Annotated in this window: 43 protein-coding genes (1 of these 43 only partly in view); 30 read left to right on the forward strand and 13 right to left on the reverse strand. The window is 72.6% G+C overall.

Annotation, left to right across the window (positions count from 1 at the left end):
• Positions 1-182: 182 nt before the first annotated feature.
• Positions 183-548: a WhiB family transcriptional regulator gene (locus ACF09C_RS32640; RefSeq protein WP_362425159.1), complete on the reverse strand. Its 366-nt coding sequence runs from the start codon at positions 546-548 to the stop codon at positions 183-185.
• 451 nt (positions 549-999) lie between these two features.
• Here ACF09C_RS32640 and ACF09C_RS32645 point away from each other — a divergent pair, with 451 nt between their 5' ends.
• The 4 genes from ACF09C_RS32645 (at position 1,000) to ACF09C_RS32660 (ending at position 5,348) form a co-directional block, all read left to right on the forward strand.
• Complete coding sequence (locus ACF09C_RS32645) at positions 1,000-1,611, forward strand: response regulator transcription factor (RefSeq protein ID WP_003948568.1); 612 nt, start codon at positions 1,000-1,002, stop codon at positions 1,609-1,611.
• A gap of 288 nt (positions 1,612-1,899) precedes the next feature.
• On the forward strand, positions 1,900-2,475 hold the full coding sequence (locus ACF09C_RS32650) for a sigma-70 family RNA polymerase sigma factor (protein WP_362013722.1): 576 nt from the start codon (positions 1,900-1,902) through the stop codon (positions 2,473-2,475).
• A gap of 140 nt (positions 2,476-2,615) precedes the next feature.
• Entirely contained in the window at positions 2,616-4,118 is a 1,503-nt protein-coding gene (gene guaB / locus ACF09C_RS32655; protein WP_392096732.1) for an IMP dehydrogenase, read from the forward strand.
• Positions 4,119-4,223: 105 nt separating this feature from the next.
• The gene (locus tag ACF09C_RS32660; protein WP_362362002.1) at positions 4,224-5,348 is read left to right on the forward strand and encodes a GuaB3 family IMP dehydrogenase-related protein; all 1,125 of its coding nucleotides are present in this window, start codon (positions 4,224-4,226) and stop codon (positions 5,346-5,348) included.
• 88 nt (positions 5,349-5,436) lie between these two features.
• Here the strand turns inward: ACF09C_RS32660 and ACF09C_RS32665 are convergent, their stop codons facing one another.
• Entirely contained in the window at positions 5,437-6,678 is a 1,242-nt protein-coding gene (locus ACF09C_RS32665; protein WP_392096734.1) for a nucleotide sugar dehydrogenase, read from the reverse strand.
• 226 nt (positions 6,679-6,904) lie between these two features.
• Here ACF09C_RS32665 and ACF09C_RS32670 point away from each other — a divergent pair, with 226 nt between their 5' ends.
• From ACF09C_RS32670 to ACF09C_RS32695, 6 genes are all read left to right on the forward strand, one after another.
• Positions 6,905-8,611 (forward strand): glycerol-3-phosphate dehydrogenase/oxidase, encoded by a 1,707-nt coding sequence (locus ACF09C_RS32670; RefSeq protein WP_392096735.1) that lies wholly within the window; start codon positions 6,905-6,907, stop codon positions 8,609-8,611.
• Between the two features lie 278 nt (positions 8,612-8,889).
• Positions 8,890-11,100: a serine/threonine-protein kinase gene (locus ACF09C_RS32675; protein ID WP_392096737.1), complete on the forward strand. Its 2,211-nt coding sequence runs from the start codon at positions 8,890-8,892 to the stop codon at positions 11,098-11,100.
• Between the two features lie 173 nt (positions 11,101-11,273).
• Positions 11,274-14,138 carry a serine/threonine protein kinase gene (locus tag ACF09C_RS32680; RefSeq protein ID WP_392096739.1) on the forward strand — a complete coding sequence of 955 codons (2,865 nt, stop codon included), beginning with the start codon at positions 11,274-11,276 and terminating at the stop codon, positions 14,136-14,138.
• A gap of 125 nt (positions 14,139-14,263) precedes the next feature.
• On the forward strand, positions 14,264-15,889 hold the full coding sequence (locus ACF09C_RS32685; protein ID WP_392096741.1) for a serine/threonine-protein kinase: 1,626 nt from the start codon (positions 14,264-14,266) through the stop codon (positions 15,887-15,889).
• A gap of 162 nt (positions 15,890-16,051) precedes the next feature.
• Positions 16,052-17,686, forward strand: coding sequence for a succinic semialdehyde dehydrogenase (locus ACF09C_RS32690; RefSeq protein WP_392096742.1), 1,635 nt, complete (start codon positions 16,052-16,054; stop codon positions 17,684-17,686).
• A gap of 42 nt (positions 17,687-17,728) precedes the next feature.
• Complete coding sequence (locus tag ACF09C_RS32695; RefSeq protein ID WP_392096743.1) at positions 17,729-19,540, forward strand: GMC oxidoreductase; 1,812 nt, start codon at positions 17,729-17,731, stop codon at positions 19,538-19,540.
• 617 nt (positions 19,541-20,157) lie between these two features.
• Here ACF09C_RS32695 and ACF09C_RS32700 read toward each other — a convergent pair.
• Positions 20,158-20,472, reverse strand: a complete 315-nt coding sequence (locus ACF09C_RS32700) for a chorismate mutase (protein ID WP_392096744.1) — start codon at positions 20,470-20,472, stop codon at positions 20,158-20,160.
• A gap of 338 nt (positions 20,473-20,810) precedes the next feature.
• Here ACF09C_RS32700 and guaA point away from each other — a divergent pair, with 338 nt between their 5' ends.
• From guaA to ACF09C_RS32720, 4 genes are all read left to right on the forward strand, one after another.
• The gene (gene guaA / locus ACF09C_RS32705; RefSeq protein ID WP_392096745.1) at positions 20,811-22,412 is read left to right on the forward strand and encodes a glutamine-hydrolyzing GMP synthase; all 1,602 of its coding nucleotides are present in this window, start codon (positions 20,811-20,813) and stop codon (positions 22,410-22,412) included.
• 135 nt (positions 22,413-22,547) lie between these two features.
• Positions 22,548-23,372 (forward strand): class II aldolase/adducin family protein, encoded by an 825-nt coding sequence (locus tag ACF09C_RS32710; protein ID WP_392096747.1) that lies wholly within the window; start codon positions 22,548-22,550, stop codon positions 23,370-23,372.
• Between the two features lie 183 nt (positions 23,373-23,555).
• The gene (locus ACF09C_RS32715) at positions 23,556-24,788 is read left to right on the forward strand and encodes a hypothetical protein (RefSeq protein WP_392096749.1); all 1,233 of its coding nucleotides are present in this window, start codon (positions 23,556-23,558) and stop codon (positions 24,786-24,788) included.
• A gap of 88 nt (positions 24,789-24,876) precedes the next feature.
• The gene (locus tag ACF09C_RS32720; RefSeq protein ID WP_392096751.1) at positions 24,877-25,419 is read left to right on the forward strand and encodes a DoxX family protein; all 543 of its coding nucleotides are present in this window, start codon (positions 24,877-24,879) and stop codon (positions 25,417-25,419) included.
• 156 nt (positions 25,420-25,575) lie between these two features.
• Here the strand turns inward: ACF09C_RS32720 and ACF09C_RS32725 are convergent, their stop codons facing one another.
• Complete coding sequence (locus ACF09C_RS32725) at positions 25,576-26,928, reverse strand: PspC domain-containing protein (RefSeq protein ID WP_392096753.1); 1,353 nt, start codon at positions 26,926-26,928, stop codon at positions 25,576-25,578.
• Between the two features lie 171 nt (positions 26,929-27,099).
• Here ACF09C_RS32725 and ACF09C_RS32730 point away from each other — a divergent pair, with 171 nt between their 5' ends.
• Both ACF09C_RS32730 and ACF09C_RS32735 read left to right on the forward strand, forming a co-directional pair.
• Positions 27,100-28,368: a PspC domain-containing protein gene (locus tag ACF09C_RS32730; protein ID WP_392096755.1), complete on the forward strand. Its 1,269-nt coding sequence runs from the start codon at positions 27,100-27,102 to the stop codon at positions 28,366-28,368.
• On the forward strand, positions 28,365-29,072 hold the full coding sequence (locus ACF09C_RS32735; RefSeq protein ID WP_392096756.1) for a LuxR C-terminal-related transcriptional regulator: 708 nt from the start codon (positions 28,365-28,367) through the stop codon (positions 29,070-29,072). Before ACF09C_RS32730 ends, ACF09C_RS32735 begins: the two co-directional genes overlap by 4 nt.
• A gap of 9 nt (positions 29,073-29,081) precedes the next feature.
• On the opposite strand, the gene ACF09C_RS32740 is transcribed toward ACF09C_RS32735, so the two are convergent.
• Together ACF09C_RS32740 and ACF09C_RS32745 are read right to left on the reverse strand one after the other, a co-directional pair.
• The gene (locus ACF09C_RS32740) at positions 29,082-29,486 is read right to left on the reverse strand and encodes a DUF3291 domain-containing protein (protein ID WP_392096758.1); all 405 of its coding nucleotides are present in this window, start codon (positions 29,484-29,486) and stop codon (positions 29,082-29,084) included.
• A 93-nt stretch (positions 29,487-29,579) separates the two neighbouring features.
• Positions 29,580-30,680 (reverse strand): NlpC/P60 family protein, encoded by a 1,101-nt coding sequence (locus ACF09C_RS32745; RefSeq protein ID WP_392096760.1) that lies wholly within the window; start codon positions 30,678-30,680, stop codon positions 29,580-29,582.
• 347 nt (positions 30,681-31,027) lie between these two features.
• On the opposite strand from ACF09C_RS32745, the gene ACF09C_RS32750 reads away from it, so the two are divergent.
• Together ACF09C_RS32750 and ACF09C_RS32755 are read left to right on the forward strand one after the other, a co-directional pair.
• A complete protein-coding gene (locus tag ACF09C_RS32750) occupies positions 31,028-31,381 on the forward strand; it encodes a hypothetical protein (RefSeq protein WP_362426426.1) in 354 nt (117 codons plus the stop codon).
• Positions 31,382-31,711: 330 nt separating this feature from the next.
• A complete protein-coding gene (locus ACF09C_RS32755; protein WP_392096762.1) occupies positions 31,712-32,542 on the forward strand; it encodes a hypothetical protein in 831 nt (276 codons plus the stop codon).
• A gap of 11 nt (positions 32,543-32,553) precedes the next feature.
• Here the strand turns inward: ACF09C_RS32755 and ACF09C_RS32760 are convergent, their stop codons facing one another.
• Positions 32,554-33,735 (reverse strand): NlpC/P60 family protein, encoded by a 1,182-nt coding sequence (locus ACF09C_RS32760; protein WP_392096764.1) that lies wholly within the window; start codon positions 33,733-33,735, stop codon positions 32,554-32,556.
• Positions 33,736-34,193: 458 nt separating this feature from the next.
• Between ACF09C_RS32760 and pcrA the strand changes: the two genes are divergently transcribed.
• The gene (gene pcrA, locus ACF09C_RS32765) at positions 34,194-36,653 is read left to right on the forward strand and encodes a DNA helicase PcrA (RefSeq protein ID WP_392096765.1); all 2,460 of its coding nucleotides are present in this window, start codon (positions 34,194-34,196) and stop codon (positions 36,651-36,653) included.
• 88 nt (positions 36,654-36,741) lie between these two features.
• On the opposite strand, the gene ACF09C_RS32770 is transcribed toward pcrA, so the two are convergent.
• Positions 36,742-38,229, reverse strand: coding sequence for a M23 family metallopeptidase (locus tag ACF09C_RS32770; RefSeq protein WP_392096767.1), 1,488 nt, complete (start codon positions 38,227-38,229; stop codon positions 36,742-36,744).
• 288 nt (positions 38,230-38,517) lie between these two features.
• On the reverse strand, positions 38,518-39,315 hold the full coding sequence (locus ACF09C_RS32775) for an esterase/lipase family protein (protein ID WP_392096769.1): 798 nt from the start codon (positions 39,313-39,315) through the stop codon (positions 38,518-38,520).
• A gap of 295 nt (positions 39,316-39,610) precedes the next feature.
• On the opposite strand from ACF09C_RS32775, the gene ACF09C_RS32780 reads away from it, so the two are divergent.
• A complete protein-coding gene (locus tag ACF09C_RS32780; RefSeq protein WP_361969006.1) occupies positions 39,611-40,018 on the forward strand; it encodes a cobalamin B12-binding domain-containing protein in 408 nt (135 codons plus the stop codon).
• A 164-nt stretch (positions 40,019-40,182) separates the two neighbouring features.
• On the opposite strand, the gene ACF09C_RS32785 is transcribed toward ACF09C_RS32780, so the two are convergent.
• Together ACF09C_RS32785 and ACF09C_RS32790 are read right to left on the reverse strand one after the other, a co-directional pair.
• Positions 40,183-41,832 (reverse strand): DUF5691 domain-containing protein, encoded by a 1,650-nt coding sequence (locus tag ACF09C_RS32785; RefSeq protein WP_392096771.1) that lies wholly within the window; start codon positions 41,830-41,832, stop codon positions 40,183-40,185.
• A gap of 11 nt (positions 41,833-41,843) precedes the next feature.
• Complete coding sequence (locus ACF09C_RS32790; protein WP_392096773.1) at positions 41,844-43,211, reverse strand: SWIM zinc finger family protein; 1,368 nt, start codon at positions 43,209-43,211, stop codon at positions 41,844-41,846.
• 168 nt (positions 43,212-43,379) lie between these two features.
• Between ACF09C_RS32790 and ACF09C_RS32795 the strand changes: the two genes are divergently transcribed.
• The 6 genes from ACF09C_RS32795 to sucD all read left to right on the forward strand — a co-directional run bounded on the left by ACF09C_RS32795 (position 43,380) and on the right by sucD (position 51,054).
• Entirely contained in the window at positions 43,380-43,790 is a 411-nt protein-coding gene (locus tag ACF09C_RS32795; protein ID WP_392096774.1) for a hypothetical protein, read from the forward strand.
• Between the two features lie 110 nt (positions 43,791-43,900).
• Positions 43,901-45,070 (forward strand): AAA family ATPase, encoded by a 1,170-nt coding sequence (locus ACF09C_RS32800; protein ID WP_392096775.1) that lies wholly within the window; start codon positions 43,901-43,903, stop codon positions 45,068-45,070.
• Positions 45,067-47,340, forward strand: coding sequence for a DUF5682 family protein (locus ACF09C_RS32805; protein WP_392096776.1), 2,274 nt, complete (start codon positions 45,067-45,069; stop codon positions 47,338-47,340). Before ACF09C_RS32800 ends, ACF09C_RS32805 begins: the two co-directional genes overlap by 4 nt.
• On the forward strand, positions 47,337-48,569 hold the full coding sequence (locus ACF09C_RS32810) for a VWA domain-containing protein (protein WP_392096777.1): 1,233 nt from the start codon (positions 47,337-47,339) through the stop codon (positions 48,567-48,569). Before ACF09C_RS32805 ends, ACF09C_RS32810 begins: the two co-directional genes overlap by 4 nt.
• Before the next feature lie 400 nt (positions 48,570-48,969).
• Complete coding sequence (gene sucC, locus ACF09C_RS32815) at positions 48,970-50,148, forward strand: ADP-forming succinate--CoA ligase subunit beta (RefSeq protein ID WP_392096778.1); 1,179 nt, start codon at positions 48,970-48,972, stop codon at positions 50,146-50,148.
• Between the two features lie 21 nt (positions 50,149-50,169).
• Entirely contained in the window at positions 50,170-51,054 is an 885-nt protein-coding gene (sucD, locus tag ACF09C_RS32820; protein ID WP_362426387.1) for a succinate--CoA ligase subunit alpha, read from the forward strand.
• 112 nt (positions 51,055-51,166) lie between these two features.
• Here sucD and ACF09C_RS32825 read toward each other — a convergent pair whose 3' ends face one another.
• Positions 51,167-52,501, reverse strand: coding sequence for a helix-turn-helix domain-containing protein (locus ACF09C_RS32825; RefSeq protein WP_392096780.1), 1,335 nt, complete (start codon positions 52,499-52,501; stop codon positions 51,167-51,169).
• Positions 52,502-52,632: 131 nt separating this feature from the next.
• Between ACF09C_RS32825 and ACF09C_RS32830 the strand changes: the two genes are divergently transcribed.
• Positions 52,633-54,246 carry a DUF6350 family protein gene (locus tag ACF09C_RS32830; RefSeq protein ID WP_392096781.1) on the forward strand — a complete coding sequence of 538 codons (1,614 nt, stop codon included), beginning with the start codon at positions 52,633-52,635 and terminating at the stop codon, positions 54,244-54,246.
• A gap of 2 nt (positions 54,247-54,248) precedes the next feature.
• Here the strand turns inward: ACF09C_RS32830 and ACF09C_RS32835 are convergent, their stop codons facing one another.
• The gene (locus tag ACF09C_RS32835) at positions 54,249-55,001 is read right to left on the reverse strand and encodes a hypothetical protein (protein ID WP_392096783.1); all 753 of its coding nucleotides are present in this window, start codon (positions 54,999-55,001) and stop codon (positions 54,249-54,251) included.
• Between the two features lie 277 nt (positions 55,002-55,278).
• Here ACF09C_RS32835 and purN point away from each other — a divergent pair, with 277 nt between their 5' ends.
• The 3 genes from purN to ACF09C_RS32850 all read left to right on the forward strand — a co-directional run.
• Positions 55,279-55,902, forward strand: coding sequence for a phosphoribosylglycinamide formyltransferase (gene purN / locus ACF09C_RS32840; RefSeq protein ID WP_392096785.1), 624 nt, complete (start codon positions 55,279-55,281; stop codon positions 55,900-55,902).
• Entirely contained in the window at positions 55,899-57,467 is a 1,569-nt protein-coding gene (gene purH / locus ACF09C_RS32845) for a bifunctional phosphoribosylaminoimidazolecarboxamide formyltransferase/IMP cyclohydrolase (RefSeq protein WP_392096786.1), read from the forward strand. Before purN ends, purH begins: the two co-directional genes overlap by 4 nt.
• A gap of 142 nt (positions 57,468-57,609) precedes the next feature.
• Positions 57,610-57,671: the 5' end (the start) of a DUF2079 domain-containing protein gene (locus ACF09C_RS32850; protein ID WP_392096787.1), read on the forward strand. It continues 1,465 nt past the right edge of the window; the window shows 62 of its 1,527 coding nt (coding positions 1-62); it begins with the start codon at positions 57,610-57,612; its stop codon lies beyond the right edge, outside the window.

Genomic DNA, 57,671 nt, shown 5'->3' on the forward strand with positions numbered 1-57,671 from the left:
CGCCCCCCCCCCCCCGCGCGCCCCCGCCGCCCCCCCCCTGCCCGCCCGCGGCCGGGGCCCGGCGGTGGGGCCGGCCCGGCGCGTGCCGCGCCGCGCGCCCCCGGGCCGCGTGCGGCGCGGCACCGTTCCCGGCCGTCACCGCCCGTGCAGAAACGTTCCTTCAATCCGTCGTGTCCGTGGGCTCAGGCTCGCCCCAGACCTGCCGGACCCGCTGCCGACGCCGTCGCCGGCCGTGGCGACGAGGTCGTGGCCGAAGCCGTGATCAGGCGGTTGCGGGCTCGTCCCATGAGCTCTTCGCGTTCGTCCTCGGTGAGGCCGCCCCATACGCCGTAGGGCTCGCGTACGGCGAGTGCGTGTGCCGCGCACTCCGCGCGTACCGGGCACCGCATGCAGACCTCTTTCGCCGAGTTCTCACGCGCACTCCGTGCCGCGCCGCGCTCTCCCTCGGGGTGGAAGAACAGGGAACTGTCGACTCCGCGGCAGGCCGCGAGCAGCTGCCAGTCCCACAGATCGGCGTTGGGTCCGGGAAGGCGGGAGAAATCTGCCATTGCGCTTGTCCCCTTGAAACCGTGTCGAACGGATAGGTGGGCGGGTGGATGGCTGATGAACCGGGGGCCCTTCACCCCCCATGGGTCTCGCGTACCCGCTCCGGCGGGTTCGATCCGACCGTACAACTACTGTCTAAGTAGATGTAAATATGACTCATTGCGAATCTAGCCACAGACACCTCAAAAAGGGAAGAAATCCCGCTAAATGGGGCATAGCTTCCACTGAAGGACGGATGACCTGCGACGCTCTCCTCCGCGTTCGCTCCCTCACGTAGAGTGCCGAAGGCGGCCGTCCGACCCGTAACTCTTTCGAGTGACCGTCGTTGAGAGTGCGGAGGCGGTTGAAGGAACAAGCGCTCGGGCAGGTGTCCGAGGGCGTCAACCGCACAGGTGACGATACGTACCAGCCCTGGAGGCTCTAGGTGACGCGCAACAGCTGCGGAGGGCGGCCATGACATCCGTCCTCGTCTGCGACGACTCCCCGCTTGCCCGAGAGGCTCTTCGCCGCGCGGTCGCGACCGTGCCCGGTGTGGAGCGCGTGACCACCGCGGCCAACGGCGAGGAAGTCCTCCGCCGCTGGGGCGCGGACCGCTCGGACCTGATTCTGATGGACGTACGCATGCCCGGTCTGGGCGGCGTCGAGACCGTGCGCCGGCTGCTCTCCGCCGACCCCGGCGCCCGCATCATCATGCTGACCGTCGCCGAGGACCTGGACGGTGTCGCCCTCGCGGTCGCCGCCGGTGCCCGCGGGTACCTGCACAAGGACGCCTCGCGCGCCGAGCTGCGGGCCACCGTCACGCAGGCGCTCGCCGACCCGACCTGGCGGCTCGCCCCGCGCCGGCTGCGGTCGGCCGAGATGGGTGCGGCGCCGACGCTCACCGCTCGGGAGATCCAGGTGCTCGAAGGCATGAGCCACGGCCGGTCCAACGCGGAGATCGGGCGCGAGCTCTTCCTCTCCGAGGACACGGTCAAGACGCACGCGCGGCGGCTGTTCAAGAAGCTCGGCGCCTCGGACCGGGCGCACGCCGTCGCCCTCGGTTTCCGCTGGGGCCTGGTCCGCTAGGACCTCTCGTGACCAGGACGGTCGGCCGCGTCCCCGTCCGCCGTGTGCGGGCGGGGCGGCAGTCCGGGGCTCCGCGAAGGCGGCGGGAGAGGTCTCGGATGAGCGGGCTTGTGTCACTTCCGCGCGGGATGCCGCATCCTTGAGGGTGTGGAGTTCCTCGGGGACGAGTCGATCGAGCGGAAGGGGAGGGCGCAGGAGATGAGTTCCGGCGCACCTGCTCATAACGCTTCGGTGCACAACTATGGACGCGGTGCCACGGATTCTGAGGCGTCAAGGCACCATGGAGTGATGCGCGACGACGAGACCACGGTGATCGGTGCACTCGTTCACCGTGCCGTCGAGGGCGACGCACAGGCCACGCACGACCTTCTGGCGCGCGTGCACCCGCTCGCCCTGCGCTATTGCCGTACGCGGCTGAACCGGCTGCCCGGTGATGCTCGCCACTTCGTCGAGGACCTGGCGCAGGAGGTCTGCGTCGCCGTCCTGATGGCGCTGCCGCGCTACAAGGACACGGGCAGGCCCTTCGAGGCCTTCGTCTTCGCCATCGCCGGACACAAGGTCGCCGACCTCCAGCGCGCCGCGATGCGGCACCCGGGCTCGACGGCCGTCCCGTCCGACGAGATGCCCGAGCGGCCCGACGACTCCCTGGGCCCGGAGGAACGTGCGCTGCTCAGCGACGATGCCGAATGGGCCAAGAAGCTCCTCGCCAACCTCCCGGAGAACCAGCGGGAGCTGCTGGTGCTGCGGGTGGCGGTGGGTCTCACGGCCGAGGAGACGGGGCAGATGCTCGGCATGTCCCCGGGGGCGGTACGGGTCGCGCAGCACCGCGCGCTCAGCCGGCTCCGGGCGCTGGCCGAGCAGTAAGGGTCGGCGAGGGCCGGTGGCCCTCACGTACACGTACGAACGTCCAAAGCTGCTCTCTGATCTTGATCGTGGAATGAGACACCGTCGAGGCCCGTTAGCATGGACATCCGCACCGATCAAGGCCATCTGGGGAAGGTGTCATGACTGCCAACGTCGACGGAGTGCCCGAGAAATTCGCGACACTCGGGCTGACCTACGACGATGTGCTGCTGCTGCCCGGCGCGTCGGAAGTGCTGCCGAACGCGGTCGACACCTCGTCCCGCATCTCGCGCAACGTACGGGTGAACATCCCCCTGCTCTCCGCCGCGATGGACAAGGTCACCGAGTCCCGCATGGCCATCGCCATGGCGCGGCAGGGCGGCGTCGGCGTGCTGCACCGCAACCTGTCCATCGAGGACCAGGTCAACCAGGTCGACCTCGTGAAGCGCTCCGAGTCCGGCATGGTGACCGACCCGATCACCGTCAACCCGGACGCCACGCTCGCCGAGGCGGACGCGCTCTGCGCCAAGTTCCGGATCAGCGGTGTCCCGGTCACGGACGGCTCGGGCAAGTTGCTCGGCATCGTCACCAACCGTGACATGGCGTTCGAGTCCGACCGCGGCCGTCAGGTCCGCGAGGTCATGACGCCGATGCCGCTCGTCACCGGCAAGGTCGGCATCAGCGGTGTGGACGCCATGGAGCTGCTGCGCCGCCACAAGATCGAGAAGCTGCCGCTCGTCGACGACGCCGGTGTGCTCAAGGGCCTCATCACGGTCAAGGACTTCGTGAAGGCCGAGCAGTACCCGAACGCGGCCAAGGACTCCGAGGGCCGCCTGATCGTCGGTGCCGCGGTCGGCGCGAGCCCGGAGGCTCTGGAGCGCGCCCAGGCGCTGGCCGCCGCCGGTGTGGACTTCCTGGTCGTGGACACCTCCCACGGTCACAACAGCAACGCCCTGAGCTGGATGGCGAAGATCAAGTCGACCGTGAAGGTCGACGTCATCGGTGGCAACGTGGCGACCCGTGACGGCGCCCAGGCGCTGATCGACGCCGGTGTCGACGGCGTCAAGGTCGGCGTCGGGCCCGGCTCCATCTGCACCACGCGCGTGGTCGCCGGTATCGGCGTCCCGCAGGTCACCGCCATCTACGAGGCCGCGCTCGCGGCCCGCGCGGCCGGCGTCCCGGTCATCGGCGACGGCGGCCTGCAGTACTCCGGCGACATCGGCAAGGCGCTCGCCGCCGGTGCCAGCACGGTGATGCTCGGCAGCCTGCTCGCGGGCTGCGAGGAGTCGCCCGGCGAGCTCCAGTTCATCAACGGCAAGCAGTTCAAGTCGTACCGCGGCATGGGCTCGCTCGGCGCCATGCAGTCCCGCGGCCAGGGCCGGTCGTACTCGAAGGACCGCTACTTCCAGGCCGAGGTCGCCTCCGACGACAAGCTCGTGCCCGAGGGCATCGAGGGCCAGGTGCCCTACCGCGGCCCGCTCGCCAACGTGCTGCACCAGCTCGTCGGCGGTCTGCGCCAGACGATGGGCTATGTGGGTGCCGCCACCATCGACGAGATGGAGTCCAAGGGCCGGTTCGTCCGGATCACCTCGGCGGGCCTCAAGGAGAGCCACCCGCACGACATCCAGATGACGGTCGAGGCACCGAACTACAGCAGGAAGTAACACTGCGCGACGCGTGGGGCGGTTCCGGCATGTGGCCGGAACCGCCCCACGCGCGTGTGTCGGGGATACTGGTAGGCGCAGACGTAGAGGGAAAGGCCACACATCGTGACTGAGATCGAGATCGGGCGCGGCAAGCGCGGCCGCAGGGCGTACGCGTTCGACGACATCGCCGTCGTACCGAGCCGGCGCACCCGGGACCCGAAGGAGGTCTCGATCGCCTGGCAGATCGACGCCTACCGCTTCGAGCTCCCCTTCCTGGCCGCCCCCATGGACTCGGTCGTGTCGCCGCAGACCGCCATCCGGATCGGCGAGCTCGGCGGCCTCGGCGTGCTGAACCTCGAGGGCCTGTGGACCCGCTACGAGGACCCGCAGCCGCTGCTCGACGAGATCGCCGAGATGGACGAGGCCACCGCGACCCGCCGGCTGCAGGAGATCTACGCCGCTCCGATCAAGGAGGAGCTGATCGGTCAGCGCATCAAGGAGGTGCGCGACTCGGGCGTGGTCACCGCCGCCGCGCTCTCCCCGCAGCGCACCGCGCAGTTCTCCAAGGCCGTCGTCGACGCCGGCGTGGACATCTTCGTCATCCGCGGCACCACGGTCTCCGCCGAGCACGTCTCCGGCGCGGCCGAGCCGCTGAACCTCAAGCAGTTCATCTACGAGCTGGACGTCCCGGTCATCGTCGGCGGCTGCGCCACGTACACCGCGGCCCTGCACCTGATGCGCACCGGCGCGGCGGGTGTCCTGGTCGGCTTCGGCGGCGGCGCGGCGCACACCACGCGCAACGTGCTCGGCATCCAGGTCCCGATGGCGACCGCGGTCGCCGACGTGGCCGCGGCCCGCCGGGACTACATGGACGAGTCCGGCGGCCGGTACGTGCACGTCATCGCCGACGGCGGTGTGGGCTGGTCGGGCGACCTGCCGAAGGCGATCGCCTGCGGCGCCGACTCGGTCATGATGGGCTCCCCGCTGGCCCGCGCGACCGACGCGCCGGGCAAGGGCCACCACTGGGGCATGGAGGCCGTCCACGAGGACGTGCCGCGCGGCAAGCTGGTCGACCTGGGCATCGTCGGCACCACCGAGGAGATCCTCACCGGTCCGTCGCACATCCCGGACGGCTCGATGAACTTCTTCGGCGCCCTGCGCCGCGCGATGGCCACGACGGGCTACAGCGAGCTCAAGGAGTTCCAGCGCGTCGAGGTGACGGTCGCGGACTCGCAGCACAAGCGCTGACGCGTTCTCGTACGTCGCGCTTCTCGTACGTACGGAGAGGGGCCCCGCACCGGGTGGTGCGGGGCCCCTCCCTTGTGCGAGGTCAGAGTCAGAGGCGGTGGGCCGCGCCCGCCGGGGTGGCGCCTCGGGTGTCGAGGAGGAGCTGGGCCTTGACCGCCAGGCCCTGGAGGTCGTACGTGCGGTGGTGCTGCAGAAGCACCGTCAGGTCGGCGTGGGCTGCGGCCTCGTAGAGCGAGTCCGCGCGGGGGACCGGGAGGTCGCGGACGCGCCAGTCCGGGATGTGCGGGTCGTGGTAGCTGACCACGGCGCCGAGGTCCATCAGCCGGCGGGCGATCTCGTCGGCCGGGGAGCTCTCGCGGTCGGCGAGATCGGGTTTGTACGTGATGCCGAGCAGAAGGACCCGGGCGCCCCTGGCCGACTTGCCGTGCTCGTTGAGGAGGGTCGCGCAGCGCTGGACGACGTAGCTCGGCATGCGGTCGTTGACCTGGCTCGCCAGCTCGACCATGCGGAGGGGGCGGTGGGGGCCGACGCTGTCGACGGGGACGCCGTGGCCGCCGACGCCGGGTCCTGGGCGGAAGGCCTGGAAGCCGAAGGGCTTGGTCTCGGCACAGCGGATGACGTCCCAGAGGTCGACACCGAGTTCGTGGCAGAGCACCGACATCTCGTTGACCAGGGCGATGTTGACGTGCCGGAAGTTGGTCTCCAGGAGCTTGACCGTCTCGGCCTCGCGCGGGCCACGCGCGCGTACCACCTTGTCGGTGAGCCGGCCGTAGAAGGCGGCGGCGGACTCCGTGCAGGCGGGGGTGAGCCCGCCGATGACCTTGGGGGTGCCCGCGAAGCCGTGCGCGCGGTTCCCGGGGTCGAGGCGGCCGGGGGAGTACGCGAGGTGGAAGTCGCGGCCGGCGCGCAGCCCGGAGCCCTCCTCCAGGACGTCCCGCAGCACACCTTCGGTGGTGCCGGGGTGCACGGGCGATTCGAGCAGGACCGTCGTGTGCGGGCGTAGCCGGGCGGCGAGGGCGTGGGCGGCGTCGAGGACGGCGGTCAGGTCGAGGGTGCGGTCCGGGGCGAGCGGGGTCGGGGCGCAGATGACGGCGGTGCGGACCCGGCCGAGTTCGGCCGGTTGGGTGGTGGGCCGGAAACCCCCCGAGAGCATCCGGCGGATCTCCGAGGCGGTGAGCGAGCCGTCGACGGGCGGGCGTCCCGCGGCGAGTTCGGCGACGGGCCGGGGGTCGGTGTCGTAGCCGATGGTGTCGATGCCGGCGGCGGTCGCTGCCTGGGCGAGGGGGAGTCCGAGGTGGCCGAGGCCGATGACGGCGAGGTCAGCGGGCATGGGGTGGTGGGCCGTCCTTCCCTGTAGCCGGAGGGGACGAGACGCGCAAGCCCGGTGGACAGAACGAGGCGAGCGCAATGTCAGACTAGGCGTAAATATGACCGATATGCCGCATTGCGAGGCCAAAGGTCGCCGAGTGTTATCCACAGGCGGTGGCTGAAGTCGGAGGCCGGGGCCAGAATCGAGTCTGTGGGCCCGATCAGGCGGGGGACGACGGGAGGCAGCGGTGAGGACAGCGACACTGGGACCGGCCGAGCGCGCCGAGGCGCTCGCCGCCATGGCCGAGCGGGAACTGGACGTGCTGGTCGTCGGCGCCGGGGTGGTCGGCGCGGGGACGGCCCTCGACGCGGTCACGAGAGGACTCTCGACCGGTCTCGTCGAGGCCCGCGACTGGGCGTCCGGCACGTCGAGCCGGTCGAGCAAGCTGATCCACGGCGGCCTGCGCTATCTGGAGATGCTCGACTTCGCGCTGGTGCGCGAGGCGTTGAAGGAGCGCGGGCTGCTCCTGGAGCGGCTCGCACCCCACCTGGTCAAGCCCGTCCCCTTCCTCTATCCCCTCCAGCACAAGGGCTGGGAGCGGCTCTACGCGGGCTCGGGCGTCGCGCTGTACGACGCGATGTCCCTTTCCTCGGGCCACGGCCGCGGCCTGCCGGTGCACCGCCACCTCTCCCGCCGCAACGCCCTGCGGGTGGCCCCCTGTCTGAAGAAGGACGCCCTGGTCGGCGCGTTGCAGTACTACGACGCCCAGATGGACGACGCCCGCTTCGTCACGACCTTGGTCCGTACGGCCGCGAGCTACGGAGCGAAGGTCGCCAGCCGCGCCCGGGTCATCGGCTTCCTGCGTGAGGGCGAGCGGGTGGTGGGCGCCCGGGTCCAGGACGTCGAGGCGGGCGGCGAGTACGCGATCCGGGCCAAGCAGCTCGTGAACGCGACCGGGGTGTGGACCGACGACACCCAGGCGCTCATCGGGGAGCGCGGGCAGTTCCATGTACGGGCGTCGAAGGGCATCCATCTGGTCGTGCCCAAGGACCGCATTCACTCCAACAGCGGACTGATCCTGCGGACCGAGAAGTCCGTGCTGTTCGTGATCCCGTGGGGACGGCACTGGATCGTGGGCACCACCGACACCGACTGGGACCTGGACAAGGCCCACCCGGCCGCCTCCAGCGCCGACATCGACTATCTCCTGGAGCATGTGAACAGCGTGCTCGCGGTGCCGCTCACCCGGGACGACGTCCAGGGCGTCTACGCCGGGCTGCGGCCTCTGCTGGCCGGCGAGTCGGACGCCACGAGCAAGCTCTCGCGCGAACACACCGTCGCGCACCCGGTCCCCGGCCTGGTCGTCGTGGCCGGAGGGAAATACACGACCTACCGGGTGATGGCCAAGGACGCCGTGGACGAGGCCGTGCACGCGCTCGACCAGCGGGTCGCCGCCTGCGTCACGGAGGACATCCCGCTCCTGGGCGCCGAGGGCTACAAGGCGCTGTGGAACGCGAGGGCCAGGATCGCGGCAAGGACCGGGCTCCACGTCGTGCGCGTCGATCATCTGCTCAACAGGTTCGGTTCGCTGACGGAGGAGATCCTGGAGCTCATCGCCGCCGACCCCGGCCTCGCCGAGCCGCTGGCGGGCGCCGAGGACTATCTGCGGGCCGAGATCGTCTACGCCGCCTCGCACGAGGGCGCCCGGCACCTGGACGACGTCCTGACCCGGCGCACCCGGATCTCGATCGAGACCTTCGACCGCGGCACGCGCAGCGCGCGGGAGTGCGCCGAACTGATGGCCCTCGTGCTCGGCTGGGACGAGCTGCAGATCGAGAAGGAGGTGGAGCACTACGAGAAGCGGGTGGAGGCGGAGCGCGAGTCGCAGCGGCAGCCGGACGACCTGACGGCGGACGCGGCCCGGCTCGGTGCCCCGGACATCGTGCCGCTCTGAGCCGTTCCGGCCGGTCGGTACGAACTCCGCGTCCGGGAGGGGACGTTGACGGCGGCGTGCGGCATCCTGTCCGTACGGGTGCGGAACCCGAAGGGGGTGCGCCGGCGTCGGGTGTCGGAGTGGGAGCGCTTTCCTGCGAGGCCGTCCTCTCGGAGTGCGGACCCGGGAGCGGGAACGGTCCCGGGGTGAGAGACAATGGGCTCTCTTCCAGGGCGGGTTACCGCATCGCGCGACAAGCGGCGGACGCGGGCGAAGATCAGGGATCGCAGAGGGGACGCATGTCGGAGGCGGAGCAGTCGCGGGACACGGCGCGGGACCCTCGGCGGGACGCCGGCGCGGGTGCCGGAACCGACGGCGACCGGGGCGTGGTCCCCGCGGCACGTGAGGCGGAGCAGGACGTGAAGTCCGGCGCGGAGCCGGACGTGGACACGGGCGTGGGCGCGGAGACGGCCGGCGAGGCGGCCGAGGCCTCGCCGCTCGGCGCGGCGGAGAAGTCGCCCGAGCCGGAGAAGTCGCCCGAGCCGGAGAAGTCGCCCGAAGCCGCGAAGAAGACGGACGCCCGGCCGGCCGACACGGCGACGACGTCGTTCCGGAAGTCCGGGGCGTCGGCGAGCGGTGGAGTGGCGGCCGAAGGGCGGCTGCTCTCCGGGCGGTACCGGCTCGACGGGGTGCTCGGGCGCGGCGGCATGGGCACGGTGTGGCGCGCGGTCGACGAGACACTCGGCCGGACCGTGGCCGTCAAGGAGCTCCGTTTCCCCACCAGCATCGACGACGAGGAGAAGCGACGCCTCATCACCCGGACCCTGCGCGAGGCGAAGGCCATCGCCCGGATCCGTAACAACGGCGCCGTGACCGTCTACGACGTCGTCGACGAGGACGACCGGCCCTGGATCGTCATGGAGCTGATCGAGGGCAAGTCCCTCGCCGACGCCGTCCGCGAGGACGGCACGCTCACCCCGCACCGCGCCGCCGAGGTCGGCCTCGCCATCCTCGACGTGCTCCGTTCCGCGCACCGCCAGGGCATCCTGCACCGCGACGTGAAGCCGTCCAACGTGCTCATCGCCGAGGACGGCCGGGTCGTCCTCACCGACTTCGGCATCGCGCAGGTCGAGGGCGACCCGTCGATCACCTCCACCGGCATGCTCGTCGGCGCGCCCTCGTACATCTCGCCCGAGCGGGCCCGCGGCCACAAGCCCGGTCCCGCCGCCGACATGTGGTCGCTCGGCGGACTCCTGTACGCGAGCGTCGAGGGCAGCCCGCCGTACGACAAGGGCTCCGCGATCGCGACGCTGACCGCCGTGATGACCGAGCCCGTCGACCCGCCGAAGAACGCCGGGCCGCTGCTCGAGAAGGTCATCTACGGCCTCCTCGCCAAGGACCCCGACCAGCGGCTCGACGACGCCGGCGCGCGCGTGCTGCTCCGCGCCGTGCTCGACGCTCCCGTGCCGGTCGTGGAGCCGGAGCCGTCGGCCGAGGCCACCAGGGTCGTCCCGCTGCCGCCGGTTCCCCCGGAGCCTCCGAAGCAGCCGAAGACGGGCGCGCGCGAGTCGGCCCTGGACGCCGGCGCCGAGCGGATGCGCGGCGCGCTGAAGTCCGTACGGAACGCGGCCGCGACGGCGCGCTCCGAGCCGCGGCCCAAGCCGGAGCCGATCCAGGGCGGGCACAGGCCGGCGCAGCCGCGGGCCTCGCTCACCGACGTCGTGCCGCGCCGCACGCTCGTCATCATCGCGGGGATCGTGGTCCTCGCCCTGCTCGGCACGATCCTCGCCGTCGCCCTCGGCGGCGGCGACGAGAAGGACAACAAGGGCGGCGGCAAGGGCACCGACAAGACGGCCTCCGCGGGCGCCACCGCCGGCAACGGCGAGACCGCCACCCAGGGCAAGGGCCAGACCCCGAGCGACCCCGGTCAGCAGGGTGGCGAGGAGTCGGCGGACCCGGGCTCCGGCTCGGACTCCGGCTCCGGCTCGGGCTCCGGCGGGCAGAGCGGTACGCCGTCCGGCGATCCCGGCGCGGGCACGCCGGGGGCGCAGCTGCCCGCCGGCTACACGATGGTGACGAACGCCCGGTTCCACTTCTCGATGGCGATGCCGGCCACGTTCAAGCTCAACGCCATAGCGGGCCGGAACTCGGGCGGGATCTTCAACGCCGGCGGCGGATACCCGCGGGTCCAGGTCGACTACAACGACAGCCCGAAGGACGACGCGGCCGCCGCGTGGAGCGCGGCCATGGCCGCCGTGGCCGCCAGCAGCAACGACTACCGGCACATCGGCATCAAGCCCGTCGCGTACAAGGGCTACCCGACGGTCGCCGACTGGGAGTTCGAGCGCACCGAGAAGGGTATGCGCGTCCGGATACTGAACCGTGGCTTCAAGGTCGACGCCACCCACGGCTACTCGATCATGGTCAGCTGCAAGGCGGACGAGTGGGACGGCCCCGCGTGCAAGACCCTGCGGGACACGGCGTTCGCCACGTTCAGCCCCAAGGACTGACCGGCGCCACGTATCGTGAGAGGCCGTGGACCGTACGCAGCCGAAAAGCATCGACAACTGTGCGGTCCCGGACCGGTTTTGACGGGTTCGCGCAATCCGCGCGGCCCGCGCGGATCATGAGCTGAGCGGGATCCGTGCGACCCGGGGGACAGCGCGCTCGGTGGGGAGGCGTCGTGGAGGACTACGCGGGACGGGTGCTCGCCGACCGCTATCGCCTGCCCGTACCGCCTCAGGACGCGTACGAACTCGTCGAGACCCGCGCCTTCGACACCTACAGCGGGCAGGAAGTCCTGGTCCACCAGGTGCCGTTGCCCGAGGTGATCGACGCGGAAGTGGTCGACGAGGACGGCCGGGGATACGCCCCGTACGGGGCGAGTTCCGGCCGGGCGACCCGGCGTCCCGCCGACCCGGCCGTGCGCCGCGCCGTCGAGGCCGCCCAAGCCGCCGCGCAGATCCCGGACCACCCGAGGCTCGACCAGGTCTTCGACGTGTTCGCGGAGGCCGGTTCGCTGTGGATAGTGAGCGAACTGGTCGCCGCGAGACCGCTCGCCGCGCTCCTCGCGGAAGGGCCGCTGACCCCCTACCGCGCGGCCGAGATCGGCTCCGACGTCCTCACCGCCCTGCGCGCGCTGCACGCCCACGGCTGGACCCACCGGAACATCACGCCCCGGACCGTCCTCGTCTGCGACGACGGGCGCGTGGTGCTCACCGGCCTCGCGGCGGGCGCGGCGGAGGAGGCCCTCTGCGGCTACGCGCCGGTGCCCTTCGCCGACGAGGACGAGCGCGCGGGCGACGGGGAGTACGGCGGGGACTACGGCGGGGGCTACGACGGGGAACACGGCGGCGAGTTCGGCGGCGAGGGGGGTGACGGCGACGGGGGCGGCGCGTGGCCCGTCGCGCCCGAGGCCGCGGCGGGGCCGGAGCACGGCGCTGCTGACGCGCCCGCCCCGCGGCCCGAACTCCCGGCCCCGCCCGCAGCCGCCGCTCCGCCGGCCGTCGCGCCGCCTGTCGCCGACGTCCGGGCCGCCCGCGCGGGCGCCATCGCGGCCTACCGGGCGGGCGCCCGCGCCGCCGCGCACATCGGCGAGACCGGGGTCGTCCCCGTACAGCGCCCGACCGCCGATCCCGATCCCGAAGCCGCCGGCGAATCCGCGGCCCCGCACCCCGTGATGCCGCCCGCGCCCGCCCCGGTGCCCGCCCAGGGCCTCGGTCCCGAGCCGCACTGGTGGTCCCAGACCGGGGACGACGAGGACGAGGACGACGTCGACGAGGACGAGTACCCGGCGCCGTACGGCAAGGGCTACGGCGACGAAGGCGGCGGCCCCACGCGCGCCATGCTCGCCGGCACCTGGAGCGACGGCCCGCACGCCTCGCGCGACTCCTCCGCTCCCGTCCCCGCGGGCGGTGGCGGCCCCGCGCTGCCCGCCCTGCCGGCCGGTTACACCCCCGCGCAGCTTCCGGACCCCGAGCCCGTCCCCGTCCCCGTACCGGCCTCCGGCGGCTGGGACGGAGGGGCCGGGCCCGGCGAGGCGTCGCTCGCCGTCTACCGGGGTCCCGCCACCCGGCTCGCCGCCGAGCGGGCCCGCCAGGCGCGGATCGCCGTCGTCGGCGCGGTCACCGAGCGCTGGGCGCCCGAACAGGCAGGGCCGGTCCACGAGAACTGGCGCCTCGCCCCGCCCATCGGCCCCGCCACCGACCTCTGGGCGCTCGGCGCGCTCCTCTACCGTGCCGTCCAGGGCCACGCCCCGTATCCCGAGGACAGCGCCGCCGAGCTGGTCCAGCTCGTCTGCGCCGAGCCCCCCGCCTTCGCCGAGGAGTGCGGCCCGCTGCGGCCCGTCGTCGAGTCGCTGTTGCGCCAGGACCCCACCGAGCGCCCCGACTTCGAGGAGCTGAGCGGCTGGCTCCGTTCCCTCGTCCGCTCCGCGCCCGAGCCGGACGCGGGCGTGGGTGTCGTGCCGCTGCCGTCGGTGGACGAGACGAAGCTGCCGATCGTACGGCGCCGCGGCGAGCTGGTGCGCAGACGGCGCGGGGGAGCGGCGGGCGGTCGCCATCGCCACCGCAAGGGCAGGGGCCGGCAGGAGACCGGCGCCCGCGAGGAGCCGCGACAGGAGTACCGGAGCGAGCAGCAGAGGGAGCGCCAGAAGGAGCACCAGAGGGGGTTCCAGCCGGAGTTCGGGTCGGAATTCCCGCACGGGGGCGCGCGGGACCATCTCCACGAGGAGCGTTTCCACGAGGAGCTTCCGCAGCGTGCCCCGCGCGCCCCGCGCCCGCCCCGGGCGCCGCGTGGCGGCGGGGGCGCCGGTGCCCGTTCCCCGCGCTCCCTCGGCCTGACGCTCCTCCTGGTGATCCTGCTGCTGCTCGTCGGCGTCATGGCGTACGCCGTGCTGTTCCTGCCCAAGGACGGCGCGGAGGGCCGGCGGCCTGCCGGGCAGTCCGTCACGCCGACCGGCGGACCGACGTCCGCGCCGGGCGGGACCGCCGGTCCGAAGCCCGGTTCCCCGCCCGCGTCCACCCCCGGCGCCAAGCCGAGCACGCCGAGGACGACCCCGCCGGCCGCCACCGCGAACCCGAGCGCCGCCGCCCTCGCCCCCGGGTACACCCTGCGCAAGGACCCGGAGGGCTTCGAGGTCGGAGTCGCCGAGGGCTGGCGGCGCAGTCCGATCAACGACGCCGGGCAAATCCGTTACACAGGGGGCGATTTCGTCCTCCTGGTCGTCCCCGGCCGGGACACCGTGCAGGCCAACGGCTCGGACCCGATGGCGTACCAGCGCACCAAGGAGCGCGAGCTCCAGCCGTGGCGGGACTCCTCCTGGTCGAGCGCCTCCGGGCTGCGCCGGATCGAGGTCGGGCAGCAGGTCATGGCGGTGGGCCAGTTCACCTGGCAGGACAGCACGGGGCGTGAGGTCTTCGTCCGCAATCTGGCCCTGATCGAGGGCGGCCGCTACCACGTCGTGCAGGTCATCGGCCCGGAGAGCGAGCGCGACAAGGTGTCCGAGATCTACGACCAGGCGGTGAAGGCCTACCGGGCGACCCGCTGAACGGCTCGCCGCGGGGCGCTCCGCCGCTCCTCGCCGGTCACAGTGCTGTTCCTTTGTCAGCCCCGAGGTTCCGTCCCCGGTCTCCCCCTCCGTAACCTGGCATCCGAAGGAACAGGCGGGGGACAGTGGAACATTCTCAGGGCACGGACACGGGCGCGGGCCTACTGCTGGCCGGACGGTACAGACTCGGCGAGACCATCGGTCGCGGCGGCATGGGCAAGGTCTGGCGGGCGCACGACGAGGTCCTGCACCGGGTGGTGGCGGTCAAGGAGTTGACGGCGGGTCGGTTCGTCGCCGAGGCCGACCGCCTGGTGCTGCACGCCCGGACGCAGAAGGAGGCCCGCGCCGCGGCGCGGATCACCCACCCGGGCGTGGTCACCGTGCACGACGTCCTGGAGCACGACGACCGGCCGTGGATCGTCATGCAGTACGTCGACGGGCCCTCGCTCGCGGACGCCGCGAAGGAGGCCGGCACGATCGAGCCGCGCGAGGCGGCCCGTATCGGGCTGCACGTGCTGGGCGCCCTGCGGGCCGCGCACGCCGCCGGGGTGCTGCACCGTGACGTCAAGCCCGGCAACGTGCTGCTGGCCCGCGACGGGCGGGTCCTGCTCACCGACTTCGGCATCGCGGCGATCGAGGGCGACTCGACGATCACCCGGACCGGCGAACTCGTCGGCTCCATCGACTATCTGGCGCCGGAGCGGGTACGGGGCGGCGATCCCGGCCCGGCCTCCGACCTCTGGTCGCTGGGCGCGACGCTGTACACGGCGGTGGAGGGCACCTCGCCGTTCCGGCGGACCTCGCCGATCAGCACCATGCAGGCGGTCGTGACCGAGGAGCCCCCGCACCCGGCGAAGTCGGGCGCGCTGGCCTCCGTCATCGTCGCCCTGCTCCGCAAGGACCCGGCGGACCGGCCGGGCGCCGACGAGGCCGAGCGGATGCTCCTGGACGCCATGGAGGGCCGTACCCCGGACGCGGCCCAGGCGTACGTCCCGACGCAGCGGGTCGGGCACGTGGAGCTGAGCTCCGTGACCACCCCGCTCCCGGCGGAGAGCGCCCCCGCGTCCGCGGCCACCCCGCCGTCCCCGCCCACCCTGGTGCCCAGGACCGCCGGTCACGAGCCCAAGGGCCGTGGCCGGTGGCGTACGGCGGTCCTGGCGGCCGTCCTCGCCGGCCTGCTCGCCGGTGGAGCCGTCTTCGCGGCCATGAACTACTCCGGGGGCGGCGAAGGCGGGCGGGACACGCAGGGCGACCGGGCCACGCAGCCCGCGGTGACGCCGGAGGGCGAGGCGGGCGTGCCCGCGGGCTGGCACCGCGTCGTGGACCAGAAGGGCTTCAGCCTGGTGGTGCCCAAGGGCTGGAAGCGGCAGACGGAGGGCGACAGCGTCGACTACACGCCCGACAACGGCCGGCACCGGATCCGGATCAGCATCGACCGCACGCCCGACTTCGAGAACCCGTACATGCACGTCCTCGACCTGGAGAAGACGCTGAAGAAGCGGCTCCAGTACAAGCGGCTCCGGCTGAACCAGAACACCTACCGGGACCAGGTCCGCTCCGCCCGGTGGGAGTTCACCTGGTACGAGAAGCAGGAGTTCCCGGGCCCGAGGCACGCCATCGACCAGCTGTACTTCGGGGACGACGGCACGGAGTACGCCGTGTACATGGCGTCACCGGAGTCGAGCTGGGAGACCACGAGGGAGCAGTTCGACGTCGTCCTGCAGCACTGGCGGGCGCCGGGCGAACAGTAGGACCGAGGAACTCGTGGAGCGGACGGAATCGCACTCCCGGCCGACCGTAAGCCCCTGATCAGGGCTTATATGCCAGTGATCGCTGGCGCGATTGTGCGCACCCGGTGAAAACGCGTTACCGACGGGTACCCAAAGGCCGGAATGCGGCCTACTCTCGCCCTCATGACGGACTCGCAGGCACGCGCCACCACGGTCACGGCCACCACCACCCCCGGCACGAACCCCCTCGCGCCCTCGCCGGCCGGCGCCCGTACCGCCGCCGACGTGGTCACCCCGGAGGTGGTCGCCCAGCTGACCCGCGGTGTCGCCGGTTCCGGCCGCACCGCGAACCACACCCCCTTCACCGGGGAGAAGCTGGCCGACCTGCCCGAGTCCACCCCCGAGGACGTCGCCGAGGCCTTCGCCCGCGCCCGCGCCGCCCAGGGCGCCTGGGCCGCGACCCCCGTCAAGGCTCGCGCCGCCGTGCTGCTCCGCTTCCACGACCTGATCCTCGAGCGCCAGGCCGAGGTCCTCGACCTCATCCAGCTGGAGACCGGCAAGGCCCGGCTGCACGCCCACGAGGAAGTCCTCTCGGTCGCCGTCGCCGCCCGCCACTACGGCCGCAAGGCCCCCTCCTACCTGCGCCCCAAGCACCACACCGGCGTCGTACCGACCCTCACCAAGGTCACCGAGCTGCGCCAGCCGCGCGGTGTCGTCGGCCAGATCGCGCCCTGGAACTACCCGCTGGAGCTGTCGGTCGGCGACGCGCTGCCCGCCTTCGTCGCCGGCAACGCGGTCGTCATGAAGCCCGACACCGAGACCGCGCTCACCGCGCTGTGGGCGCGTGACCTGCTCATCGAGGCCGGGCTGCCCGCCGAGGTCTTCCAGGTCGTCATCGGCGAGGGTCCGGTCGTCGGCCCCGAGGTCGTCAACCACGCCGACTACGTCTCCTTCACCGGCTCCACCCGTACCGGCCGCCAGGTCGCCCAGGGCGCCGCCGCCCGGCTGGTCGGCGTGACCCTCGAACTCGGCGGCAAGAACGCCATGCTGGTCCTCAAGGACGCCGACATCGAGAAGGCCGCCGCCGGCGCCGTCCGCGCCTGCTTCTCCTCGGCCGGCCAGCTCTGCATCTCCATCGAGCGGCTGTACGTCCACGAGTCGGTCGCCGACGACTTCGTCGCCCGCTTCGCCGCCCGCACGAAGGCGATGCGCCTCGGAAACTCGCTCTCCTACGGCGCCGACATGGGCTCCCTCGTCGGCGAGCGGCAGCTGGAGACCGTCACCCGGCACGTCGAGGAGGCCGTCGCCAAGGGCGCCAAGCTCGTCGCGGGCGGCGTCGCCCGCCCCGACATCGGCCCGCTGTTCTACGAGCCGACCATCCTCGACGGCGTCGAGGCCCCGATGGCCGTCTGCACCGAGGAGACCTTCGGACCGGTCGTCTCCATCTACCGCTTCAAGGACGAGGACGAGGTCGTCGAGCTGGCCAACGGCACCCCGTACGGCCTGAACTCCTCCGTCTGGACCAAGGACTCCCGGCGCGGCCACGCCGTCGCCGCGCGGCTGCGCACCGGCACCGTCAACATCAACGAGGGCTACGCGCCGGCCTACGGCAGCGTCCAGGCGCCGATGGGCGGCATGAAGGACTCCGGGCTCGGCCGCCGTCACGGCTCGGAGGGCATCCTCAAGTTCACCGAGGCCCAGACCGTGGCCCAGCAGCGGCTGATGCCGATCGCGCCGTCCTTCGGGATGGACGACGAGAAGTACGCCGCGTTCATGAGCCTGTCCCTGAAGGCGATGAAGGCCCTGCGCCTGCGCTGACGCACACCGCCCGATTCCGCACCTTTTCGTACGAGGAGAGCCATGACCGCGGTACCCCCTTCCCGAAATCGGGAGCAGGAAGAGGACGACGCGTACGACTACGACGTCATCGTCGTCGGTTCCGGCTTCGGCGGCTCGGTCACGGCCCTGCGCCTGACCGAGAAGGGCTACCGGGTCGGTGTCCTGGAGGCGGGGCGCCGTTTCACCCGGGACGAGCTGCCCAGGAACTCCTGGGACCTGAAGAACTTCCTCTGGGCCCCCGCCCTCGGGCTCTACGGCATCCAGCGCATCCACCTGCTCGGCAACGTCATGGTCCTGGCCGGCGCGGGCGTGGGCGGCGGCTCGCTGAACTACGCCAACACCCTCTACGTACCGCCCGCGCCGTTCTTCGAGGACCCGCAGTGGCGGGACATCACGGACTGGCAGGACGAGCTGGCCCCGTACTACGACCAGGCCAAGCGGATGCTGGGCGTCCGGCTCAACCCGACGATGACCCCCTCGGACGTCCACCTCAAGGCGACCGCGCAGGCCATGGGCATCGGCGACACCTTCCACATGGCGCCGGTCGGGGTGTTCTTCGGGGACGGCGAGGACGCCGGTGGCGCGGTGAAGACCGCGCCGGGCACGGAGGTCCCCGACCCGTACTTCGGCGGCGCGGGGCCCTCGCGCAAGGCCTGCACCGAGTGCGGCGAGTGCATGACCGGCTGCCGGCACGGCGCCAAGAACTCCCTCAACGAGAACTACCTGCACCTCGCCGAGAAGGCCGGTGCCGTCGTCCACCCCATGACCTCCGTCGTCGCCCTGACGGAGGACTCGCGGGGCGGCTACGCCGTCAGGACCCTGCCCACGGACAACCGGAAGAAGGGGAAGGGCCGTACCTTCACCGCCCCGCGGGTCGTCGTGGCGGCCGGTACGTACGGCACGCAGACCCTGCTCCACCGGATGAAGGACACCGGGCTGCTGCCCCGGATCTCCGCCCGGCTCGGCGAGCTGACCCGGACCAATTCGGAGGCCCTGGTCGGCTCCCAGACCACCGACCGGCGCTACCGCAGGAAGCACGGCGCGGAGAAGGTCGACTTCACCCGCGGGGTCGCGATCACCTCGTCCATCCACCCGGACGAGAACACCCACATCGAGCCGGTCCGCTACGGCAAGGGCTCCAACGCCATGGGCGGCATGACCGTCCTGCAGGTGCCGTACGGCGCCCATCGGGTACGGAACTGGCTCCTGGAACTGGTCAAGCACCCCACCCTCGCCGTCCGCTCCCTCTCCAACCGCCGCTGGTCGGAGCGGACCATCATCGGGCTCGTCATGCAGTCCCTCGACAACTCCCTGACGACGTACCGCAAGGCGGGCGGCATCGGGAAGGGCCTGCTCACGGCCCGGCAGGGACACGGCGCGCCGAACCCGAACCAGATCCCCGAGGCGACCCGGGCCGCGTCCCTGCTCGCCGAGGAGATCAACGGCTTCGCCGGCTCCAACATCGGCGAGCTGATGGGTACCCCGCTCACCGCGCACTTCCTGGGCGGCTGCCCGATCGGCGCGGACGCGGAGTCCGGTGTCATCGACCCGTACCACCGGCTCTTCGGCCACCCGGGCATCTCGGTCGTGGACGGGGCGGCGGTCTCCGCCAACCTCGGGGTCAACCCCTCGCTGACGATCACGGCGCAGGCGGAGCGCGCGATGTCCCTCTGGCCCAACAAGGGCGAGGCGGACCCGCGCCCCGGCCAGGGCGAGGCGTACGTCCGCGTCGCGGCCGTCGCCCCGAAGGCCCCGGTGGTCCCGGCGGACGCCTTCGGCGCGCTGAAGCTGCCGTTCCTGGGGATCCCGGCGGTCCCGCCGAAGAAGGCGTAGGACATACGGGGCTCGGGGCCCCGGACATGGAAGAGGCGCTGCACCCCCCTCCGAGTGCAGCGCCTCTCCAGCTTTTAGGTGGTGCTGCATGCATGACCTGTGGCCAGGGGGATTGGTTGTAGGCCAGAACAGGAAATGTCGTGTGACACGCGTCACATGACCATGTGCCCGCGTGCGCAGGCATGCGCAAGGGCCCCGTGGCGCGATTCCGGTCGCGGCACGGGGCCCTTGGTGATCGGCACCGGTGTCAGGGCAGCGGCGGTGCCGAGGGGGAGCGCGGCGCCGGGGGTGCGCCGCGAGGAGCCTGTGGGGAGGGAGGGACGGGTGGTGTGGGGGTGTGTTCGTCTGGACCGGTTGCGGTCGGCCCCGGGCGTCCCCGGGGCCGACCGCCCTTTCTGGGTGACCGGGCTGCTGTCCCCTGCCGTCCGGTCACGCGCGCTGGGGCGAGGTCCCACGACGTACTTGCGGTACGTCACACGCCCCAGCGAAGCCACGCGTGGTTTTTTCGGGCCCGCCCCTGGCTGGCACGGACAACGGGACCAACGAAGGGGTGCGGGAGCCGGTCACGCGCCGTACGGGTGAGAGCGGGCCCGAACTCAGGTCCGCAGGGTGCGCGCTCAGATGCGGCCCCGGCAGAGCTCCAGCATCGTCATCGCGAGCGCCGTGCCCGGCTTGCCCAGCGCGTCCCTGTAGTGGCCGAGCACCTCCATCTCGCGCGCGAGGTTCACCCGACGGCCGCCCGAGCCGATCCGGGCCTCCTGGATCACGGCCGAGACGGCCATCCGTTCCTGGATCAGGCCGATGATCCGGTCGTCGAGCGCGTCGATCCGCTCGCGCGCGTCGCCGATGAGCGCGGCCGCCTCGTCGGTGCGGGCGCCGGTCTTCTCGGTCGTGCCGGTCTTCTCGGTCTGCGTGGTGGTGGTGGCGGTCATCGTGGGGCTCCTCGTCGTGGTGTCGGGTGCCCCGGAGCGACACGGCCCGGAAACGACAGAACGCCCCGGGCCTTGTCGGCCCGGGGCGCCTGGGAAGTCGCTTGTCAGTTGCTCAAGCAGCACGACCATGGCAGCCGGACGGGCCGGTGCCATAGGTAAAGACGAAGGTCGTGAGCTTGCGCATGCGGACAGTATGCCCCCCGCCGCGGGGCAGGGGACAAACCGGGTTCGGATGGTGAGACGAAAAGTGACACCGGCGCGCCGGTAGAATCGACAAATAGCCCCCCTTCGGGGGAGCCCTCGGAACACCCCCTCCCTACCGCCGGAAGGCCGCCGTAGTGTCATCAGCGACTCCCGCTGCCGCGCCCGACGTCACCAACCCGGACGTAGTCCTCGTTGTCGACTTCGGGGCTCAGTACGCCCAGCTCATCGCCCGTCGCGTCCGTGAGGCGCGGGTCTACAGCGAGATCGTCCCGTCCACCATGCCGGTGGCCGAGATGCTGGCCAAGAAGCCGAGGGCGATCATCCTCTCCGGCGGCCCGTCCTCCGTGTACGCGGAAGGCGCCCCGCGCCTCGACCGCTCCCTCTTCGAGGCCGGCGTGCCCGTCTTCGGCATGTGCTACGGCTTCCAGCTGATGGCGACCACCCTCGGCGGCACCGTCGACAACACGGGCGCCCGCGAGTACGGCCGTACCCCGCTGCACGTCTCCAAGGCCGGATCGACCCTCTTCGAGGGCACCCCGACCGAGCAGTCCGTGTGGATGTCGCACGGTGACGCCTGCTCCGCCGCCCCCGAGGGCTTCGCCGTCACCGCGTCCACGGACGTCGTGCCGGTCGCCGCCTTCGAGAACGACGAGAAGAAGCTGTACGGCGTCCAGTACCACCCCGAGGTGCTGCACTCCACGCACGGCCAGCAGATCCTGGAGCACTTCCTCTACCGGGGCGCCGGCATCGAGCCGTCCTGGACCACGGGCAACGTGATCGAGGAGCAGGTCGCGGCCATCCGTGAGCAGGTCGGCACCAAGCGCGCCATCTGTGGTCTCTCGGGTGGCGTCGACTCCGCCGTGGCCGCCGCGCTCGTGCAGAAGGCCATCGGCTCGCAGCTGACCTGCGTGTACGTCGACCACGGTCTGATGCGCAAGGGCGAGACCGAGCAGGTCGAGAAGGACTTCGTCGCCGCGACCGGCGTCCAGCTGAAGGTCGTCGACGCGCAGGAGCGCTTCCTCTCCGCGCTCGCCGGGGTCTCGGACCCCGAGGAGAAGCGGAAGATCATCGGCCGCGAGTTTATCCGCGTCTTCGAGCAGGCCCAGGCCGAGATCGTCGCCGAGTCGGCGGGCGCCGGTGAGGACGTCGCGTTCCTCGTCCAGGGCACGCTCTACCCGGACATCGTCGAGTCCGGCGGCGGCACCGGCACCGCGAACATCAAGTCGCACCACAACGTGGGCGGCCTCCCCGAGGACCTGGAGTTCGAGCTCGTCGAGCCGCTGCGCCAGCTGTTCAAGGACGAGGTCCGCATGGTCGGCCAGGAGCTCGGCCTGCCCGAGGAGATCGTCCAGCGGCAGCCGTTCCCCGGCCCCGGCCTCGGTATCCGGATCGTCGGCGAGGTCACCAAGGACCGTCTGGACCTGCTGCGCGAGGCCGACGCCATCGCCCGCGAGGAGCTGACGGCCGCCGGTCTCGACCGCGAGATCTGGCAGTGCCCGGTGGTCCTGCTCGCCGATGTGCGCTCCGTGGGCGTCCAGGGCGACGGCCGGACGTACGGCCACCCGATCGTCCTGCGCCCGGTCTCGTCCGAGGACGCGATGACGGCGGACTGGACGCGGATGCCGTACGACGTGCTCGCGAAGATCTCGACCCGGATCACGAACGAGGTCGCCGATGTGAACCGCGTGGTGCTCGACGTGACGAGCAAGCCGCCGGGCACCATCGAGTGGGAGTAGTCGCTCCCGTACGCGTGTGAGACCGCCGCCCCCGCCGTCCGGGGGCGGCGGTCTCGTCGCTTCTTCGGAGTGTTCGGCGCGTTCGGCGTGTGATCTGTCTGGTCAGTTGAGGGGTCCGGCGTTACCTTCCCGCGCATGACCGAGACACCGACACCGACACCGGCTCCGTCACCGACAGCGGCTCCGGCACCCGTACCCGTCGATCGGCTCCACGTCGCGATGCCTCCCGTCCACGAGACCGTCGACGAGGAGCGGACGTACCGCAAGCAGAGACTCGCGGGCGCGCTCCGGCTCTTCGCGCGGTTCGGGTACGAGGAGGGCGTCTCCGGCCATGTGACCGCCCGGGATCCCCAGTACGCCGACTGTTTCTGGGTGAACCCCTTCGGCGCGCCCTTCGCCGAGCTGACCGCGAGCGACCTCGTCCTGGTCAACGGGGACGGGCAGGTCGTGCGGGGCGCTGCACTCGTGAACCAGGCCGCCTTCGCCGTCCACGCCGAGGCGCACCGGGCGCGGCCGGACGTGGTCGCCGTCGCGCACAGCCACTCCACGTACGGGCGGGCGCTGGCCGCGCTCGGCGAGCTGATCGAGCCGATCACGCAGGAGGCCTGCGCCTTCTACCAGGACCACGCGCTCTACGACGCCTACACCGGTGTCGCCGTCGACCGTGAGGAGGCCCGGCGCATCGCCGTCGCCCTCGGCCCGTACAAGGGGATCGTGCTGCGCAACCACGGGCACCTCACCGTCGGGACCTCGGTCGACGCGGCGGCCTGGTGGTTCATCGCCATGGAGCGGTGCGCGCGGGTGCAGCTGACCGCGCGGGCGGTGGGCAAGCCGGTGCCGATCGGGCACAAGGACGCGGTCGCCACCCGGGAGCAGCTCGGCGCGGATCTCGCCGCCTGGATCAACTACCAGCCGCTGTGGCGCCGGATCAGCCGCGCGGAGCCCGAACTGCTGTCGTAGAAGGTGGCCTTAACTGTCCTTACGTCAATGTGATGACGGTTCAATCACTCGCGCGCGGGGCGCTCGGAGCGGACCGGAGGCTGTTCGATGCGGCACAATTCCCAGGAATCAACGCTCAGTTGACTGAAGATCGGCCCCTGTCGACGGCCGGACGGTCGGCGGACGGATCGGGAAGTGAATGCCGTGGCGGTGCAAGAGGCGAGACAGTGCCATGACCACGCGGGGTGCGCGGAGAGCGGTCGCGCGGGACACCGGCGTGCCGTCGCCGCCTTCCTCGCCCGGCGGGACGAACTCGCCGCCGGCGAGGGCGTTCCCGCCGCCGTCGCGCATTCGCCCGGTGCCTCGCGGCAGTGGGTCTCCGACGCACTCGCCCAGTCGGCCCGCTCGGTCGCGGCGGGCGGCCGTGGCGCGGGTGAGGCCTGGCTGCGGTCGGTCCGGTCCGCGACCCTGGGCGTCGTCTGGGGCCTGGTCGTCGCCCTGCTGCTCGCCCAGGCTCTGACCGCGATCGGCGCGGGCTGGACGGGGCCGCGCACGGCCGGTCTGGTCGCCGCGCTGGTCCTCGCCGTGCCGCTCACCTTCGCCGCCCACGCGCACCGGGCGCGCGGCGGGGTCCTGGCCCCGCTGATCGGGGAGGACAACCGGCTCTCCACCTCCCGCGCGGTCGCCGCCTGCTGGCTGCTCCTCGCCGTGTACGTCGTGGTCTTCCTGGCCCTGCGCCTGGCCACCGGCGACATCGACCGGGTCGGCCTCGGGGTGCGGCACGGCGCGGGACTGCTCACCGTCTTCGCGCTGACGGCGGCGGTCGCCGTCGGCGCCCGCCGGATCGTGTGGGGCCGGGTGGCCGGCAAACGGCTGCAGAAGGTGCCCGCCGACCGGCCGCGCGCCGCCGACCTGCTGTGCGACGACGACGGCCGTGCCGCCCTCACCGACGTCGCCTACGTCCTGGCCTCCGGCGCCGTCCTCGTCCTCGCCGCCGTGCGGCTCGGGCGCGCCCCCGACCGGCTGCCCGAGGTGCCCTGGGCGCTCGTGCTCCTCGTCGCCGTCGCGGCGGCCGGCTACCTCGCCGCCCTGTGCACCCAGGGCGGCCGGCCCGTCATCCTCTCCGTCGTCCGCTCCCGCGAGGCCGGCGACCTGGACTCCGCGATCAGGACGGGCGACGACATCGAGATCAGGGGCGTCGGCTTCGTACCGCCCGGCGCGTCCGGTCCGGACGCGTTGACCCGACTGGTCGTGCGCGTCGGAGCCGTCCACGCCCACGTCCCCCTGGTCCCGGTCCCGGGCGGCTTCGCCAACCCCACGGACTCCGTCCTGACCGTCCCGCTCCCGGTCGACGTGGAGCCGGGGCGGGTCGAGGTGTGGGTGGTGACGGCCTCGGGCGTGGAGACCGATCGGGTCACCATCGACATCGTCGACTGAACACGCGCGGCGTCCTCCACGTATCCACAAGGAGGGGGTCCGGGGACAATCGGTTCTGCGGACAGTGTCGTGGAGAGGCAGGCCGACGATGTCACAGCGGAACGACGGACCGACGTGGGCGGCGGGGGCGCCGGGGGCGAGACCGGCGGGGGTGTCCGGGCGGATCGCCGCCTGGAAGGAGCTCGGGTCGCGGTACGCGCTGCTGCCGCTGCGCCTCTTCCTCGGGGTCACCTTCATCTACGCCGGCCTCGACAAGATCACCGACTCCGCCTTCATGGCCGACTCCGGCACCGGTTCGATCGGCGAGATGATGCGCGGCGTCCGGGACAGCTCGGCCATCCCGGCCCTCGTCGACCTGGCGCTCAAGAGCCCCGTCGGCTTCGGCTACGCCATCGCCCTCGGTGAGCTGGCCGTCGGCATCGGCACCCTGATCGGCCTGTTCGCCCGGGTGGCCGCGCTCGGCGGGGCGCTGATCTCGCTCAGCCTCTGGCTGACGGTCAGCTGGCAGGCCACCCCCTACTACTACGGGAACGACCTCGCCTATCTCATGGCCTGGCTGCCGCTCGTGCTGGCCGGGGCGTCCTCCTTCTCGCTCGACGCGTTCCTCGCCGAACGACGGCGCACCCGGTAGGCGACCCAGGTCGCCAGGGCGGCCACGCCCAGGCCTCCGCAGAGCACGGGGATCACTCCGTACCAGGGGATCGCCCAGGCGTTCGCGGCGTCGCCCCCGTACATCACGGCGAGCGCGAGGGCGGTCCCACCGGCGACGAACCGGCCCGGTCGGAACTCATGAAGCAGCACGGGTGACCTCCACCTGTCCGAGACCCACCTCGAGCGAGAGGTTCACCGTCCCGGCGGGCGTGGTGCCCGCCGGCGGGGCCAGCGTCCTGCTCTCGTCGAGGTCGGGTGCGATGTCGATGTCCTCGGGCCGCTGCTGCGGCAGCTGCACGTCGCCCAGACCCACCTGCGCCCGCAGCTTCACCGTGACGTTCTTCGGCACGATCACCTCCAGCTTCCCTGCGCCCACCTCCGCCTTCGCGTCGACCGTCGTGCCCGCGGGGACGGCGAGGCCGGACAGATCAAGCGTGCCGACGCCCGTCCCCAGTTCGTACCGGGGCTGGACGGCGGCGACCGACGCCGGTTTCCAGGTCGTACGGACCCACTCGGTGGAGATCTCCTTGGGCAGCGCCACCGCCACCGCGAGCAGGCCCGCCGTGACCATGGTCATGAAGATCGTCCCGAACCCGGTGCGGCCGAGGAAGCTGCTCACCACCAGACCGAGGCCGAACACCGCCAGCGCGGCGACAAGCCCGATCTGCAGGCTCGTGCCGAACGGCTGGGTCTCCCACGACAGGCCCGTGCCGAGCCCGCCCGCGAGCAGCGCGAGGAGGAAGACCGCGCCGCCGATCGAGCGCGGCCCGCGCCGGACCTTGGAGGCCACCGGCCGGCGGACGCCCGCCGTGCCGTCCGAGCCCCACTGGCTGCCGGGCACAGGAACCTCGCCGCTCGGGAGCCGGCCGTCCGCGTCCGCGCCGTGCGGGCCCCAGAGATAGCCGACGGCGACTCGGCCGGTGGAGCCGTCCTTGACTATGGGGTCCTTCCACCAGGAGGGGAACTCCACCAGCGGCGGAGCCTTCGCCTCGGGCGGAGCGTCCGCGACGGTGGCCGCCGTCGCCGCGTCCTTCCGGCCCTCGGGCGCGCCGGAGGAGACCTGCGCGCGCCGCTGCGACCAGACCGCCGCACCGCACACCGCTATCGACAGCAGCATCGCGAACGCCAGCGTCCCGCCGTTCCCCAGCATCGACAGGAAGACGCCGCAGCCCACCAGGGCCATCAGCACCGCCGCGAGCGCGGCCCCGTCGACGCGGCCGGAGAGCAGCCTGCGGCCCTCGTTCTCCTCCTCGCCCGCGGCCGGGACGACCAGCCACGCGAAGCCGTAGAAGATCAGTCCGAGGCCGCCGGTCACGGACAGCACACCGATCGCGATACGGAAGATCACCGGATCGAGGTCGAAGTGTCGGCCGAGGCCACCGCACACACCGGCCACGACCCGGTGCTGCCGCGAGCGGCGCAAGGACGTGACGGGTGGGGCCTCCGCCGGCGGCGGGGCCTCGTGCGAGGAAGGCGTGGAGCTCGTCATGCGTCCATGGTGACCGCCGCCGTCCCGCCGCGGCACCGGGATCGACCCTGGCCCGACCCTGATATTCCGGTGCCGGTCCACCCCGAGAGGCTCCTAGGGGCCGCTTCCTAGGGGCGATCTCAGGGACCGACCCTGATGTGCCGCCCGGGCCGGACGTGTGACGATCGGTGCATGCCACCAGCCGCCCGAGTCCCCGAGACCGACGAACCGCCCGTGCGCAAGCTCTACCGGAGCGCCGACGGACGGTGGCTCGGCGGTGTCGCGCGCGGCCTCGCCGGCCATCTCGGACTGCCCGTGGTCTGGGTCCGCGTGCTGTTCGTGGGCCTTCTCCTCGCGGACGGTCTCGGCGCCCTGCTCTACGCCGTGTTCTGGATCGTCGTCCCGCTCGGCGTCGGTGGCCGCAGCGCGCCCCGCCCGGTCTTCGAGACCACCCCGGACGGCCGGCGCCGGCTGCGCAAGCCCGACCGGGGTCAGATCTTCGCGCTGATCGCACTCGCCGTGGGCGCGGCGGTCTTCGCGGGCAACATCGACTGGGGCAATCGCACCGACCGCTATGTCTGGCCCACCCTCCTCATCGGCGTCGGCGTGGTCCTCGTCTGGCGGCAGGCGGACAACGCCCGGCGGGCCAGCTGGACCGAGGCAGGCCGCCGCCGGCGCACCCTCCAACTCGCCCGCGGCTTCGCGGGCGTCGCCCTGGTCGGCATGGGGCTGACCGTCTTCATGGTGGTCCGGGGCTCGGCGGCCCAGCTCGGCACGGCGCTGACCGCCGCGATAGCCGTCCTCACCGGCATAGCCCTGCTCGCGGGGCCGTGGCTGGTCCGGATGTCGCAGGACCTCTCCGAGGAGCGGACCATGCGCATCCGCGCCCAGGAACGCGCCGAGGTCGCGGCCCATGTCCACGACTCCGTCCTGCACACGCTCACACTGATCCAGCGCAACGCGGACGAGCCCGGCGAGGTGCGTCGGCTCGCCCGGGCGCAGGAGCGGGAGCTGCGGAACTGGCTGTACAAGCCGGAGGGCACCGGCAAGGACGAGAGCGAGGAGCCCGAGACCCTCGCGGAGGCGGTCAAGCGGTCGGCCGCCGAGGTGGAGGACAAGCACGGCGTCCCCCTGGAGGTCGTGGTCGTGGGCGACTGCCCGCTCGACGAGAAACTGGCCGCGCAGATGCAGGCCGCGCGCGAGGCGATGGTCAACGCCGCGAAGTACGGTGGCGAGGGAGGGGCCGTTCAGGTCTACGCGGAGGTGGAGGGTCGTACGGTCTTCGTCTCCGTGCGGGACCGGGGACCGGGCTTCGACCTCGACGCGGTGCCCGAGGACCGGATGGGCGTACGAGAATCGATCATCGGACGGATGCAGCGCCACGGCGGTTCGGCGCGGCTGCGGTCCGTGCCGGGCGGGGGCACCGAAGTGGAGCTTGAGATGGAGAGGGCGGACGGATGAGCGACGAGACCGGGACCGGGACGACGGCGGAGCCGAGTGCGGAGCGTCGGGTGCGGGTCGTCCTCGTCGACGACCACCGCATGTTCCGGACGGGTGTGCAGGCCGAGATCGGCCGGACCGATGTCACCGGCGTCGAGGTGGTCGGCGAGGCCGCCGACGTCGACCAGGCGGTCACGGTGATCACCGCGACCCGCCCGGAGGTCGTCCTGCTCGACGTGCACCTGCCGGGTGGCGGCGGGGTGGAAGTGCTGCGCCGCTGCACGAGCCTGATGACCGCGAGCGAGGATCCCGTGCGGTTCCTGGCCCTGTCGGTCTCGGACGCCGCCGAGGACGTGATCGGGGTGATCCGGGGCGGCGCCCGTGGCTATGTGACGAAGACGATCACGGGCACCGACCTGGTCGACTCGATCTTCCGGGTCCAGGAGGGCGACGCGGTCTTCTCCCCCCGGCTGGCCGGTTTCGTGCTCGACGCCTTCGCCTCCACCGACGCCCCGCCGGTGGACGAGGACCTGGACCGGCTGACCCAGCGCGAGCGCGAGGTGCTACGGCTGATCGCCCGTGGGTACGCGTACAAGGAGATCGCCAAGCAGCTCTACATCTCGGTGAAGACGGTCGAGTCCCATGTCTCGGCGGTCCTGCGGAAGCTCCAGCTGTCCAACCGGCACGAGCTGACGCGCTGGGCGACGGCCCGTCGCCTGGTCTGAGGACGCCCTCTAGCCCCGGCTCTTGGCCGCCTCCGCCGCGAGTCTTTGCTTGGCCTCGTCCCAGGCGAGCGGCAGGCGCTCCGCCGGCACTTCCCAGAAGGTGAAGGTGGAGTCGCGCATCGTGGAGCGCAGGCCGGTCATGATCGAGCGGTGCGGTTCGGCGCGGGCGTAGGCGTAGAGGGCGTCGCGGTCCTCCCACGCGGAGAGGGTGTAGAACGTGCGCTTCAGCGGCTGGGCGATCAGCGAGGCGCCCAGCGCGCCGGGCGCCGACCTCACCTGCCGCCAGGCGGCGAGGGACTTCAGGAAGAACCGGGGGACGTCCGCCAGGGAGCGCACCTCGAAGCGTGAGGCCATGGCGTAGGCCTCGGTGCCGGGGCGGGCGTGGTTCGGGACGGTCCAGGGCAGGGTGGGCATGGCTTGTCCTCTCCACGTATGGATTCCACGTATGGATAGTGGCGCTACCTATAGTAGATAGCGCCACTATCCAAACGTCAAGGTGTCCACGCATCACGCCACTCGCGTCGCCCCCGCGAAAGGCATCTCGTCGATCGGCGCCACCCGCACCGGCGCGCCGGGCCGGGGCGCGTGGATCATCTGGCCGCCGCCGATGTACAGGCCGACGTGGCTGATACCGGAGTAGAAGAACACCAGGTCGCCCGGGGCCAGTTCGGAACGGGAGACCCGACGCCCCGCGTTGATCTGCGTATAGGTGGTCCGGGGAAGGGCCACCCCGGCCGAGCGCCAGGCGGCCTGCGTGAGCCCCGAGCAGTCGTACGCCGAAGGCCCCGTGGCGCCCCATACGTACGGCTTGCCGATCTGGTTCCTGGCGAAGGAGATCGCCTGCGCGGCACGGCTGTTCGGTGCCGTGACCGGGCCGCGCGCGGCGGAGTCCCGGTCGGCACGGCTCCCGGCCGTGTCCGTGCCGCCCGCGGACCCGGACCCGGCGTCGGCGCCGCTCCGGCCCGAGCCGGCCACCGCCGCCTCGTACCGGGCCCGCTCCTCGGCGGTCAGCCGGGCCAGCAGCGAGCGCGCCTCCCCGAGCTTGGCCTGCACGGCCGCCTTCTGCTCCCGCACATCGGCCTCGTGCCCGCGCAGCTGGGTGAGGCGTCGGTCCGCCTCGGCCCGCAGCTGCCTGATCCCGGTGAGCTCGCGGCGCACCGAGGTGATCGCCGCCGCCTGCCTCTCGCCGGCCTTCTCGGCGATCGCGGCGCGCGCCAGGTACTGCGCGGGGTCGGAGGTGAGCGCGAGCCGCACGGCGGGGTCCAGGCCACCGGCCCGGTACTGCGCGGTCGCGATCGAACCGAGCCCGTTGCGCATGGTGTTGAGCCGCTCGGTCCTGCGGGCCGACTCGTCCCGCAGCCGGTCGAGCGCGTCGCGGGCCGCGTCCGCCTTCTCCTTCGCGCCGTTGTACTTCTCGGTGGCCACCTCGGCCTCCTGGTACAGCCGGTCCACCTTCGCCTTGACCTGGGCGGGGGTGAGCCGGGGCTCCGCGTGCCCCGAACCCTCGAAGACGGTCGCCGTCGCCGCCGAGGCGAGGGCGAGCGTGGCGGCGGTCCGTGCCGCCTGGCCGCCGAGGGGGGACTGCTTGGCCTTCCGGTGCGCTGCCACGAGGGCGGGTCACATCCTCTCCCTGTGGGGGTCGATGCCCACCGGGTCCGGCGATGGACCGCACAGGGGAGACGGCCCACCGCCGGATTTTCTCGGCGGGGGCGACCGACTGCCGCCGGAAGGACCGACGGTGGTGGGGAGCCGGCCACCTGGGGGAGGACGCTAAACCTGGCCGTCACCCGGCGGCGGGGAGTTGACCGCTATTGGCGTCAGTTGATGGTTGGGGACCGTTCCCGTCCGGCCGCGGCGACGGGAGGGCGCCGCATTCCGGCGCGGGCGTGACCGAAGGGACCGAGGAGCTGGACCCGGCCGAGCGCGGGTGCTATGCCCCGGTTAGGCTCCGCCCCATGGACGTACTCATCAATGTCTTCGTCGCCCTGCACATCATCGGAATCGCCGCGCTGCTCGGCGGGTTCCTCACCCAGATGAAGGCGATGGGCGCGGGTACGGCCCGCTTCACCCCCGCCATGCTGCACGGCGCGCTCACGATGCTGGTCACCGGCATCGCGCTGGTCGGCCTCAACCAGGCCGACGACCAGACGGTCAACAACGTCAAGGTCGGCATCAAGATGGCCGTCCTCGTCGTCATCCTCGCGCTCGTGTATGTGAAGCGGGACGAGGAGACGGTCGACAAGGGCCTCTTCGCCGCCGTCGGCGGCCTGACGATCGCCAACATCTTCATCGCGACGCTCTGGACCTGATCGCCGACCGTCGTCGACGCCCCGGCTGTCGCTGACGGCCCGACCGTCGCCGACGGCCCGGCTGGGCCGTGGAGGTTCTCAGCATCCGGTCCGGTTGCCCCTCGCGGGCATCCACGTTGCCCCCGGCAGTGGCGTTGTGCTCCTCCTGCGCCCATGGCCGCACCCGTAGCGTCGTGCAGGCAGACCGTCTACACGCGGGGAGTGTGCGCCGTGCCGTTACGCAAGGATCGGGAAGAGGCAGAGGTCGTCGCGACGAAGGCGAACCGACCCGCAGCGGATCCGGACGGGGGCCGGCGGGTCGCGCCGGAACTCCGACCGGTCGATCCGGCCATGGCCACGGCCATGCAGCGCTCGGTGGGCAACGCGACGCTCGGGCGGATGATCGCGCAGGGCCCGGCCGGGCCGAAGGTGCCGCACGCCGCTCCCGGTACGCGCAACAGGAAACGCACCCAGGACGAGGTCGTCGAGCGCGGCGAAAGCCCGCCGACCAACCAGCAGAAGACCGAGGCAGGAGCGGCCACCCGATCCACCCGCAGCGGCAAGGCCGGGGCGACGCCCTCCGTGAAGGGCAAGGGAAAGGGGGTCGAGGAAGAGATCGGCAATCCGACCCTCGTCTTCACCTCCAGCTACGACGGCGACGAGCAGCAGTCGCTGAACGACAGCAACGACATCGGCTTCGAACAGAGGGCAACGCTGCGCCGCGCGGACGGGATGCAGACGCCCGCGGCGGACGCGTACGACTTCTGGCAGGAGGTCTCCGACGAAAGCCGCCAGATCGTTCCGGATTCGGTGAACTACCAGCCCAAGAAGGGCCGCCGCCGCCCCTGGGGCGTGGACGGCCCCTTCCGCCCCCCGTACAACGACGAGGACGGCAACGTCATCAACGCCGCCGACCGGATCACCTTCGTCGACAACCCCGGCTTCTCCACCACCATGCGCATGACGCCCGGCTACTTCCTCGTCGACTACACGGTCAAGTTCCGCTGGAAGGTCCGCAAGAAGCAGGGTGGACGCTTCACCAAGGCCGAGCCCTTCTGGGAGAGCGACGAGATGGTGCACACCGTCACGTCCACGTTCGACGCGGAGAAGCCGGAGGAGGCCGTGCAGGTCAACCACCAAGCGGCGGGCAACCGGACCTGGAACGTCCAGCTGCCCGACTGACGCCGCCGACCCTAGGCCGGGCGCACGCTGCCGTAGATCGGCATGTAGTAGATCGACTCCTCGCGCACGTTCGCACCCGGCTTCGGGGCGTGGATCATCTTTCCGTCGCCGATGTACAGGCCGACGTGGCTGATGTCGTCGTAGAAGAAGACGAGGTCGCCCGGGAGGAGGTCGTCCGTCGCGACCCTGGTCCCCACCTTCACCTGGTCCCAGGTGGTACGGGGCAGGTCGACGCCCGCGGCCTTCCAGGCGGCCTGCGTCAGGCCCGAGCAGTCGTACGAACTCGGGCCCGTGGCGCCCCACACGTACGGCTTGCCGATCTGGGCCCGGGCGAAGGCGAGCGCCTTCTCCGCCTTGGCCGCGTACGTCGAGCCGCCCGAGCCGCCCGACCCGCTGTCCGGCGGCGGCGGGGTCGGCTCGGTCGGCTGCTGCTGCCGGGCCTCCTCCTGCCTCCGCCGCTCGGCCTCCGCCGCCTTCGCCCGCGCCTCGGCCTCCGCCTTGGCCCGTGCCTCCGCCTTGCGCCGCGCCTCGGCCTCCCGCTTGCGCTCCAGCTCCGCGAGCCGCTCCTTCTCCTCGGCCGTGAGCCGGGCCAGCAGCGTCCGTGCCTCGCCCAGCTTCCGCTGGACGGTCTGCTTGGTCGTGCGCAGGGTGGCCTGGGACTCGGTCAGCGTCTGCAGGCTCTTCGTCGCCTCCGCCCGCTGCTTCGCCGCCGCCACGCGCTTGCCCTCGTAGTCCGCCACGGCGCTGCGCTGGCGGTCGGAGAGCCGGTCCATGAGGTGGGTCTGGTCGAAGTACTGCTGCGGGCTGTCCGCGAAGATCAGCGCGGCGGTCGGGCCGACGGCCCCCGCCCGGTACTGCGCCGCCGCGTACGAGCCGAGGGCCCGCCGCGACTCGTTGATCTCCTCCGTGCGCTTGGCCACGTCGTCGAGCAGCCGGTCGACCTTGCGCCGCTGCTCGTCGGTGGACTCCTTGGCCCGGTTGTACTGCTGCGTGGCCGTGCCGGCCTGCCGGTAGAGGTCGTCGACCTTCTTCTGGACCTCCTCCACCGTGGGCTTCGGGGGCGCGGTGGGCACGGCCTGGGCGCTCTGCGAGGTCAGCAGGGTGACCCCGGCGAGGGCGGCCGTCGTGACCCCGACGGCGGGGGAGTGTGAGCGTGTCGGGCGCGGCTTGCGATGGGACGCCAAGACCGGCATCTCCTTCCGTGGCCGCCGAGAGTGACGACCGGCGTCAACTGCCCCGAGGCAGGGCCGGGTTCGGCGTGAGCGGCCCGCTCGGCGCGTTCGCCGCCGGAGAGGAACGGGCTGCCTGGGCGAGCACGCTAGCCAACCCGTGGGTCGGCTGGGAAGGGCGATGTGCGATATGCCCGATACATTTTCGTGACCTGAAGCGGACTATCACCCTCCGTAAGATGCGGGTCACTTCGGGCGGTGGCCGCGGGCTACCTGCGGGAGGCAGCGGCAGGCTGTTGAGGGGACGGCGGCGGGCTTCTCCGGAAGGCGGCTGCAGGCTGATGGGCGGCAGCGGCTGGCTTCTCCGGAAGGCGGCTGCAGGCTGATGAGGAGGCGGCGGCGACCTTCTTCGGCAGGCGACTGCTGGCTCCTTACGAAGGTGGCAGCGGGCTGTCGGTGCGGCGGCCTAGACTCGATAGGCGATGAGCAGCCTCTTTGACGACAGCTTCCTGGCGAGCCTCCAGAACCACTCCTCGGAGGAGCCCCCGCCCCCGCCCGAGGACGACGAGCACCACCCCCACGGCGCCCCGGCCGTGGAGGAGGTCCCGCACGACCTCTTCGGGGGGCACTTCGACGCGCCGCCGACCCGCGACGCCCACTACCGCGACGGAGCCACCCGCCCCGTCGTGGACGCCGCCGCGCTCCTGGAAGGGCTGAACGAACAGCAGCGCGCCGCCGTCGTCCACACCGGCTCCCCGCTGCTCATCGTCGCGGGCGCGGGATCCGGCAAGACCCGGGTGCTGACGCACCGCATCGCCCACCTCCTGGCCACCCGGCACGTCCACCCCGGCCAGATACTGGCGATCACCTTCACCAACAAGGCCGCCGGCGAGATGAAGGAGCGCGTCGAGCAGCTCGTCGGCCCGCGCGCCAACGCCATGTGGGTCATGACCTTCCACAGCGCGTGCGTCCGCATCCTGCGCCGCGAGAGCAAGCGGCTCGGCTTCACGTCCTCCTTCTCGATCTACGACGCCGCCGACTCCAAGCGCCTGATGGCGCTGGTCTGCCGCGACCTGGACCTCGACCCGAAGAAGTTCCCGCCGAAGTCCTTCAACGCCAAGATCTCGAACCTGAAGAACGAGCTGATCGACGAGGAGACCTTCGCCGACCAGGCCGCCGACGGCTTCGAGAAGACGCTCGCCGAGGCGTACCGGATGTACCAGGCGCGGCTGCGCGAGGCCAACGCCCTGGACTTCGACGACATCATCATGACGACGGTCCACCTGCTCCAGGCGTTCCCCGACGTCGCCGAGCACTACCGCCGCCGCTTCCGCCACGTCCTCGTCGACGAGTACCAGGACACCAACCACGCGCAGTACACCCTCGTACGGGAACTGGTCGGCACCGGCTACGACGACCTGGACCCGGCCGAGCTGTGCGTCGTCGGCGACGCGGACCAGTCGATCTACGCCTTCCGCGGCGCGACCATCCGCAACATCCTCCAGTTCGAGGAGGACTACCCGAACGCGACGACGATCCTCCTGGAGCAGAACTACCGCTCCACGCAGACGATCCTCTCCGCCGCCAACGCCGTCATCGAGCGCAACGAGTCCCGCCGCCCCAAGAACCTGTGGACGAACGCGGGCGCGGGCGCGCAGATCACCGGCTACGTGGCCGACACCGAGCACGACGAGGCCCAGTTCGTCGCCGACGAGATCGACCGGCTCACCGACACCGGAGACGCGAAGGCCGGCGACGTCGCCGTCTTCTACCGGACGAACGCCCAGTCCCGTGTCTTCGAAGAGATCTTCATCCGCGTCGGCCTGCCCTACAAGGTCGTCGGCGGCGTGCGCTTCTACGAGCGCAAGGAGGTCCGCGACGTCCTCGCCTATCTGCGCGTCCTCGCCAACCCCGAGGACAACGTCCCGCTGCGCCGGATTCTGAACGTGCCCAAGCGCGGCATCGGCGAGCGCGCCGAGGCGATGATCGACGCACTCTCCCTCCGCGAGAAGATCACCTTCCCGCAGGCCCTGAAGCGGGTCGACGAGGCGTACGGCATGGCGGCGCGCTCCGCGAACGCCGTCAAGCGCTTCAACACCCTCATGGAGGAGCTCCGTACGATCGTCGACTCCGGTGCGGGCCCGGCCGTCGTCCTCGAAGCCGTACTGGAGCGGACCGGCTACCTCGCCGAGCTGCAGGCGTCCACCGACCCGCAGGACGAGACCCGCATCGAGAACCTGCAGGAACTGGCCGCCGTGGCCCTGGAGTTCGAGCAGGAGCGCGGCGAGGAGGGGACCGGCACGCTGGCCGAGTTCCTGGAGAAGGTCGCGCTCGTCGCCGACTCCGACCAGATCCCCGACGAGGACGAGGAGGGCTCGGGCGTCATCACGCTGATGACCCTGCACACCGCCAAGGGCCTCGAGTTCCCCGTCGTGTTCCTGACCGGCATGGAGGACGGCGTCTTCCCGCACATGCGCGCGCTCGGCCAGGCCAAGGAACTGGAGGAGGAGCGGCGGCTCGCGTACGTGGGCATCACGCGCGCCCGCGAGCGGCTGTATCTGACGCGGTCCTCCATGCGCAGCGCCTGGGGCCAGCCCTCGTACAACCCGGCGTCGCGTTTCCTGGAGGAGATCCCGCCGACGTATCTGGAGTGGAAGCGGACCGGTCCCATGGTCAAGCCCGCCGGGCCGACCTCGGGGATCGCCTCCTCGCTCTCCTCCTCCCGCGCGCGCTCGGGCCCCTCGGGCTTCGCCACCCGCCGGACCAGCGACAAGCCGGTCATCACCCTCCAGGTCGGCGACCGGGTCACGCACGACCAGTTCGGCCTCGGCACCGTCATGCAGGTCACGGGCGCCGGTTCCGACGCGCAGGCGACCATCGACTTCGGCGACGAGAAGCCGAAGCGGCTGCTGCTGCGGTACGCGCCGGTCGAGAAGCTGTAGGACCCACAGAGCAGGGGAGAGGGCCCCGGCTTCGGCCGGGGCCCTCTCCCCTGGTGCTACGGATGTGTCGGCCGTCGGCCGTCGGACGTCAGCCGGTCGGGTTGAGACCGTGGCTGCGCAGCCAGGCCTCGGGGTCGATCGCCGCGCCGCCGCCCGGGCGGACCTCGAAGTGCAGGTGCGGACCGGTGGAGTTGCCCGAGTTGCCCGAGTACGCGATGACATCGCCGGCCTGGACCTTGCCCGAGCGGATCTTGGTGCTGCTCAGGTGGCAGTACCAGGTCTCGGTGCCGTCCGGGGCGGTCACGATCGCCATGTTGCCGTAGGCGCTGTTGTACTGGGTGCGGACGGTGCCGTCGGTGGCGGCCATGACCTTCGTGCCGTACTGGACGGGGAAGTCGATGCCGGTGTGCACGGACATCCAGTTGACGCCGGCCTGGCCGTACTGGGCGCTCAGCCGGTGCAGCTTCACGGGCAGCGCGAACTTGGGACGCAGCGCCTCCTTGCGGGCCGCCTCCTCCTCGCGCTTCTTCCGCTCCGCCTCCTGGCGGGCCTTGAGGTCGATGCGCTCCTGGGTGCGGCTGGCGCGGTCGCCGAAGTCGCGGGCGTCGGCGCTCAGCGCGGCGAGCTGGGTGTCCAGCTTGTTGTTGGCGGCGACCGGCTTCACGGAGGCGGGGTCGGCGGCGGCGAGCGCCGTCGTGTCGTCCTTCGTTCCGGCGCTCGGATCCGTCAGTCCGCCGACCGAGGCGGCGGCGATCCCGGCGACGCCCATGACGCAGGCGGACGGGACGGCGACGGTCAGCAGCGCGGAGCGTTTGGCGGGCGTACGGCGGCGGCCTCGGCTGCCACCGGAGGAGCGGCGCACCGGTCGGCCGGCGGCGGAGGGCGCGGCGGCCGGCGCGGGTGCGGCCGGAGACTCCGTGAGGGTCTCGACGGCCGGGTCGTCGTCGGCGACGGCCTCGTACGCGTAGTCCTGCTCGTAATCCTGATCCTGCGCGTAGTCCTGCGTGTATTCCTGCTCGTACGAGGCTTCGGTCTCGTACGAGGTCTCCGCGTACGAGACGTCCTCGTAGGTGACGTCCTCGTAGGTGACGTCCTCGTACGTGGCTTCTTCGTACGTGGCCTCTTCGTACGCGGCGGGCTGCTCGGGGACGTACTCGTACGCGGGGGTGTACTGCTGCGGAACGACGGGATCGGCCTGGTTCCAGGCGGTGGCGTCGTAGGTCCCCGTCTCGAAGGAGGGGGTCGTCCACTGGCCCGTGGTGTCGTACGAGGTGAAGTGCGCGGTCTGGTACTGGCCGGTCTGCTGGGCCTCGTTCCAGGCGGAGGCGTCCCACTGGCCGGTGGTGTCGTACTGGACGGAGTCGTACTGACCGGTGGTGTCGTACGGAACGGTCGTGGTGGCGTATGCGGTGGTGTCCCACTGCTGCGTGCCGGTCCACTGGGTGCTGTCGTACTGGCCGCTGTGACCGGCGTCGTAGCCGCCCGGGAGGGCGCCGAAGAGCGGGTCGGTGGTGAAGCTGCCGGTGCTGTGGGCGTCGTCTCCGACGTACCCGGCGTGGGGGTGCTGGTCGTTCACCAACTTCTCTCTCGCCTCGGCGGCAGGGCCAGTCCGGGGCGGGCCTGATGAGGGTGTCCCGGGTTAAAGCAGTGGCGCGACTGTACCCGGCGGTATACGCAGGCGACAATCTTCCGAGGGTTTTGGTTCCACAGGAAACGGGCAATCGGCCGTGTTTCGGCGGCCTCGGGGAAGAGCCTTGGCCCTGTGTTCGAGGAACGTTCGAAGAACAGACACCTTCTGGCGGGTCGTCAAGGGTCGCGAGAGCCACGGGCGCGGGGTGGGGGCAGGGGGTGGGCCGGGGCCGGCTCAGGCCACGGAGGCGGCTCCGGATTCGGTGGCTTCCGTGTCGTCGGCGTCGAGCGCCTCGCGGATCCCCGCCGCGATGGTCGGGTGCACCGGCAGGGCGAGATGCCCGATGCCGCTGACCCTGATGTTGTGGACCCGGAGGTCCGGGTGGTCGAGCCGGGCGGTCTCCACCGGGACCATCACCTGGTCCAGGTCGCTCCAGAAGCTGACGCAGCGCGTCCGGCAGCCCGGGGCGGGCTCGGCGAGCTCCCGGAGCACGTCCGAGCCGGGGCGCATCTGGCGCACCAGTGGGTGGGCGCCGGCCCAGGGGGCGGCGGTGGTGCCGGAGTGCGGGGTGCCGAGCATGACGAGTGTGCGCACCCGCGTGTCACCGCCCAGGCGCTGTACGTAGTGACGGGCGATGAGGCCGCCCAGGCTGTGGCCCACGATGTCGACCTCGTCGTGCCCGGTGCGGGCGCAGAGCGCCTCGACGTGGCGGCCGAGGAGTTCGGCGGCGGCGCGCAGGTCGCAGGTGAGCGGAGAGTAGTTGAACGACTCGACCGGGTGACGGCCGTGGCGTACCAGGGAACGGCGGAGCAGAACGAAGACGGAGCGGTTGTCGGCGAAGCCATGGAGGAGGACGACGGGCCGCCCGGTACCGGTCCTCTGGCCCCCGCCGTCCTCGGTGGCGGGGTCGGCCTCGGGGCGCTCGGCGACGATCCCGGAGGGGTAGAGGAGCAGATGGCCGGTGAGAATCGCCAGCTCGAGGGCGTTGGCCTTGAGCGCGGTGGTGACCTTGGTGAGCCTGGTGAGCTCCATCGGCGGCCTCCCGAACGGCACGCGGGCGCCGAACGGCAGTGCGGTGCGCCGTACGTCCGGACCGGCGGCTGCGGCCCGGACATACGGCTACCCCGTAGCGGCTCCCTTGCGCACGACCCTTTGCGGCTGGTGGGCCCAGGAGGAGGGCCCGGGAGGGTCTGGCGCAGAGCGAACATGTCCCACGTGTGATTTCCCCCTCGGAGTCCTCCGCGAAACGGCGGGGTGCGGGATGCTGGCGATAACGTTCGTTCACCTCCCCGGCAATGAAGCGCGGGGGTCGCATGTGGAGGCAGAGATGGGTGTGACCGGTCCGATCCGCGTGGTGGTGGCCAAGCCGGGTCTCGACGGCCACGATCGCGGGGCCAAGGTGATCGCGCGGGCGCTGCGCGACGCCGGCATGGAGGTCATCTACACGGGGCTGCACCAGACGCCCGAGCAGATCGTGGACACCGCGATCCAGGAGGACGCCGACGCGATCGGCCTGTCCATTCTCTCGGGCGCGCACAACACGCTCTTCGTGAAGGTCCTGGAGCTGCTGAAGGAGCGCGACGCGGAGGACATCAAGGTCTTCGGCGGCGGGATCATCCCGGAGGCGGACATCGCCCCGCTGAAGGAGAAGGGCGTGGCGGAGATCTTCACCCCGGGCGCGACGACGACGTCCATCGTCGACTGGGTCAACGCGAACGTCCGCGTCGCCGCGTAAGGCCGCGGAGCGGTTTCGAACGGCCGCTTCCGCTGTGTGCCCCCGCTGTGTGCCCGGCACCGTCCGTGCCGGGCGCCGTCCGACGGTGCTCGCTCGGACCGTGCGCCCGCTCCGGACCGCGCGCCCACTCCGGTCCGTGTGCCCGTCCCGGACCGCGCGCCCGGTCAGGCTCCGGGGCAGTTCGGCCCGGGGGACAGCTCCGTCATCATCTGCGATCTCAGGCGCAACGTGGAGACCAGGCGCTGGAACGCCTCCGACCAGTAGCCTCCGGCGCCTGGGGAGGCGTCTTCCGGTTCTGTGGTGAGGGCGGTCAGGGACTCCAGTTGGGGAGCCGCGTCCGGGGACAGGCAGCGTTCCGCGAGGCCCATCACGCCGCTGAAGCTCCAGGGGTAGCTGCCCGCGTCGCGGGCGATGTCGAGGGCGTCGATCACCGCCCCGCCCAGAGGCTCCGGCCAGGGCACCGTGCAGACGCCGAGGAGCTGGAAGGCCTCCGACAGGCCGTGCGCCGCGATGAACGAGGCGACCCAGCGGGCCCGTTCCCCGTCGGGGAGCGTCGACAGCAGCTGTGCCCGTTCCGCCAGGGACGACGTGCCGGGGCCGGTCGCCGGTGGGGTCGCCGGGGAGCCGAGCAGCGCCCGGGACCAGTCGGCGTCCCGCTGGCGGACCGCCGCGCGGCACCACGCCGCGTGCAACTCGCCCGCCCAGTCGTCCGCGACGGGCAGCGCCACGATCTCCTCGGGCGAGCGCCCGCCGAACCGCTCCCGCCAGCACGACAGCGGCGCCGAGTCGACGAGCTTGCCCAGCCACCAGGACCGCTCGCCCCGGCCCGCCGGCGGGGTGGCGACGACGCCGTCCCGCTGCATTCCGGCGTCGCACTCGTGCGGTGCCTCGACCACGATCGTCGCGCCCCCGTCCGTACGGTCGAGGGACACGCAGGACGTCGCCCGGTCCGCCATCCGGCCGGCGAGCGCCGAGCCCGGCAGCGCGGCGAGCAGTTCGGCGGCGGTCGAGCGGACGTTACGGCTCCGGTCGGACAGGGCCTCCTCCAGGAACTCCTCGTCCGCGTCGGAGAGCCCGGCCCGCAGCGAGTCGAGGAACATCAGCCGGTCCTCCGCCCGCTCCGCCGCCCAGCCGCCGCGCAGCAGCGACAGCGCGGCCGCCGGGTCCTCGGCCCGTACGGCGGCGAGCAGCGCGACCCGCTCGGCGAACAGGCCCTCCTCCCACAGGGCCCGAACCGCCTCGCCGTCGGCGGGGTCGGGGAGGGCGGCGCCGCTCGCCGCCCCGCGGAGGGCGAACTTCCAGTCCGGGTTGAGCCCGGCCAGCCACAGGCCGCGCGGCCCGGCGAGGGCGAGCGCCTGGGGCCGCAGGTCCGTCCGCGCGCGGGCGGCGTCGAGGAGGGCGGGCAGCGCGGACGCCGGTGCCCGGTAGCCGTGTTCGTTGGCGGCGGCGAGCCACTGGGGGAGCAGTTCGGCCAGGTCGGGTGCGGCGCCGCGCCGGCCTCCTGACGGGGTGGGTGCGGCGCGGCCCGCGAGGAGCATGCCGAGCCGGTGGCGGGCGGCCTCGGGCAGCGGTCTGCGGTGGTCCTCGGGCGCGGGCTCTGGCGCCGGGGCGGCGGGGCCGGGCCGCAGGCCCGCCCTGCGGCGCACGGTGTGCAGCGCGGCGGCGTCGAGCAGGGCGACGGGCGCGCCGCCGTCGGCTGCCCTCGCCACGGAGAGCGCGGGCGGTCGGCGGTCCGTGCCGAGCAGCGCCGAAGTGACGAGTTCTTCCCAGGCGTCCATGGAGGCCTCCAGGCCGTCGTGCCGGTCGGGGGTCATAGGGAAAGGGTTCAGTGGAGCGGGACCGTCTCGCCCGGGGCGTCGGCCGACCAGGCGGCGAGCGGTCTGAACCCGCGGTGCCCGCACTCGCCGAAGACGGTCACCGGGCCGCCCCCGGAGAGTGCGGCGAGCCGCCACAGGCCGGGCCGCCCGAGCGCGGCACCGCTCAGCGGCAGCGCCTCGCCCGGGGCGTCCGGGCCGGGCGAGGCGTCGGCGAGCTGCCAGCCGTGTTCCGTCGGTATCGGGACGACGTCGGAGAGCGTCACGGGCCAGGAGTCGAGCCAGGGATCCTCGCGCAGGGCGTGGCCGTAGGCCGTGAGCGCGTCGCCGACCGTGCCGCCCCGGGGCGGGGCCGCCAGCGGGGAGGGCGCGGCGAACTGCTCGCCCAGGTCCGCGCGGAGCGCCCCCGCACCCGCGTGCGGAACGAGCGCCGCGTCGACGACCGTGCCCACCGGCAGGGCCAGTTGGGGCGCGCGGCCGGCCGCACCGAAGGAGAGGAGCAGCGCCGTGCGCCCGGTGGCCCGGCCGTGCAGCCAGATCCGGCGGGTCGTCAGCTTGCCGTCCCCCGTGTCGTACTGGGCGAGGACCAGCCAGTGGTCCCGCACCGAGGGGCCATCGGCGGGCGCGGTCAGGCCCACCCGGGTCCGTACGGTCGCGGCGAGCGGGTCGGGGAGCCGGTCGACGGAGAGCCAGGCCCGGTCGAGCAGATGCGTCAGCGCGCACTCCTCCAGGAGCCGGACCGGCCAGCCGGGCCCCGAACCCGGTATCGCCCCCAACTCCCTGACCCGGCCCGCGAGTCCGGGAGCCTGGGCGTCGACCATCCGGGCCGCCGTCTCCTCCCAGAGGGCGTACCCGGTCTGCTCCGCCGAGGCCAGGCCGCCGCGCAGCAGGTCGGCCAGGCGCTGCTCCAACTCCTCGGCGCCCGAGGTGATCCGGGCCGCGCGGCGCTCGGACCTGCGCCGGGCGGCCTCGGGATCGGCGGTGGCGGCCGGTCCCGTCCCCTCCGCGCCGCGGGCGCGGGCGGCGGCGCGCTCGCGCCGACCCGTCAGCCAGGTCTCCGCCCAGTCGGGCACGTCGGCGCCCGGGGCGAAGGCGTCCGCGTCCCCCGCCCAGAGCAGCAGGAGCCCCAGCGCGTGCTTGCACGGGAACTTCCGGCTGGGGCAACTGCACGCGTACGCCGGGCCCGTGGTGTCGACGACCGTGCGGTACGGCTTGCTGCCGCTGCCCCGGCACAGCCCCCAGACGGCCCCCTCGCCGCCCGTGCCCGTACCGGACCACGGCCCGGCCGTGCCGAGCTTGCTTCCCGCCTTGCGCGAGGCGTCGTCAGGAGCCAGTGCCAGCACCTGATCCGCCGTCCAGCGCACCCCCTGTGTGTCCATGCCCCCGACGGTAGGGGGCGCCACTGACAACGGATCTGACCTGCCCTTTCCGGCCCCGGCCGGGATCGAGCCGGCCGCGACACGACCGCGCCGGAACCATTTGACTTTGCCTGCTCTTTACGATTGTCTGCCGTGGCCCGATCACAGACTCCGCTGGGGGAACCACCGATGAACCGCACCATCCGCACCGCCGTCACGACGCTCGCCGTCACCGGCCTGGCGTTCGGCCTCGGCGCCTGCGCGGCCGCGGACAAGGCCGCCGACCAGGTCGACAAGGCCGTCAACGAGACCTTCGAGGTCACCTACGAGGTCACCGGCAAGGGCATCGAGTCGATCGACTACCACGGCGGCAGCGGCACGGCCATGGAGCCGAAGCTGGAGAAGGAGACGAAGCCGACCACGCCGTGGAAGAAGACCGTGACGCTGAAGGGCATCATGCCGCCGGCCGTCATGCCGATCGCGCTCGACCCGTCGGACCTCACCTGCAAGGTCATCCACGAGGGCAAGGTCATCAAGGAGGCCAAGGGCCAGGAGGCGATGGCCGGCGGCTGCGTCGCGGTCTCCCCGATCGCCGGCTGACACCCGTACACATCGGGGGAGTTCGCCGCTGACCTGCGGCGACGGCCGACTGTCAGTGGCATGGTGCACGGTGGATCCCACATCAGGTCGAACGATCTGGAGGGGGATCCATGACCGTGTCCGAAACCATCGCGAACGCCGTCCCCGGTGCCGGAACCGACACCGCGACGGGCGCCGAGTCGCCCGTCGCGGACCTCGGGTCCGAGGCCCTGCGGCCGCACGCCGAACACGCCTTCGCCGACGAACTCAAGGCGCTCGCAGCCGCCGACGACCGGCCCCGGCCCGCCCGTTGGCAGTTGTCGCCGTGGGCCGTCGCCACCTATCTCCTCGGCGGGACGCTCCCCGACGGCACAGTGATCACACCGAAATACGTCGGCCCGCGCCGGATCGTCGAGGTCGCCGTCACCACGCTCGCCACCGACCGGGCGCTGCTGCTGCTCGGTGTCCCCGGCACCGCCAAGACCTGGGTGTCCGAGCACCTGGCCGCCGCCGTCAGCGGCGACTCGACCCTGCTCGTGCAGGGCACGGCCGGTACGCCCGAGGAGGCGATCCGCTACGGCTGGAACTACGCCCGGCTGCTCGCCCACGGCCCCAGCCGGGACGCGCTCGTGCCCAGCCCCGTCATGCGCGCCATGTCCGAAGGGATGACCGCCCGCGTCGAGGAACTCACCCGCATCCCCGCCGACGTGCAGGACACGCTCATCACGATCCTGTCCGAGAAGACCCTGCCCGTGCCGGAGCTGGGGCAGGAGGTCCAGGCGGTTCGCGGCTTCAACCTCATCGCCACCGCCAACGACCGCGACCGCGGGGTCAACGACCTCTCCAGCGCGCTGCGCCGCCGCTTCAACACGGTCGTGCTGCCGCTGCCCGCCACGCCCGAGGCGGAGGTCGACATCGTCGCGCGCCGCGTCGACCAGATCGGCCGCTCGCTCGACCTGCCGGCCGTGCCGGAGGGCGTCGAGGAGATCCGACGGGTCGTCACCGTCTTCCGCGAGCTGCGCGACGGGGTGACCACCGACGGCCGTACGAAGCTCAAGTCCCCTTCGGGGACGCTGTCCACGGCCGAGGCGATCTCCGTCGTCACCGGCGGCCTCGCGCTCTCCGCCCACTTCGGCGACGGCGTCCTGCGCTCCGCCGACGTCGCCGCCGGCATCCTCGGCGCGGTCGTCCGCGACCCGGCGGCGGACCGCGTCATCTGGCAGGAGTACCTGGAGACGGTCGTCCGGGAAAGAGACGGCTGGAAGGACTTCTACCGCGCCTGCCGCGAGGTGAGCGCATGACGTCGGGGCCCCTGCTCCTCGGGGTGCGGCACCACGGCCCCGGGTCCGCGCGGGCCGTGCTCGGGGCACTGGAGACACGCCGGCCCGCCGCCGTGCTGATCGAGGGACCGCCCGAGGCCGACGGGATCCTCGCGCTCGCCGGCGACGACGCGATGCGGCCGCCGGTCGCGCTGCTCGCGCACGCCGTGGACGACCCGGGGCGCGCCGCCTTCTGGCCCTTCGCCGCGTTCTCGCCCGAGTGGGTGGCGATCCGCTGGGCCCTCGGCCACGGCGCCGCCGTCCGCTTCATCGACCTGCCCGCCGCCCACACCCTCGCCGCCACCGACCCCACCTGGGGCGACGGCGAGGGCGACGAGGCCGACCACGACACGCGCGTCGACCCGCTCGCCGAACTCGCGCGGGCCGCCGGCCACGACGACCCCGAGCGCTGGTGGGAGGACGCGGTCGAGCTGCGCGGTGCCGCCGACCCCGTCGCCCCCTTCGAGGCCCTCGCCGACGCCATGGGCGCCCTGCGCGAGGCGCACGGCCACGGCGGCCACGCCCGCGACCTGGTCCGCGAGGCGTACATGCGGCTGCAGATCCGCGCCGCGCGCAAGGAGTTCGGCGACGACGAGGTGGCCGTCGTCTGCGGCGCCTGGCACGTGCCCGCGCTGACCCGCGCGACGACCGCCACCGCCGACCGCGCCCTGCTCAAGGGGCTGCCCAAGGTGAAGACCGAGACGACGTGGGTGCCCTGGACCCACCGCCGCCTCGCCCGCCGCTCAGGCTACGGCGCCGGCATCGACTCACCCGGCTGGTACGGCCACCTCTTCGCCGCGCCCGACCGCCCGATCGAGCGCTGGATGACCAAGGTCGCCGGACTCCTCAGAGCGGAGGACACCTTCGTCTCCTCCGCCCACGTCATCGAGGCCGTCCGCCTCGCCGAGACCCTCGCGGCCATGCGCGGCCGGCCGCTGGCCGGGCTCGGCGAGACCACCGACGCCGTCCGCGCCGTGATGTGCGACGGCTCCGACGTCCCGCTCGACCTCGTGCGCGACCGCCTCGTCGTCGGCGACGTCCTCGGCGAGGTCCCCGACGACGCCCCCGCCGTACCCCTCCAGCGCGACCTCGCCCGGCTCCAGAAGAGCCTGCGTCTCAAGCCGGAGGCCCAGGAGCGGGAGCTCGAACTCGACCTGCGCAAGGAGAACGACGCCGCCCGCAGCCGCCTCCTCCACCGTCTGCGCCTGCTCTCCGTCACCTGGGGCACGCCCGTCGCGGGACGCGGCAGCACCGGCACCTTCCGCGAGACCTGGCAGCTGCACTGGCGGCCCGAACTGCACGTCAGGGTCGCCGAAGCCGGGGTCTGGGGCACCACCGTCGAGTCCGCCGCCGTCGCCAAGGCGGAGGCCCGCGCCCAGGAGGCGACCGCGCTCGCGGACGTCACCGCGCTCGCCGAGCAGTGCCTGCTCGCCGGACTCGGCGCCGCCCTCCCCGTCGTCATGACCGCCCTCGCCGACCGCGCCGCGCTCGACACCGACGTGGCCCACCTCGCCCAGGCCCTGCCCGCGCTGGCCCGCTCGCTGCGCTACGGAGACGTCCGGGCCACCGACACCGCCGCGCTCGGCGAGGTCGCGGCCGGTCTCGCCGAGCGGATCTGCGTCGGCCTGCCACCCGCCTGCACCGGCCTCGACACCGACGCCGCCACCGAGATGCGCGGCCACCTCGACGCCGTCCACGGCGCGCTCCCGCTGCTCCCCGACTCCACGGGCACCGCCGCCCGGTGGACCGGCGTCCTGCGCGGGCTCGCCGCCCGCGACAGCGTGCCCGGCACCATCCGGGGCCGGGCCGCCCGGCTGCTCCTCGACGACGGCGGGCTCGACGACGAGGAGGCCGCGCGGCTCATGGGCCTCGCCCTGTCGCCCGGCAACCCGCCCGCCGACGCCGCCGCCTGGATCGAGGGGTTCGTCGGCGGCGCCTCCGGCGGAGGCATGCTCCTCGTCCACGACGAACGGCTGCTCGCCCTCGTCGACACCTGGCTGACCGGCGTGCCGGCGGACGCCTTCACCGACGTCCTGCCCCTGTTGCGGCGCACCTTCTCGGCGTACGAACCAGGAGTGCGCCGCACCCTCGGCGAACTGGTCGCCCGCGGCCCGTCCGCCTCCGCCGCGCGCCGTACGGACGCCGTGGCACCCGGCTTCGCCGCCACGCTCGACGAGGCGCGGGCCGACGGAGTCCTGCCCGTGCTCGAACTGATCCTGGGAGAGACCGACCTCGTGGGGGTGGACCGATGACCGCGACGACGACCGGCGGCACCGTGACCGGAGCCGGGCACACGACCGTGACCGGAGCCGGGCACGACGAACGGCTGCGACGCTGGCGCATGGTCCTCGGCGGCGGCGAAGCCGACGGCACGGGCCACACGCTCACCGGCACGGACGCCGCCATGGACGGAGCCCTGACCGCGCTCTACGGACGGGGCGACGGGCGGCCCGACACCCGCGCCGGGCGTGAGAGGTCCGCCGGACTCGGCGCCTCCGCGCCCTCCGTGGCCCGCTGGCTCGGCGACATCAGGACGTACTTCCCCAGCTCCGTCGTCCAGGTCATGCAGCGCGACGCCATCGACCGCCTGGGTCTTTCCACCCTGCTCCTGGAGCCCGAGATGCTGGGGGCCGTCGAGGCCGACGTCCATCTCGTCGGCACGCTCCTCTCCCTCAACAAGGCGATGCCCGAGACGACCAAGGAGACCGCCCGCGCGGTCGTCCGCAAGGTCGTCGACGACCTGGAGAAGCGCCTCGCCACCCGCACCCGGGCCACGCTCACCGGCGCGCTCGACCGCTCCGCCCGGATCAACCGCCCCCGCCACCGGGACATCGACTGGGACCGGACCATCCGGGCCAACCTCAAGAACTACCTGCCCGAGTACCGCACGGTCGTCCCCGAGCGCCTCATCGGCTACGGCCGCGCCGCCCAGTCGGTCAAGAAGGACGTCGTCCTCTGCATCGACCAGTCCGGCTCCATGGCGGCCTCCGTCGTCTACGCCTCCGTGTTCGGCGCGGTCCTCGCCTCCATGCGGGCGATCAACACCCGGCTCGTCGTCTTCGACACCGCAGTCGTCGACCTCACGGACCAGCTCGACGACCCCGTCGACGTCCTGTTCGGCACCCAGCTCGGCGGCGGCACGGACATCAACCGCGCCCTCGCGTACTGCCAGTCGCAGATCACCCGGCCCGCCGAGACCGTCGTCGTCCTCATCAGCGACCTCTACGAAGGAGGCATCCGCGACGAGATGCTGAAGCGGGTCGCCGCCATGAAGGCCTCCGGGGTGCAGTTCGTCGCCCTGCTCGCGCTCTCCGACGAGGGCGCCCCCGCCTACGACCGGGAGCACGCGGCCGCGCTCGCGGCGCTCGGGGCGCCGGCCTTCGCCTGCACCCCGGACCTCTTCCCCGAGGTGATGGCGGCCGCGATCGAGAAGCGCCCGCTGCCCGTGCCGGAGGGGGACCGGGCGGTGCGGAATCCGTAGCCCCGCCGGTCAGGAATCCGCAGCCCCGGCACCACCCGAGCGGGTGTGTCCGGAAGCACTGAGGCCCATATCACACCTCGGCCGCACGGGCGCTCACATCTGGGCCGGGCGGGTCGTGAGGCCCTCGGAGCCCTGTTCCCACCTGTGCCGGGGGCGTCGGCACCACCAGCCCCGTACTCCACGGTCCGCCCCCGAACCCCTACGATCTGTGACCCGTATCACCGCTCCGGTGTGACCTGCGATTTAGGGACCAACGTCCTGCGGGGATAACCTGCGGGACGGACATGCCGCGTCCACGGACACCGTGTACGCCTCCCTTGTGACAGCGCAGTCACGTTGCCCTCCGCGGCACGCCCACGCAGACAACGAACCGCGATCATCAGAAAAGGGACGGACGCGCGTGGACCTGTTCGAGTACCAGGCGAGGGACCTCTTCGCCAAGCACGGAGTACCGGTGCTGGCCGGTGAAGTCATCGACACGCCTGAGGCCGCGCGCGCCGCGACCGAGCGCCTCGGCGGCAAGTCCGTCGTCAAGGCCCAAGTGAAGGTCGGCGGCCGCGGCAAGGCCGGCGGCGTCAAGCTTGCGGCCGACCCGGACGAGGCCGTCGCCCGCGCGACGGACATCCTCGGCATGGACATCAAGGGCCACACGGTCCACAAGGTGATGATCGCCGAGCTGTCCCCGGAGATCGAGGCGGAGTACTACGTCTCGTACCTCCTCGACCGCACCAACCGCACCTTCCTCGCGATGGCGTCGGTGCAGGGCGGCATGGACATCGAGGAGGTCGCGGAGAAGACCCCCGAGGCCCTCGCGAAGGTCCCGGTCAACGCCGTCGACGGCGTCGACATCGAGAAGGCCCGCGAGATCGTGGCCCTCGCGAAGTTCCCGGCCGACGTGGCCGAGGGTGTCGCCGAGGCCCTGGTCACCCTGTGGAAGACCTTCGTCGCCGAGGACGCGCTCCTCGTCGAGGTCAACCCGCTGGTGAAGACCAAGGACGGCCGCATCCTGGCGCTGGACGGCAAGGTCTCCCTGGACGCCAACGCCGACTTCCGTCAGCCCGAGCACGAGGCGCTCGAGGACAAGGACGCAGCCAACCCGCTCGAGGCTGCTGCCAAGGCCAAGGGCCTCAACTACGTCAAGCTGGACGGCGAGGTCGGCATCATCGGCAACGGCGCCGGCCTGGTCATGTCGACCCTGGACGTCGTCGCGTACGCCGGTGAGAACCACGGCGGCGTGAAGCCGGCCAACTTCCTGGACATCGGTGGCGGCGCCTCCGCCGAGGTCATGGCGAACGGCCTGGAGATCATCCTGGGCGACCCGGACGTCAAGTCCGTGTTCGTCAACGTCTTCGGTGGCATCACCGCCTGTGACGAGGTTGCCAACGGCATCGTCCAGGCCCTGGAGCTCCTCGCCTCCAAGGGCGAAGAGGTCACCAAGCCGCTGGTCGTGCGCCTCGACGGCAACAACGCGGAGCTGGGTCGCAAGATCCTGTCGGACGCGAACCACCCGCTCGTGCAGCGTGTGGACACCATGGACGGCGCGGCCGACAAGGCCGCCGAGCTCGCGGCTGCGAAGTAAAGGGACGAGGTCAAGCACACCATGGCTATCTTCCTCACCAAGGACAGCAAGGTCATCGTCCAGGGCATGACCGGTGCCACGGGCATGAAGCACACCAAGCTCATGCTGGGTGACGGCACCAACATCGTCGGTGGCGTGAACCCCCGCAAGGCCGGCACGACCGTCGACTTCGACGGCACCGAGGTCCCGGTCTTCGGCTCCGTCGCCGAGGCGATGGAGAAGACGGGCGCCAACGTCTCCGTCCTCTTCGTCCCGCCGGCCTTCGCCAAGGCCGCCGTGGTCGAGGCGATCGACGCCGAGATCCCGCTCGCCGTCGTCATCACCGAGGGCATCGCCGTCCACGACTCCGCCGCCTTCTGGGCGTACGCGCAGTCGAAGGGCAACAAGACCCGCATCATCGGCCCGAACTGCCCCGGTCTCATCACCCCGGGCCAGTCCAACGCCGGCATCATCCCGGGCGACATCACGAAGCCGGGCCGCATCGGCCTGGTCTCGAAGTCCGGCACGCTGACGTACCAGATGATGTACGAGCTCCGTGACATCGGCTTCTCGTCCGCCGTCGGCATCGGCGGCGACCCGGTCATCGGCACCACGCACATCGACGCCCTCGCCGCGTTCGAGGCCGACCCCGACACCGACCTGATCGTCATGATCGGCGAGATCGGCGGCGACGCCGAGGAGCGTGCGGCGGACTTCATCGCGAAGAACGTCACCAAGCCGGTCGTCGGCTACGTCGCGGGCTTCACCGCGCCCGAGGGCAAGACCATGGGCCACGCCGGCGCCATCGTCTCCGGCTCCTCCGGCACCGCCCAGGCGAAGAAGGAGGCCCTCGAGGCCGCCGGCGTCAAGGTCGGCAAGACGCCGACCGAGACCGCCAAGCTGGCGCGCGCGATCCTCGCGGGCTGAACCAGCGACTGAGGCAGCGCCTCGACCGCACAGGTGGGCCCCGCCCCCTCCCGGGAAACCGGCAGGGGGCGGGGCCCGCTCGCGTTCGCGCTCCTGCTTCCGCGCGATCCCGTCACTGCGTCTCGGGGACCAGTCGCTCCGGGCCGTGGTGGGGGCGGGAGCGGAGGTTGTCGCGCAGCTGCACGTCCTCCGGGGTGAGCTTCTGCGAGCCACCGCGCACCGGCACGCCGTTGACCGTCTCGCCGGGGTGGTTCACGGGCAGGTACTGCGTGGGCGCGGTCGCGGCCGTGAAGGCCGTGATCCCGATGAGCGCCGCCGTCACGGCGAGCACCCCGCGCGTCCACATCCGGGCCTGCCGCTCGCTGCCCGTCCGTACGCTCCGGGCCTCCGCGAGCGTCACCGTCGGCGCCTCCGCGACCAGCGCGTTCAGGCGCCGGTGGAGGGCGTCGGGGTCGGCCAGCTCGGGGACGCGCTCGCCGATGACGGTACGGGCGTGCAGGAGACGGTTGGCGGCGGCGGGGGTGCTCGCCTCGGTCTCGGCGGCCGTGTCGGGCAGGTCGAGACCGAGCCCGTCGTAGAGCAGGACGGTACGGCGGTACGGGGGCGGCAGTTCGAGCAGCGCCCCGAGCAGGTCCCGCCGCCCGGCCTCGGCGGGCGGGGCGTCGGGGTGCTTGTGGCTGCGGCGCAGCCGGTGCCAGGGGGAGAGCGCGTACTCGTACGCGGCCGCCCGCACCCAGCCGACCGGATCCCGGTCGACCGCGACCTCCGGCCAGTGCTGCCAGGCGTGGTGGAAGGCGTGTTCCACGGACTCCCGGGAGAGCCGGCGGCGGCCGGTGAGCAGGTAGGTCTGGTGGACGAGACCGGGCGCCGCGTACGCGTAGAGGGCGTCGAAGGCCTCTTCCGGGGTGAGCGAGGGCTCGTCGGGGGCCGCGGCGACCGGGGGTTCCGCGGGGACCGGGGGCGCGGCGGGGGGCGGGGGCCCCGAAGGCGCGGCAGGGGGCGATGCCTGAGGCGTGGCGTCCACGGGTTTCAGCTTCTCCAGGGGCTGCTGGGCGGCCGCCCAGCCGGTCCGGACGGCTCGCGGAGCCCGCTGACCACCGCCGGAGCCGGGCGTGGCCGCCGCCGGGGCCTTGGGCGGCTTCGCGGCGCGCTTGGCCGCGGCCCTCGGCCGGGTGTGGGCGGGGGGCGTGGAGGGGGTGGGGGGCGCGGTGGGCTCGGCGGGGGGCGCCGGCTTGGATGCGGGCGCGGGCGTGGGGGCGGGCGCGCCCTCGTCCTCGTACGCGCCGATGAGCTTCGCGTACGCCTCCTGCTTCCGCCCGCGGGGTGTGGTGCGGCCGGTCTCCCAGGATCGGACGGTGGCCCGGGTGACTCCCATGGCCTCCGCGACCTGGTCCTCGCTCAATCCCCTGGCCTCGCGCAGTCTGCGCAGTTCCTTGGGGGTGGGCATGCTCCGGTTCATCGGCGACGACCTCCCGCAGGGCAGCTCCGGGCGGAAAAGTACATAAACGTATCTTGAGCGACACAACGGCGTTTTGCCTGTTACGCGAGAAAAGCGCGTGTCGTTGGCAGCATGGGCGCGTGACCCACCTGACCGAGCACACCGCCGCGTCGCCGGCCGAGTCCCTGGTCCAGGGCGGCCGGTCCGCCGCCCTCGCGACCGCGTTCGTGCGCGGCGGGGTCGCGGCGGGGCTCGGGCTCGGAGCCCTCGCGGTCCTGGTGACGGCGGCCTGGATCAGCTCGCCGTACCCCGACAGCGGTCCGGGCGAGGCCCTGCACACGGCCGCCGGTCTCTGGCTGCTCGCCCACGGCGTGGACCTGATCCGCGCGGACACCGTCGCCGGCCTGCCCGCGCCGCTCGGGGTCACCCCGCTCCTGCTCATGGCGCTGCCGGCCTGGCTCGTGCACCGGACCGCGCGCTCCATCCTGGAGCCGTATCCGGAGGACCGGGCGGCCCCGGTGGCGGCCGTGACGGCCGTGTGCGGCGGGTACCTGCTGGTCGCGGCCGGGGTGGTGCTCTACTCGGCGAGCGGCTCGCTCCCCGCCGACCTGCTGAGCGCCGGACTGTGGCTGCCCCTGACGGTGGGCGCCTTCGCCGCGCTCGGCGCCTGGACGGCGGCCGGCCGCCCCCTCCCGCGCCAGGAGCACGCGGCCGTGGCCCTGCGCTCGGCGGCGCCCGCCCTCGTGGTCCTGCCGGCCGGCGGGGCGGCGGTGTTCGGGGCCTCGCTGGTCTGGCACGCGGGCGCCGCACAGGAGTCCTTCGCCGGGCTCGCGGGGGAGTGGTCGGGGCGCCTGTCCGTCCTGCTCCTGGCGCTCGCACTGGTGCCGAACGCGGCGCTGTGGGGGACCTCGTACGGCCTGGGGCCCGGGTTCGCGCTGGGTACGGGCGCCTCGGCGACCCCGCTTGGCCTCACCGGCGACCCGGCCGTCCCGCCCTTCCCGCTGCTGGCCGCGCTGCCCGGCGAGGGGGCGGGGAGCTGGGCGCACTGGGCCGCCCTGACGGTCCCCTGCGTGGCCGCCGTGGTCCTCGGCGCGGGCGTGGGCCGGTCGGCGCGGGCCTGGACGACCCGGGAGGCGGCGCTGACGGCCCTGATCGGCGCCTGGTTGTGCGGGGCGGTGACGGCCCTGCTCGCGGGGGCCGCCGGAGGACCCCTCGGCGCGGGTCGGCTCGCTGCCTTCGGCCCGGTGTGGTGGCAGGCCGGGGCGGCGGCGGTGCTGTGGTGCGCGGCGGTGGGGGTGCCGGTGGCGCTGGGCGTACGGGCCTGGGGCCTGCGCGGCACGAATCCGGCGCCGGACGTGCGGGCGGGGGCGTGGGCGGAGACCTGGGCGGAGCCCCGGTCGGCGGCCCGGGCGCAGACCCCGGTCCAGGCCGCCCCCGTCCCGCTCGCCGTCGGTGCGCCCGCGGACGAGGGCGACGGGGAAACGGGCGACGGAGAGGACGGAGAGGGCGAGGGAGAGGGAGCCGGCTACGACGACGCCGGATTCGAGTCGTACGACTACCTCCCGGCAGCCTGGGAACCGGCCCTGCCGACCCCGACCCCGACCCCGACCCCGAGCCCGACCCCGACCCCGACCCCAGCCGTGCCGACGCCGCCGCCCGCCGCAGCGACCCCGACCCCGTCGCCCGCCGCACCGTCCTCGCCTCCGGCGCAGCCGGTCGCGCCGCCCGCCCCGCCGGAGGGCGACGCGCGGTAGCGCTACTCCCGGACGCCGATGACGTCCCGCAGCGGCTCAGGCAGCAGCTCGTTGCAGGCCAGCTGGCCCGACTTGGTCAGAGCGTCGTCGGCGCAGGTGTAGAAGTCGCGGTAGACGAGCTGGAGGGTGAAGCCGCCCGCGACGATCAGCAGGGACAACGCCGCCGCGATCAGCCCGCTCACCGCCGCCGTGCGCATCGTGCGCGCGGCCAGGCCGGCGGGGGCCGCCGGCCGCGCCGGCGCCTGCTCGGCCGTCGCGCCCTGGCCCCGCGGCTGTCCGGCGGCCGGCGTCTGCCCCTGACCTTGCCCCTGTCCCGGGGTCTGCGCCTTCGGCTTGGCGCGCAGCGCGCTGATCGCCCAGTACAGACCGAGGGCACCCAGGAGCAGCGCCAGTTCCGGGATCTCGAAGAGGGCGAAGAAGAAACCCCACATGCCCGCGAGCAGGGAGTAGCGCGCCCGCCGCTGCATCGGATCCGTCGGGTCCCACCGGGGTCCCGGGCCCTGGCCCTGCCCGTCGGGCCCGGAGGAGCGCTCCGGGCGGCGGCCGAAACCGTCGGAGGAACGGCCGGGCTGGCGGCTGCTCCAGCGGCCTCCGGAGCGGCCGGAGCCGTCGGCGGGCCCGGTCGGCCCGGACTGCCCGGACGACGCGTCGTCGCCCGAACCCTCCGGCCGCCGCGGCTGCCACGGCTGGTCCGGCTGCCCCTCGGGCGGCGGCGCGAACGGGTTGTTGTCGTCCGTGGACTGGCGTTCCGGCATCTGCTGAACGTCTTCCCTCTGTCGTCGCAACTGCTGTCTCAACTGCCGTCTCGGCTACGGGCCGAACCACCGGTTCGGCGCCAGGTTCAACTGCGGGCCCGGTCACGGGCTCACGTGTCGTGAACCCGACGCTACCCCCCGGCCACGCCCCCGTCCCGTGGGGGCCTTCCGGTGTGCCGGTATCGTTGCTGACGGTCGGGCCCTTCGTAGGGTTCCCCGTATCCGGAGGCACGATTCGTTCGTGCGACCGTACAAACACCACGGAAAGAGTGACCCAGTGGCCGCCGCCCGCCTCGTCGTCCTGGTCTCCGGCTCCGGCACCAACCTCCAGGCCCTGCTCGACGCGATCGCCGCCGCCCCCGGGGGCCCCGAGGGCTACGGCGCCGAGATCGTCGCCGTCGGCGCCGACCGCGACAACATCGCCGGTCTCGAGCGTGCCGAGCGCGCCGGTCTCCCCACCTTCGTGTGCCGGGTGAAGGACCACGCGACCCGCGAGGAGTGGGACCGCGCCCTGACCGAGGCCACCGCCGCGTACGAGCCCGACCTCGTCGTCTCGGCCGGCTTCATGAAGATCGTCGGCAAGGAGTTCCTCGCCCGCTTCGGCGGCCGGGTCGTCAACACCCACCCGGCGCTGCTGCCCAGTTTTCCCGGTGCCCATGGAGTGCGGGACGCCCTCGCGTACGGCGCGAAGGTCACCGGATGCACCGTCCACTTCGTCGACGACGGTGTCGACACCGGACCGATCATCGCCCAGGGCGTGGTCGAGGTCCGGGACGAGGACGATGAAGCCGCGCTCCATGAGCGCATCAAGGAAGTCGAGCGCTCGCTGCTCGTCGAGGTCGTGGGGCGTCTGGCCCGGCACGGCTACCGCATTGAGGGACGAAAGGTAACAATCCCGTGACCGCCGAAGGTACGAAGCGTCCGCTTCGCCGCGCACTCGTCAGCGTCTACGACAAGACCGGCCTCGAGGAGCTGGCCCGCGGCCTGCACGAGGCGGGTGTCGCCCTCGTCTCCACCGGTTCCACCGCCTCGAAGATCGCCGCGGCCGGCGTCCCGGTCACCAAGGTCGAGGAGCTCACCGGCTTCCCCGAGTGCCTGGACGGCCGGGTCAAGACCCTGCACCCGCGCGTGCACGCCGGCATCCTCGCCGACCTGCGTCTTGAGGACCACCGCAACCAGCTCGCCGAGCTGGGCGTGGAGCCCTTCGACCTGGTCGTCGTGAACCTCTACCCGTTCAAGCAGACCGTCGCCTCCGGTGCCACCCCGGACGAGTGCGTCGAGCAGATCGACATCGGCGGCCCGTCGATGGTCCGCGCCGCCGCCAAGAACCACCCGTCCGTGGCCGTGGTCACCTCCCCGGAGCGGTACGCCGACGTCCTCGCGGCGGCCAAGGAGGGCGGCTTCGACCTGACCGCCCGCAAGCGCCTGGCGGCCGAGGCCTTCCAGCACACCGCCGCGTACGACGTGGCGGTCGCCTCCTGGTTCACCGACAGCTACGCGGCCGACGAGGACGCCGAGCTGCCGGAGTTCCTCGGCAAGACCTGGGAGCGCAAGTCCTCCCTGCGCTACGGCGAGAACCCGCACCAGAGCGCGGCGCTCTACACCGACGGTCTGCGCGGCGGACTCGCCAACGCCGAGCAGCTGCACGGCAAGGAGATGTCCTTCAACAACTACGTGGACACCGAGGCCGCCCGTCGCGCCGCCTTCGAGCACGACGCGCCCTGCGTCGCGATCATCAAGCACGCCAACCCGTGCGGCATCGCGATCGGCGCGGACGTCGCGGAGGCGCACCGCAAGGCGCACGCGTGCGACCCGCTGTCCGCGTTCGGCGGCGTCATCGCCGTCAACCGGCCCGTCTCCGTCGAGATGGCCGAGCAGGTCGCGGAGATCTTCACCGAGGTCATCGCGGCCCCGGACTTCGAGGACGGCGCGGTCGAGGTCCTGGCGCGGAAGAAGAACATCCGGGTCCTGAAGGTCGAGGGCTACCCGGCCGCCATGATCGACGACATCAAGCCCATCTCCGGCGGCGCGGTCGTCCAGCACCTGGACCTCTTCCAGGCCGAGGGCGACGAACCGGCGAACTGGACGCTCGCGACCGGCGAGGCGCTCTCGGCCGACGAGCTCGCCGAGCTGGCCTTCGCGTGGAAGGCCTGCCGCGCCGTGAAGTCCAACGCGATCCTGCTCGCGAAGGACGGCGCGTCGGTCGGTGTCGGCATGGGCCAGGTCAACCGCGTCGACTCGGCGAAGCTCGCGGTCGAGCGCGCCGGCGAGGAGCGGGCGCGCGGCGCGTACGCGGCCTCGGACGCCTTCTTCCCGTTCCCGGACGGTCTTGAGATCCTCACGGCGGCCGGCATCAAGGCGGTCGTGCAGCCGGGCGGCTCGGTCCGCGACGAGCAGGTGATCGAGGCCGCGAAGAAGGCGGGCGTGACGATGTACCTCACGGGCACGCGCCACTTCTTCCACTGACGGCGACGGGGCCGCCACCGACGGCGGCCCGGCGTACGAGACACCCCGGGGCCCGCTGGTGCGACCAGCGGGCCCCGGTTCTGCCCCCGGCGCTCTGGTCTAATGGGTTGCTCTTTTGTCGGCGGCTCTAGGTGGGGGCGCGATGTTGGAAGTACAGAACGGGGTGCCGGCCCAGGCCGCCGCCCCGGAGACCGAGCGCGCCGG

The organism is Streptomyces sp. NPDC014870 (assembly GCF_043081505.1).
GTDB lineage: Bacteria > Actinomycetota > Actinomycetes > Streptomycetales > Streptomycetaceae > Streptomyces.

Bases quoted from the DNA above. Each gene is read 5' to 3' on its own strand.
- ACF09C_RS32640 (WP_362425159.1), bottom strand. From the start codon at position 548: ATGGCAGATTTCTCCCGCCTTCCCGGACCCAACGCCGATCTGTGGGAC.
- ACF09C_RS32645 (WP_003948568.1), top strand. From the start codon at position 1,000: ATGACATCCGTCCTCGTCTGCGACGACTCCCCGCTTGCCCGAGAGGCT.
- ACF09C_RS32650 (WP_362013722.1), top strand. From the start codon at position 1,900: ATGCGCGACGACGAGACCACGGTGATCGGTGCACTCGTTCACCGTGCC.
- guaB (WP_392096732.1), top strand. From the start codon at position 2,616: ATGACTGCCAACGTCGACGGAGTGCCCGAGAAATTCGCGACACTCGGG.
- ACF09C_RS32665 (WP_392096734.1), bottom strand. From the start codon at position 6,678: ATGCCCGCTGACCTCGCCGTCATCGGCCTCGGCCACCTCGGACTCCCC.
- ACF09C_RS32675 (WP_392096737.1), top strand. From the start codon at position 8,890: ATGTCGGAGGCGGAGCAGTCGCGGGACACGGCGCGGGACCCTCGGCGG.
- ACF09C_RS32690 (WP_392096742.1), top strand. From the start codon at position 16,052: ATGACGGACTCGCAGGCACGCGCCACCACGGTCACGGCCACCACCACC.
- ACF09C_RS32695 (WP_392096743.1), top strand. From the start codon at position 17,729: ATGACCGCGGTACCCCCTTCCCGAAATCGGGAGCAGGAAGAGGACGAC.
- ACF09C_RS32700 (WP_392096744.1), bottom strand. From the start codon at position 20,472: ATGACCGCCACCACCACCACGCAGACCGAGAAGACCGGCACGACCGAG.
- ACF09C_RS32710 (WP_392096747.1), top strand. From the start codon at position 22,548: ATGACCGAGACACCGACACCGACACCGGCTCCGTCACCGACAGCGGCT.
- ACF09C_RS32720 (WP_392096751.1), top strand. From the start codon at position 24,877: ATGTCACAGCGGAACGACGGACCGACGTGGGCGGCGGGGGCGCCGGGG.
- ACF09C_RS32725 (WP_392096753.1), bottom strand. From the start codon at position 26,928: ATGACGAGCTCCACGCCTTCCTCGCACGAGGCCCCGCCGCCGGCGGAG.
- ACF09C_RS32730 (WP_392096755.1), top strand. From the start codon at position 27,100: ATGCCACCAGCCGCCCGAGTCCCCGAGACCGACGAACCGCCCGTGCGC.
- ACF09C_RS32735 (WP_392096756.1), top strand. From the start codon at position 28,365: ATGAGCGACGAGACCGGGACCGGGACGACGGCGGAGCCGAGTGCGGAG.
- ACF09C_RS32740 (WP_392096758.1), bottom strand. From the start codon at position 29,486: ATGCCCACCCTGCCCTGGACCGTCCCGAACCACGCCCGCCCCGGCACC.
- ACF09C_RS32750 (WP_362426426.1), top strand. From the start codon at position 31,028: ATGGACGTACTCATCAATGTCTTCGTCGCCCTGCACATCATCGGAATC.
- ACF09C_RS32755 (WP_392096762.1), top strand. From the start codon at position 31,712: ATGGCCACGGCCATGCAGCGCTCGGTGGGCAACGCGACGCTCGGGCGG.
- ACF09C_RS32760 (WP_392096764.1), bottom strand. From the start codon at position 33,735: ATGCCGGTCTTGGCGTCCCATCGCAAGCCGCGCCCGACACGCTCACAC.
- pcrA (WP_392096765.1), top strand. From the start codon at position 34,194: ATGAGCAGCCTCTTTGACGACAGCTTCCTGGCGAGCCTCCAGAACCAC.
- ACF09C_RS32775 (WP_392096769.1), bottom strand. From the start codon at position 39,315: ATGGAGCTCACCAGGCTCACCAAGGTCACCACCGCGCTCAAGGCCAAC.
- ACF09C_RS32780 (WP_361969006.1), top strand. From the start codon at position 39,611: ATGGGTGTGACCGGTCCGATCCGCGTGGTGGTGGCCAAGCCGGGTCTC.
- ACF09C_RS32785 (WP_392096771.1), bottom strand. From the start codon at position 41,832: ATGACCCCCGACCGGCACGACGGCCTGGAGGCCTCCATGGACGCCTGG.
- ACF09C_RS32790 (WP_392096773.1), bottom strand. From the start codon at position 43,211: ATGGACACACAGGGGGTGCGCTGGACGGCGGATCAGGTGCTGGCACTG.
- ACF09C_RS32795 (WP_392096774.1), top strand. From the start codon at position 43,380: ATGAACCGCACCATCCGCACCGCCGTCACGACGCTCGCCGTCACCGGC.
- ACF09C_RS32800 (WP_392096775.1), top strand. From the start codon at position 43,901: ATGACCGTGTCCGAAACCATCGCGAACGCCGTCCCCGGTGCCGGAACC.
- ACF09C_RS32805 (WP_392096776.1), top strand. From the start codon at position 45,067: ATGACGTCGGGGCCCCTGCTCCTCGGGGTGCGGCACCACGGCCCCGGG.
- ACF09C_RS32810 (WP_392096777.1), top strand. From the start codon at position 47,337: ATGACCGCGACGACGACCGGCGGCACCGTGACCGGAGCCGGGCACACG.
- sucD (WP_362426387.1), top strand. From the start codon at position 50,170: ATGGCTATCTTCCTCACCAAGGACAGCAAGGTCATCGTCCAGGGCATG.
- ACF09C_RS32825 (WP_392096780.1), bottom strand. From the start codon at position 52,501: ATGCCCACCCCCAAGGAACTGCGCAGACTGCGCGAGGCCAGGGGATTG.
- ACF09C_RS32835 (WP_392096783.1), bottom strand. From the start codon at position 55,001: ATGCCGGAACGCCAGTCCACGGACGACAACAACCCGTTCGCGCCGCCG.